The organism is Shumkonia mesophila (assembly GCF_026163695.1).
Lineage (GTDB): Bacteria > Pseudomonadota > Alphaproteobacteria > Rhodospirillales > Shumkoniaceae > Shumkonia > Shumkonia mesophila.
The window spans coordinates 57,440-115,110 of the sequence record NZ_JAOTID010000014.1 but is presented as its reverse complement, the minus strand read 5'-3'; the positions used below and the strand labels follow the sequence as shown (position 1 = coordinate 115,110).

The window sequence follows — 57,671 nt, the reverse complement described above, 5'->3', positions numbered from 1 at the left end:
GCGAGGGTCGTGGAACTAGCCGAGGCGATTTTCACGTTGATCACATCGGCAACATCGGTACCAACCATGAAATCGACCCCCGCCCCGTAGACCCCGGCGCCGTCGAGCAGCGACACGCCGTTATAACGGGTAGAAGTGGCGATACCGTCGACTTCCTTGATCAACTCTGCATACTCGGACTGAACATATTTGCGCTCGGCATCGGTCACCGAGCCCGAGTTGGATTGAGCGGCCAAGGATTTCATCCGCTGCAGGATGTCGGCGATGCGTGCGAGACCACCGTCGGCGGTCTGCAGGATCGCGGTCCCTTGCGAGGCGTTGGTGGAAGCTTGGCTGAGCACCGTCACATCGGACTGGATACGAGTACCGATAGCAAGACCTGAGGCGTCATCCGAGGCCTTGGTGATGCGCGAACCGGAAGCCAGCTTAGAGGTAATGGAGGATTCGGCGGCAGAATTCAGGTTGAGGTAACGGAGCGCCGAGTTGGCGGCGGTATTCGTAGAAATGACGGGCATAGTGATGTCTCCTTCTGATCCATGTCATCCCGTTGGGGAAATCGGCCGCTCTTCAAGCGGTCACGGATAGAACGGAGGAGCCCCCCGATTCAGGCGATTTTTTTAATCGTCGGCGAAAATTTGACGAATGTCGTACTCCGAATGGCGCAAACGTTCCCGCAGCTTCTGGCGCCCACGCTTGACCAAACCCTCCACCGCCTGCCTCGAGGTACCGAGCACAAGCGCAATCTCGCCGTTCCCCATTCCATTGTAGTAGGAAAGAGTTAAGGCCGCGCGCTGTTGCACAGGGATGGTAGCTATTGCGTCCTCTAGGCTGTCGTAAACCTGACGGCGATGCATGGAGGTCTCCGCATTGGGTCGTCCGTCCTTCGGTTCAGCCACGTCATCAACACACATCTCTTTTGGTCTACGTTCCAGGTCGATACAACGATTGAACACCACTTGGTAAAGCCACGTGGAAAACTTGGCTCGCCCCGACTGCCAGGAGTGGCGATGAGTCCAGGCCTTGACCAAGGATTCTTGCGCCACATCCTCAGCATCTGCTGGATTTCGTAGCATTCGCAGGGCAAGAGCAAACGCATAATCAAGGTGGCGCTTCACAAGAATACTGTAAGCCTCTGCATCATCGAGCTTGAGCCGCTCCAAAAGAATGCTGTCATCAAGATCGCAATCCGCCCCCGAAGCAGGAAGACTGGACGGCAAGGTTTCGGGCTTCATCGTGTTTATTTCCCTTAATTGGGGGCCTTGTTGGCCTCGACATCAAATTCATTTCTAGTAACATCGCCATCATCGTAAAACACACTCAGAAAAATTAAATCACTGAACACGAAAAAAACAATCTAAATCATTTTATGTTCTAAACATTGGTTGATTTAAATAACAAAACAACAAACAATATTAAACATTTTTCACACCAAAACAGCCGCCACCATACCCCACCAACCAGCACTCTTATGGAAACGGCGTTCGTCACAGAAGATTTCAATTACACAAAACTTGAAGACGAATCTGGAGCAGTATGATGGGGTTTTTGTCGACAACCTGTGGAGGTATGATGGAGGCAACAAAAACCTCCTGCACCGGTCCACGGTTATCGAGACACTGGGTTGATGGCTATGCCGCCGCTGCGGGCGGTGTGATCTGGTGGGCCGAGGGTTTGTATCCGTGCCACTCAAGTATCCATTCCTCGTTGTAGCGGCACCAGAAATCGATGAAGGCCTGGCGGAGATCCTCGACGGTGTCGAAGCCTCGCACCCACAGCAAGCTCTCCTTCAGTGTGCGGATGAAGCGCTCGGCGCATCCGTTTCCCTCCGGGACACGGACGAAAGAGGGCGAGCTTTCAATACCGAGGAAGGCGATCTCGGCCTGAAAGTCGTGCGCCGCGTACTGGCTTCCATGATCATGACGGAGTTTCAATCCTTTGGCCGCATCTTTGGCGAAGACACCGAAGCGGTCGCGCACGGCCCGACGGGTGGGCTCCAGGGCCTCGAAGCGGGTCGCCCGTTTCGAGGCGTGTATCCCTACGCATTCCGCCGAACAGTGATCGACGGCGATCACCACCGCCACTTGCCGCTCGCCGGTCCAGGTGGCGGCCAGGTCCGTGCCCCACATCTCGTCCACCGTTTCGAGCGAATGACACCGTCATGATTGCACGGCTCTCTGGGGCGCCCTTGGCACTGGGGAGCTTGGAGGCCGTTCTCCCGCATCAACCGCATGATCCGGCGTTTGGCCGTTCGGATGCCCTTGATCCGGAGCCGCGCCCAGACCTTGCGATAGCCCTCGCCATGGAACGGAGACGCCATGAGCATTTGCCCGGGTCTCGTCAACCAGGCCTGCATCTGACAGGGAAACGGGGCGGGCCACGGCGCCGAGGCGGAACCGCCGCGGCCCGGTGGCGGTAGACCGAAGCCCGACCGATCCGCCAGACCTGCGTGACCCGAGCGATGCCGTAGGCGCAACCACTCGATGGCGACATCCTCACGCTCATCGCTTCGATCTCCGTCGGCCCAAAGGCCGGCCGCTCTCCATCACGTCGATTTTGCTCTCCAGCGGTTCCTTGGCCAGCAAGACCTCGCCCAACTTGGCGCGGAGGCGGTCGATCTCCAGGTCCCGGTTATCTTTCTCCCGCGTCGCTAGCGCCGCCTCTCCGGTAGCCAGGAACTCGTCCCGCCATTCGGACAGGCGCGCGGCCGTCACCCCCGGCGAGCGCGATACCCGCTCCAAATCCTCGCCTCTCAGCAGACGCGGCACCGCATCACGCTTGCACCGCCACGGACAACGCCCGGCCCGGGGACTTCTCCACTCGCCCTCTGGGCTCCTTCCGAAGACCCCGGGCCATGCGTCTTGCTTTCGTCCATGCTCCACCTCCACGCGGTTACCTACCGGTTATGAGGTGTCTCGCGAAACTCTAGACCGGGGGAGGCCGAAGCTTCCGCGACCGAGGAAGACTCTCCGCCACACCGCGACGCTCCCTTCTTTTTTTCGCCTGAATTTCTGTGTGGCTCCGTATCAGAGGAACCATTGATCGGCCACCAACACTTATTCCACTATCTATTCAAAAGGAAAACGCCAATATTTGAAAACAATGTATAAAAATAATAATAAACGCAAATACAATAAGTAAAAATAAATTTTGTTTACATATAAAAACAGACGAACGGATAAGGAGTTTTGTGCAATGACAGAAGCGTCTCGCCTCAGCGTAACCTCTGCTCAACCGGCAAAAATGACCTCTCAAGCGAGTAGATCTCCGTCGTCGAACTACGACACGTTCTTACGTTTGCTCGCCACTCAGCTCAAAACGCAGAACCCGCTGAACCCCGTAGACAGCACCAAATTCACGGAGCAGTTGGCAACTTTCTCGGCTCTCGAACAACAGATCACAACCAACAAAAAACTCGATTCAGTGCTTAGTCAGTTCAAGGCGTTCTCAATAACCAACGCCGCCGGGCATATTGGAAAGACCGTCACGGCCATCGGCAATACTTTCGCGATCGGATCCGGCGGCACGTCCGACACCAAGTTGACCTATTCGCTGAGCGGTACGGCCAAGGACGTGAATCTTTCAATCGCCGACGGTAGGGGCAACATCGTGTGGTCTGGCAAAGGCGAAACCTCCACGGGGAACCATGACTTCGTCTGGAACGGCAAGGACATCAAGGGAAAGACGGTCCCCCCAGGCGACTACACTCTAAAAGTCGCGGCCACTGACGCGAACGGAAAGGCCGTCGCTACAACCACCACCCTAAACGGCAAGGTCACCGCCGTCGTTTCCGGGCAGGGCATCACCCTCCTCGAAATTGGCAACACCAAGGTGGACCAGTCTGCCGTCATCCGTATGACCGCCTGATCGGAAGAATGATCATGAGCTTGTCCAGTGCGATGTTCACCGCCGTTTCGAGTCTCAAGGCACAGAGCCGCGCCCTTTCGGTGATTTCCAATAATCTCGCCAATAGCGGCACTACTGGCTACAAGACCGTCACGACCAGTTTCTCGTCACTGGTCACTCAGATGTACAATGGCACCAATTACCCCGGTGCGGGCGTCACCTCATCGGCTCGCCAGCACGTTGCCAACCAAGGCAAAATCGAAGGAACAGCCAAGACCACCGACATTGCCCTCGACGGGAACGGCATGTTCCTGGTGCGCCGCGGCACTGGCGATGACTCGCTCTATTTCAGCCGCAACGGCGAGTTTCAACAGGACAACGAAGGTTATCTCGTTAACAACAACTATTACTTGCTGGGCTGGCCAACTGACAGTACCGGCAAAGTGGTCTCCACCCAGTCATCGGCGGCACTTGAACGCATCAACGTCACGAAAAACATTTCTTCGATTCAACCGAGTAGCGCCGCGACCGTGAAGGCCGACCTCGGCCCCAGTACCGCTATCGGGGGAAAATCGACCTCGTCGATGGAAGTCTACGACGCGCTAGGTAATCTCCATACCGTCACCTCGACTTGGGAGAAGACTGCCACCAATACCTGGACCCTGGGTTTTTCTTGCCCTGACGGCACCTCCTCTTTAGGTGCTACGCCGCTGAATTTCGATGGTACCGGCAAGCTAACTTCGCCAAGCCCCGCCAACATTACTCTTCCTTTCAACTGGACCAATGGTGCCGCCGCTAGTTCGATCGTCATCGACCTCACCAACGTGACCCAAACGAACAAGTCGGTAGGCGTCGATCAAGTGTCCGCCACGACTAACGGCCACACCACAGGTAAGCTACTCGGGGTTTCCATCAGCAACGATGGCGCGGTGACGGCCACCTACGATAACGGTGAATCGCTCCCAATTTACAGGGTCGCGGTCGCTACTTTTGCCAACTACGACGGTCTCTCTGCACTCTCTCACGGGATCTACCAGAAATCGCGGGATTCCGGCGACTACAGTCTACACACCGCAGGCGCCGGGGGTTCCGCCACGGTCAAGGGAAGCAGCCTGGAGAGTTCGACAGTGGACACTGCCGACGATTTCTCACGGATGATCGTGGCCCAGCAGGCTTATTCTGCCAGCTCACAGGTGATCAAATCCGCCAAGGACATGTACGACACGCTACTGAGCGCCGTACGTTGAGCTGCTTTGGAGAGCAATGATGAGAAGAGAATTGTCCTTCCGTACGATCGAGGACGTCCTCGCCAACGCCGAAGCCGCCGAAACCCGCGCTGGACACGCCATCGAGGCCGCGCGAACACGACTCACTTCCGAGGTTTCGAAAGATACGGAAACCGAGGAGATCATCAAGATCATTACCGAGGAGCGTTCACTCTCCCGAGAGCGGCGGTTGCGGATGCATCGCGTGGCTTTGGTGGGCGTCCAGGAGATGGAAGGGGTTGTGCGCACCCTTAACGAGCACATGCAGATGCTCTCATCGCAACTGAACAAGATGGCCGAGCACACCAGCGCCGCCACTGCTTATATCCGAAACGCACACCGCGATTGACGCCCCCCTCATCGAAGCTTCAGGAGAAAAGCCATGATCGAGAAAATTACCGTACCACACCTTAGCTCTCTGCCTCATATCGCAAGCGATCGCCGCACCGGATTGCCCGAACGCCTGCTGCGCGTGATCGCTGAGCTGACCAAGCAAATTGAGCGAGAAAACGCCGACCTCGCCACAGGTTTCCCCGCGTTGATGACGCCCGGCATCGAACGCAAGCACGAACTCGCCGACGCCTATGTGGAACTCTACGGCGAACTGCACGAGACTGCTCCGGGCTTCCTCTCCCTCCCCGACGATCTCGCCGAGCGGATGATAAGTGCGATACTGCGTTTGCGTGAGGTCACGAACGAGAATTTGGCCCGCCTCGATGCGGCAATGGCAGCCTCCCGCCAAAGAATCCAGGCGGCGCTAGCGGCAGCGCGCGACGCCCAACGGCAACAGGGCACCTACAGCGCAAAGGGTGAAGTCCCCCTGCGGGCAAACCTCACCGCCTTCGGTGGGGATTACCACGCATAAAGGGTGACATCGCTCCGCACACTCCAAGGAAAACGCCATGTCCCTTTCCACCGCGCTCGGTTCTGCCACTTCGTCATTGCGTGCCATTCAAGTGCGATTGGCACTTGCTTCCTCCAACATCGCCAATGCCGACAATTCTAGCTACACAACCAAGCGCGCGAAGCTCGCGCCGAGCGTCACCGGTGGCGTCGGCACAGGCGTCGAGGTAACCGGCGTCGGCAGTGGCGTGAACGCCAATCTGTTGCGGGACATAGTCAATTCCACCTCGGAGAACGCCGCCGCTCAGGCATTCTACAATTTCATGAAGGCGCTATCGGACACTCTTGGGCACGTCAACAGTGACGGCAGCGGCTCGTCGATAGCTTCGAGATTGTCCAAGTTTCAATCTCGGCTGGACTCGCTCGCCACCACACCGGAAAGCGCGACTCTCAAGGGCGAGGTGATCACGAGCCTTGACGACGCTGTCACCTCCATGCGCAACGCATCCGAGGAGGTTCAGCACCAGCGCGCCCAAGCCGACGCCGCGATCGCCAAAGCAGTTGGGGCCGCCAACGACGCATTACGCGACATTCACACCCTGAACGAATCGATCCTGCGTGCCGGAGCAACCTCCCAGCCTACCGCCGACCTGGAAGACCTCCGCAGTGCCGCTCTCAAGTCCCTCGGAGAACAAATCAAAATCAACGGCTACATCTCCGCCAACGGCGCAATGACGGTCTACAGTGGATCGGGCGAGATCCTGGTAGGAACGGAAGTCCACGAACTAACGTTTACCGCCGCCGCCAAAGTCTCCGAAAGCGCTGCCTACCCCACGGACCTTTCGGGGGTTCGTGTGAATGGTCACGACATCACTGGCTCGCTCGCCTCCGGCAAAATTTCCGCCCTACTTACTCTCCGCGACGTCGCTCTCCCGGGTATACAGTCGCGACTCGACGCGGCGGCGGGAAAGTTGAAGGATTCTATCAACACCCTTTCCAACGGCGGTAGCGCCGCGCCCCCACCCAACACTCTGACCGGCACTTCCTCGCACAACACGGCCGATGCCCTGTCTGCAAGTGGCTCCCTACGGGTCGCCGTTACTGACGCGCAAGGTGCCGTAACGGAGACCCAAGATCTCCCCCTCTCGTCATATTCCACTGTGGGCGATTTGATCGGAGCCTTGAACGGCATCCCAGGGCTGTCGGCCAGCCTCGATGGCGACGGACACCTCTCCTTGCGAGCGACCATCACGAGCAATGGAGTTGCTGTGGCCGGCGGCAGCGTCAACGGCAAAAGCTTGTCCGGGTATTTTGGGCTTAACGATCTGGTTGTCGGCAGTGGTGCCGGCGATCTCGCGGTCAAGGTGGATGTGCTCGCCGACAGTACGCGTCTACCGACCGGCTTGATACCAACCTCTGGGACGCTGTCGACGGGAAAGACCGCTATCAGCACCGGATCGAGCAAGCTCGCCACCGCGATGGCCGACGACCTGCGCGCCTCGGGAGTCATCGCCATGGTTTCTGACCTCATCGGCGACATCGGTGCACGGACCAACAGCGCAAAAAGCCGCGCCGCTACTGCCGAAACCAGTCTCAACGCACTGACCTCGCGCTTCTCCTCGCAATACGGCGTCAATGTGAACGAGGAAAATGCGCGGATTTTGCAGCTTCAGAACGCCTACGCAGCATCGTCCCAAGTCCTTAGCGCCGTGAAATCGATGTTCGACGATCTGATGAAGGCGGTGAGATAAGAGATGATCACACGCGTCTCCACATTTGGCCTTGGCTCAACGATGATGAACGCTGCTTTGACCGTTCAGTCAAAATATGCCGAGACCGCCACTCAGAAGGCCTCTGGTCTGGTCGCCGCGACCTACGGTGAACTTGGGGCCGGTGCCGTGCCTCTGCTCTCCGCCGAGGACATGATGACGCAGATGAAGGTCTGGAAGAGCAACACCGAGATCGCAAAGAACCGGGTACAGTCGATGTACTCGGCGGTGGGAAGGATGATAGAACTGCTGACCTCCTTCCGGAGCAGGCTCAGCGCCGCAAAATCGGACGCAGGCAGCGCCGCAACGCTGAACCGGGCCGGTCGCGATTTGATTAGCGATCTCGCGAGCCAAATGAATCTGCGCATGGACGGTCGTTATTTGTTCGCGGGAAGCAGCACGGGCTCTCCACCGGTGGACACCGCCAAGCTCGCCGCGCCAATTTCGTTCCCATCCGCGACCAACACCTCCTACTATACTGGGGACGACGAGCGTGCCGCAGTGCGCATCTCCAGCCAACAGACCATCGTCTACGGCGTCGGCGCAAACTCCGATGGCTTCGAAAAAGCACTACGTGCGGCCAACATAGCCGCTCACTTGGCGAGTTCGCCTCTCAACACGGTCGCGCTCGACGAAACCTACGATGTCGCCACCAAGGCGCTTGACACGCTGATCGCCACCCAGAGTGCCCTCTCCGATATCTCCTTGCGACTGGAAAGCGCGGAAAAGCATCAAACCCTGTCACTCGACCTATTGAACTCTATAACAAGCGACATCAAGAATGCCGACCTCGCCCAGGTCACCGTCAGGCTCTCGCTGTACGACACTCAGTTGCAGGCGTCCTACTCCGCCTTAAGCAAGGTCACACACTTCAGTTTGGCAAAATATCTGTGAATTGGAGTCCGCCATGGAAAACGGCAAAGCTTGCCGTTGCGGTCTCGCGGATCAGTTCTTACGGATGGGTGATCGGCGTAACGCCTCGGCAACGACACGATCTGAAAGCCCCGAGGGAGCCTTCGGCGGGTTTCTAAGCCCCGTTTCCAAGGCTTCGGCCCGGCGCATCAACTCCTGCGCCTCAACCGACTCGGCAATAAAAGTAGTGGCAGAGAGACGGTATAATTCCGGCCATGAGTTCAGATCACCGCCAAAGCGGTCGAGCAAACTCTGGAATTCTTCCAGCGTGAGAGAAGAAACTGACATGATGCCCTAATCTTTCTGATCCTAGCAGGCCGAAATACTGCAAACTGCTATAGTTGTAATCGAACTCCCAGAAGAGGGCAACTTTATATGTGCTCGGCATCCATAACCATGATGGTGATCGACTGACCTGTGTGTCAAATCGCTTCCAACCGCGCCCCCCTTTTCGCTTCCAATAATGACCCTCTGGGGTGAAGGATTTGGCTTATCCGCGTAGTGCATAGGAGGGACCCGCGCCCGTAGCGCAGCGCCGTCGGCGGTGTGCGGAGCGGAGGGCGTGGGAGGTTCCTGTGCGCCCACGAGGAGAAGCCCGGGAGGGGGTCTGGGGGAGGGTTTTGTCAGTTTCGGTTTTTGAAGCGCCAGCTGGTGTTGCCGGTCTCGATGATGTCGCAGTGGTGGGTCAGGCGATCGAGCATGGCGGTGGTCATTTTGACGTCACCGAACACTTGCGGCCAATCGGCGAAGGCGAGGTTGGTGGTGATCAGGAGCGAGGTATTCTCGTAGAGTTTGCTGATGAGATGGAACAGCAACTGCCCGCCGGATTGGCTGAACGGCAGATAGCCGAGTTCGTCGATGACGACGGGATCGTGGCGGAGCAGCCTCTCGGCCAACCGCCCGATCTGGCCTACGGCCTTTTCCTGTTCGAGCTGGTTGACGAGATCGACGAGATTGAAGAACCGTCCCCGCGCCCGGTTACGGATGACGGCGGCGACGGCGATGCACAGATGGGTTTTGCCCGTTCCGCCGATGAAGATGCCGTTGCGCTTGGCGTCCAGGAAGGTGCCGGTCGCGAGCTCGCGAACCTGCCCCTGATCCACAGGGGTGTCGGCGAAGACGAAGCTGTCGAGATCCTTCAACACCGGGAACTTGGCGCCTCTGATGCGATAGCTGATCGATCGCGCCTGACGGTGGCCAGGCCGTGATCGAGCACCGCGCCCAGCACCTTGACGAACTGGCGATCTCCATCGGCGTGGCTCTTCAACTTGGCACGAACCTGAGCCAAGGCGACCGGCAGGTCCCCGTCCTTGAAGGGAGCGCCGTTGCGCAACGCCCCGGGCTTCTTCACCAGAACCGGCAGGTAGTGCCAGGGATCGTAGATGATCTGGTCACGCCGGAAGTGGCGCGGATGGTCGGCGACGATCTCGTCGTTGCAGAGGACCACGATACGTTCAGCGTGGGAGCGCACCAGAACCATCCGACCCGCCGCGCGCGTCCACGCTATAGCGGTTGTGATCGGCCATGATCAGGCAGGTGGTGCTGGCCCTGACCGCCTTCTCGACGAAGCCGTCGAACGGCGCACGCAGCGCCATCAGGCTGGGCCGTTCGTCCTCGAACACCTCCCAGATCGTCCGCTCCTTGAACTCCGGGTGTCGGGTCCGCCGGGCGTAGGCGAGGCACTGATCTTCCAGCCAGCCATTCAACTCGGCAAGGCTCCTCACCCGCGGCTTGGGGCGGAAGAGCCGATCGCGCAGATCGCCGACCTGGTTCTCAACCTGCCCCTTCTCCCAGCCGGCCGTCGGCGTGCACGCCACCGGCTCGATCAGGTGGTGCAAACACATCTGCAGGAACCGGCGATTATATTGCCGCGCCTTGCCGACGAAGATCGCCTCGACCGCCGTCTTCATGTTGTCATAGATGCCGCGCCGGCAGACCCCGCCGTAGAACAGGAACGCCTTGTCGTGGGCGTCGAAGACCAGATCCTGGGTCTCCCGGAAGTAGGCGCGCACGAACGGCATGCGGCTGTGCGACAGCTTCATGTGCGCCGCCTTGATCATCAACGGCAGCCCCTGGAGCGTGATCGTCTCGTGGCTCCAGTCAAACTGATAAGCTTCCCCGGGAGCGAAGCTCATCGGCACGAAAGCCTCGGCTGGAACCCGTGCCCGCTCGTCCCGCCAGACCTTCACAAACCGGTGTACGCTGCCGTGCGCACCGTCATAGCCGCGCCCGCGCAATTCCTCGACCGGGCCACGCGGTTGCTGATGAGGACCGTACCCGGCACGATGAACAGAACGAAGAGTGCCGGCCGCCAGTCGAGAATCAGAATGGCGATTGCGGTCATGACGACCGCGCTGAGCAAGCGGCCGAGCTCGTTCGCGGCTTCGGTCACCAGCGATTACAGCCCGTCGATGTCACTGGCGATGCGCGATTGTACCTCGCCCACACGGGCTCCGGTGAAGAATCGCAGCGAGAGGCTTTGGAGATGGGAGTAGAGCCGTACCCGCAGGTCGTGCAGAATCGCCTGTCCGATGCGTGAACTGAGGATTACCTGGCAGGCACCGATAGCAGCCGACAGAAAGGCGACGACGACCATACCCGCCACCAGCCAGACGAGCAACCTCAGATCGTGCCGTGGCAAAGCTTTGTCGATGATCGCGCGTAACAGGAACGGGCCTGTCAGACCGGTCGTTGAAGCGACCATCATAAGCAGCATGACCGCCGCGATCCGCCCCCGAAAAGGGGTGAACAGCGCCAGCAGACGTCGAATGGAGATATGCTGCGCGGCAAGATCGTCATAATCGTCGGGATCTTTGAGATGTGTGGACCTTGATATTCTCAGCCTGAGACAGGCAACACCCCGCGCGGCAGCCGGATTTCAACGGCTAGACCGGGGGTGCGGGAAGAAAGGATCAGCGCATCGCCTCCATGCGCCTGGGCAATCGCCTTGACGATTGGCAGGCCAAGACCGGAGCCACCACCGCTACGCCCTCGCGAGTCGTCCGCGCGCCAGAACCGCTCAAAGGCGCGCGCACGGCTTTCTTCGGGAAGGCCGGGTCCGGTATCGATGCAACGGAAGAAGACGTGCTGCCCGGCGACGCCGGTCTCGACGTGCACCGCACTTAGCGCTGCGTAGCGGCAGCAATTTTCGAGAATTGCGACGAAGGCCTGTCGCAATCGCGAGCGATCAGCACTCGTGACTGCGCTGCTCAACTCCCGGGTCGTGGTGATGCCGGCCTTGCCGAGTTGATCCTCAAGCGAGGTCAGCGCCGCCTCCGCCTCCACCGCCAGATCAAGACGTGAGTATTGCAGATCCAGCTGACCCGCATTGCTCAGCGCCAGCGTGCGCAATTCCTCTACGATTGCCGACAGATCGTCCACATGGTCGATGAGCCGGCCATAGAGCTCGGCGCTGGGGGTAAAGACACCATCCAGCAAGCCCTGCAATCGCCCGCGCAGAATGGTCAGAGGCGTACGCAGTTCATGCGCGACAGCCGAGTTCGAGTATTTCAACTCGGCCTCGGCGCGCTGCAGCCGCTCCGCCATCTGGTTAAAGTCGTCGACCAGATCGCTCGCCTCGCCGAAATTGCCGCGGCGCAATGAGGCGCGCGCCGAAAAATCTCCCTTCGCGACCCTGCGCGCGGCCCCGGCGACCGATTTCAACGGATCCACAATCCGCCGTGCAAGAATCCAGCCCAGCAATGAGGCGGTTGATATGCCTATTCCCAGGAGGAGGCCCAGCGTTACGATATCACCGGTACGCAAGAAATCGTCGTCGGTGAACTCCGGATAGAGCCATTCGTAGATGAAGGAGAAATAGGCGAGCAGCCCGAAATAAACGACGGCAAAGGCTAGCAGGGTAAGTGCGATCATCGCGCGAACGATCAGGGAATTCAGGTTTCTAGCCATGTGTGTTGTCCAGTCGGTAGCCGACGCCACGGACACCGGCGAGCAATCCGTCCGCCCCAGCCGCCGCCAATTTGCGGCGCAAATTGCTGACATGACTGTCCACGGTCCGATCAAGTGCTTCACCTTCCGGCAGGCAAGCATCGACCAGTTCCGAGCGCTCGAACGCCCTGCCCACGCTCGCGGCCATATGAGCCAGAATACGAAATTCCGTCCGCGTCAGGTCGAGCGTCACCGGCCCCGCCGCGTTTTCGACCTCCACCCGATAAGCCCGCGGATCGATGGTTAGCGGCCCGACGCGTAGCATCCGCTCGGTACCGCGCCCGATGGTTCGGCGCAGGACGGCCTTGGCGCGCGCCACAACCTCAAGCGGGTTGAACGGCTTAACGACATAATCGTCGGCACCGATGCGTAGAGCCTGCAACTTGTCGAGATCCTCTGCCAGCGCAGTGACCATGATGACGGGCGTATCGCCGCGCCGACGGATCGCCGCCAGCACCTCGTAACCGTCCTGCCCCGGTAACTTGATGTCCAGCACCACAAGGTCGGGCCGCAAGCGCAGGTGATGGGCAAGCCCGACTGTCCCATCACCCGCGGTGATGATCCGGAAGCCTTCGCGCGACAGGTAGGTCCCGATGATTTCGGCGATCTCGGGCTCGTCTTCAATAATAAGGATCAAAGCATTGTTCATGGCTATATTTTCGATCTTTGAGACGCTGTCTCCAAAGGTTCATTTGGCTGAGATCGTGTTTTTCTTCAGATTCTTCTCCCATGATTTCGGCATGGTCAATCGACTGACAGCAACGTAAAGCACCGGAACGAAGAAAACCGCCAGCACTGTCGCGGTCAACATCCCGCCGAACACGCCGGTCCCGATTGCATTCTGGATTTCAGAACCGGCACCGCGTGCGATCATCAGCGGCACGACACCCAGGATGAAGGCCAGCGAGGTCATTAGAATAGGCCGAAGCCGCAACCGGGATGCCCGCAACACTGCCCGAGAGAGGCTCATCCCCTCATGCCGCAGGTGTCGGGCGTACTCGACCAACAGAATAGCGTTCTTGGCGGAAAGCCCGATTATGGTGATGAGGCCCACCTTGAAAAACACGTCATTCTCCATCCCACGCGCCAGCACCGCCAGAACTGCGCCGAGCACACCCAGCGGCACGACCAGCATGACCGCCAGCGGGATTGACCAGCTTTCGTAGAGTGCCGCGAGCACGAGGAAGACGACCAGCATCGAGGCGGCAAGGAGCGTCGAAGCCTGCGCAGCGGATTGCCTTTCCTGCAGGGATTGGCCGGTCCACTCCAGCGCAAAGCCCTTTGGCAGCTTTTGCGCCAAACGCTCCATCTCGGCCATCGCCACGCCGCTGGAGACCCCCGGCGCAGCCGAACCTGAGATGCGAGCAGCTGGATAACCGTTGTAACGCGCCATTTGCAGGGGTGAGGTTTCCCAGACGGGTTGGACGACTTCAGACAACGGAACCATGCCGCCGTCAATGTTGCGCATCTGGAGACGCAGTACATCCTCGACATGCATCCGGGCGGGCGCATCCGCCTGCACCACCACCTGCTGAAGCCGGCCCTTGTTGGGAAAGTCGTTGACGTAGCTCGATCCAATCGCCGTCGAAATCATGTCGCTTATCGCCGAGAAAGACACCCCAAGCGCCAGCGCCTTCTGACGATCGATCTTGAGCGCAATGCTCTGGCCATCGGGCAGGCCCTCCGTCATCACTCCGGTATACAATTTGCTTTCGGATGCCAGCGCGATGAGCTGGTTCTCGGCCGCCTTCAGTGCGGCCGGACCTGAATTGCCTCGGTCCTCCAGCCGCAGCGCGAAGCCGGACGTTGTGCCGAGCGATTCGATGGCGGGGGGCTTCATGATCATCGCCGTGCCTTCAGGGATATCCGCCATCGCCGCCTCAACTGCCGCGATCTCTTCGTTCACCGTCGTCTTGCGTTCGCTCCAATCCTTCAGGCTGGTGAATGCTTGCGCGGCATTGGGACCAGAGCCGGAAAAGCCGAAGCCCAGAATCACGGTGCTCTCGACAATATCGGGACGGGTCGCGGTATGCGCTTCATAGATTGCGACGATCTCGCGCGTACGTTCGGCGGTGGCGCCGGCCGGCAGCTCGAACATGGCCATGAAGTTTCCCTGATCCTCTTCCGGCACGAACGACGTTGCTACCCGTGAATAACCAACGCCCAGGGCCACGAGCAGCAAGGCATAGATGACCAACATCCGCCCGCCGCGCCGCAACATCCAGCCGACGACACCGGTGTAGCGCGCGGTCAGGGCATCGAACTTTCTGTTGAACCACGCAAAGAAGCCACCTTCGGCATGGCTTTTCGCGGGCCTTAGGATCGTAGCGCAGAGCGCGGGCGTCAGTGTCAGCGCGAGGAAAGCGGAAAACAGGATCGAGACCGACATCGACATGGTGAACTGGCGATAGATCGCGCCGACAGAACCGCCGGCCATGCCCATTGGAATGAAGACAGCGGCCAGAACCAGGGTGATACCGACGATGGCGCCTGAAATCTCGCGCATAGCCTGACGAGTGGCGTCCCTCGGCGACAGGCCCTGCCGGGACATGATCCGCTCGACATTTTCGACGACGACAATGGCATCGTCGACGATGATGCCGATGGCTAGCACCATGCCGAACATGGTCAGCACGTTGATCGAATACCCCGCGGCCATCATCACCGCGAAGGTGCCCAGAAGCGCGATTGGCGCAACAATGGTTGGGATCAGCGTATAGCGGACCTTCTGCAAGAACAGCAGAATCACCAGGAAGACCAGCACCATAGCCTCGACCAGCGTCTGGATAACCTTGGTGATCGACACCTTTACGAAAGGCGCCGTGTTGTAGGAAATTGAGATCGCCATATCCTTCGGCATCGCGGTCTGCAACTCGGCCAAGCGCTTTTCGATCGCGGCTGCGGTGCGCACGGCGTTGGCGCCGGGCGCCATCTGGATCGCGGCGGCAGCTGTGGGCTTACCGTTGCTGCTGACGCTGAAGGCATGTGTTTGCGCGCCGAGTTCCACCCGCGCAACATCCGACAAGAGAAGACGCGACCCATCGGCCTGCGCTCGCAACGGTATCGCGGCGAACTCCTCCGGCGTGTTCAACTGGCCATGCACAGTCAGCGGCGTCGATATTCTCGTCCCCGGAACCGTCGGCTCGTCTCCGACCCTGCCAGGCGAAACCTGAGCGTTTTCGCGCGTGATGGCCCCGGTCACATCAGCCATGGTAAGGTCGTAGGCAGCCAGTTTCGCCGGATCCACCCAGACGCGCATGGCGCGTTCGGAACCGAACTGTTGGACGCGGCCGACGCCCGGCAGGCGCTTCAATTCTTCGCTCACGTTGCGGGTCAGATAGTCGCCAAGGGCCAGTTCTTCGGTCCCGCCGCCGCGCGACTTCAGTGTAATAACCATCAGAAAACCCGATTCAGCAGCTTCGACATTGATGCCACCGCGCCGGACGGCCTCCGGGAGACGCGGTTCGGCGTTCTTGAGGCGATTCTGCACATCCACCTGTGCCAGTTCCGGGTTGGTTCCGGGTTTGAACGTCACCATGATGTTGGCACCGCCGGTCGAGTCGACGGTGGACTCGTAATAGAGCACGTTCTTGACGCTCGAGAGTTCCTTCTCGATGGGTGTGACCACGCTGTCATTGACGGTTTGTACCGTCGCGCCGGTATATGTCGCGAAAATGCCGATGCTCGGTGGCGCGATTACAGGGAAGCGCGCCACCGGAAGTTGCGGAATGGCGATAATTCCAGCCAACGCTATGAAGATCGCAATCACCCAGGCAAAGACCGGGCGATCGATGAAGAATTGTGGCATGATAATCTGGCCTTTACAGCTTGTCGGCCGCCGGTGCGGCATCTTGCAAGACGGTAACCGGGTTCACGGTCATCCCGTCCTGCACGCGGTCCTGTCCGCGAATGACGATCACCTCGCCCGCCTTCAGGCCCGACGTCACGACAAGACGCCTCCCAATCGCGTCGCCCAGGACCACGTCGCGTCGTTCGGCCCGCCCGTCGCCAGCCACGACCATGATCTGCGCCCCGCCTGCACCGTTGCGAACCACGGCATCTTCCGGCACCAGCAGAGCATTGGGAAGAAGGCCACGTGCTATTCTTGCACGAACGTACATTCCGGGCAGAAGCCGCAATCCCGGGTTCTCCGCCTCAATCCGGACTGTCGCATTACCGGTCCCCGTATCCACCGTAACGTCCGACAGCACCAGCGTGCCTGGACGGGGGTGTGGTTTGCCTTCCGTGTCTAGTATCTCGACCGGACCTAATCCTTGCTCGGCGGCGGACTGCAATCCATCGAGCTTCGTCGCGGGCAAGCGCAGATCCACATACACACGGTCCAGTTCCTGCACCACGGCGAGCGCTTCCTGACTCGAAGTAGACGCGAGAGCGCCCTCGTCGGCCAGCGTGCGCCCGACATAGCCTTTGATCGGTGACCTTAGGGAGGCGAAATCACGATCGAGCTGGCGGCGGTGAAAGACCGCCTGGGCCTCGGCGAGGTTGGCCTGCGCCACGGTCAGTCCATTGCGGGCGTCTTCGTGATCCTTCCGGCTCGTCGCATTGCTCGCAAGCAGGGCATCGGCACGTTCAAGCCCTCGACGCGCGTGCTCCACCGCCGCCTTGGCTCGCGTCAACCCTGCCTCCGCTGTCTCCAGATCGGCCAAAAGCAAGGCCGGTTCGATTTCAAACAGGATTTCCCCAGCCTTAACCTGGGTCCCACCTTCCACAAACCGCTTCTTGATTATGCCGCCGACCTGAGGCCGTATCTCTACCCTTCGATAGGCGGTCACACGCCCAGGAAGTTCATCGATCAAAACAACACGTTCTGGCGCAAGTGTGGCCGTGGTGACCCGCGCGGGAGCTTGCGCGCCCAAGGAGGCGCCGTCTGGCTCCGAGACCGCACTCCCCCGAAACACCAGCAGTGTCGAAGCGATGGATGCGCAAATTACAAAGGCAACGAACAGGAAACGGCGCGACATGGTATGTGTCCAGATTGGAGTTATCATCCACTCATTGACATGCGCTCTTCAATACCGGGTCGAGAATTCGTGGAGATTCTGTGGAGACGGACGATGGGAACCCCTTATGATTTTGGTTAAGAAATTTCTCTGTGCCCAAGGACGCGAAGAAATGCGTACACGGACTTTTGTCTATGTAGTTCTGAGTTTTGAAGAAGGGGCGGTGTTGCTGGCGCTGGCACGGCGTCGCAAGACTGCTCAATGCCTGGCGATACGCACGGATTGCTCTTCTTTGTGCTGAGCCGGCGCGACGCATTCTGGGGAGAAGCCGGTCATCACGGTATGCGCAATGTCTGCTGGTCGGCGGTCGAAACGCCGCCACCGAGGGCGCGATAAAGCATTGATTCACTGACGATTTGCGCCAGCCGAACATCGGCAAGAGCGGCCTCGGCGGAGCGACGGCGCTCCTGCGAGTCCAGCCAGATGCGCAAGGTAATTGCACCGGCCCGATAACGTGCCTCTGTCAGCTTCTCCACTTCCTGCGCGGCCGCATAGGCATTGCGCAGTTGGCGTGCCTGTTCGGCATAGTTGGCGCGAGCACCGAGCGCATTGGCGACATCGGCGAACGCGTTGAGCAAAGTGGTACGAAATGCAGCGACAGCCTCTTCATACCGCGTTTGTGAAACGGCGACCGTCAGCTTCATATCCTTCAGGTTGAGGAATGAGAGGACGGCACCGGCACCCAGAGTCGCGACCGGGTTGGAGATGAAGGAGATGAGCTGATCGCTGCTGGTGCCGAGTCCGCCGGTAAGCGAGATCGCCGGATAGAAGCTGGCGCGCGTCGCATCGACGTCCCTCAGCGTGGCACGCAACCGCGCCTCCGCGGCGCGGAGATCGGGGCGACGGGCAAGAAGGTCGGCGGGCAAGCCCGCTGCGATAACGGGCAGTCTCCGTTGTGGCAGGCTCTGCGGTTCGGGAACCGGGCTGGGCACACCATTCGAAAGAACGGTGAGCACATTGCGCAGGACGAGGCGTGCCTGCCGCAGTTCGGATATCCGCGCAGCTTGCGTCTCGACGGCTTGTTCGATTTCGTGAAGTTCGAGGTCGGAAACAACGCCGATTTCCACCTGTTTTCGGACGAGGGCCTGAATTTGACGTATATAGGCGAGGCTTTTTTCGGCCGAAGCGATCGATTGATTGGCGTGGGCGATGCGGAAATAGGTTTCGATCGTCATGCCGATCATTGCAAGGCGCGCGGCCTCATAGTCCTCGGCGGTTGCCTGGGCCTCAAAGCCCGCTTTGTCGCGCTGCGCCGCCAGCTTGCCCCACAGATCGACCTCATATGAGATGCCAATGGACGCAGACGACGATGAGGCCGAAGTAGCGTTTCCCTGGAGGGGCTCGTTACGGGAGGTGGCAAGATTTCCGTTCAACTTCGGGAACAGCGCATTCGCCGCAAGGTCCGCCTGCAAGCGTGCTCGCTGAGCACGAAGGGCCGCCGCGAAGACGTCGTTGTTGCGGGTAACCACTTCGCCGACCAACGTTGTGAGTTTTGGATCTCCAAAGGCAACCCACCATTGACCGGCCCTCACCGTGGCCGGGCCCTCGGAAGCGGTGGCCGACCATGTTGGCCCCGCAGGCAGATTGGGGCGCAGATAGGGTGTTGACAGGCTGGTGCACCCGACAAGCAAGACAAGGGAACAAGGGGCAATCAATCTGAGGAAAACCATAGCTACTCTCTGGAAAGCGCATCGACCGGATCGAGGCGCGAAGCATTGCGGGCTGGCAGGAAACCAAAGACGAGACCGACTAGAAGCGCGACCAGACACGCTGCGAGGATGGCGTCGATAGAGATGACCATAGGGAATTCGCTGCCTGGACCGCCGAAGGCGGTAGCGGCGCCGAGCGCCAGTCCAACGCCGAGGAGGGAGCCGGCAATGCAGATGGTGACGGCTTCGATCAGGAACTGAAGCATGATGTCCAGGCGGCGCGCGCCGACCGCCATGCGCAGGCCGATCTCGTGGGTACGCTCGGTGACGGAAACCAACATGATGTTCATGACGCCGATGCCGCCGACGATCAGCGAAATGACTGCGACTGAAGAGATCAGCAGCGTCATCGTCCGCGACGTCTTCTCCAAGGTGCGACGCAACTGGTCGCTGTTGAAGACGAAAAAGTCCTGCGTGCCATGACGGCGGGTCATCAGGCCGACGATCGCGCGCTCCGCGACAATCGTGTTAACATTGTCAGTAATGCGAACGGTCAGCCCGGCGAGGCTGGTCGCCGGACCCAGTAGCCTGCCCGTTAGTGCGGTATAGGGAAGATATATTTGCAGGCTTTTACCCGATGTGCCTGAACGGCGGACCACCGTGCCGATGATGACCACCGGAAGCCGGTCAATCATGATGATCTTGCCGAGCGAAGATTCGCCGCCTGGGAAAAGCGTGGAAGCAGCCCGGTCATCGATCACCGCCTCCTGACGACGCTCGGCGATGCTGTCGGCCGAGAAGCCGGTTCCCCGAACGATATTGAGGCCGTTCACCCGGAAATAGTACTGACCGACACCGTCGACGTTGGCGGTGATGGACGTGCGGCCGAACCGAATACGCTCGTTCGTCGACACCAGCGGCGTAACGCTGTCGACATAGTTTTGCGCTGACAAAGCCTCAGCGTCGGAAACGACCAGCGTCGTGATGCTGTCGGCGCGCTCGTCGTCCCAGCCACGTCCGGGATAAATGGAGAGCGTGCTGGCACCGAGGTCGCTGATCTCGGCGAGGACCTTCTGGCGCGTCCCTTCACCCAGGCCGACGACGGCGACAACTGCAGCGATGCCGATGATGATGCCAAGCATGGTGAGGAATGTGCGGACCCGATGCGCCGCCATTGAGCTCAACGCCATTGGAAAGGCTTCGGCAAACCGCCATTGGAAACCTGCCAGCGCGCTAGCTGGCGTACGGTTCACAAAGGAGGGCGATGCAGCCGTGGCTGCAGGTTCGCGGCAAAGCCGATCAGACAGGACAAGACCGTCACGGATTTCTATGATGCGGTCGGCGTGGGCAGCGACTTCCATATCGTGAGTGACGATAATGACGGTATGACCGTCTCTGTGAAGCTCCTTGAGGATTTCAAGCACGGTTTCGCCGCTCTTACTGTCGAGCGCGCCGGTCGGCTCATCGGCGAGGATGATGCGACCTCCGTTCATAAGCGCGCGAGCGATGGACACGCGCTGCTGTTGGCCGCCGGAAAGCTGGTTGGAACGGTGGTCAATGCGTTCGCCGAGCCCGAGCCGGTCCAGCAGTGCTCTTGCCCGCTCGCGCCGGGAGGTGGCATCAAGGCCGGCATAAACGGCGGGCATCGCCACATTGTCAGCCGCGTTGAGCGCACCTAACAGATGGTAACGTTGGAAGATAAACCCGAAATGCTCTCTTCGCAGCGCCGCTAGTTCGTCGGCGCTCAGTCCGGCGATGCTGCGCCCTCCGACACGGTAATCGCCGACAGTCGGCTGATCGAGACAGCCGAGGATATTCATGAGCGTCGACTTGCCCGAGCCGCTTGCGCCGACAATCGCAACGAGTTCGCCGCGGTCGATATGAAGATTGATCTCCGCCAGCGCGGTGATCGTCTCTTCGCCCGTCTGAAACAGTCGTGAGACGTTCTCTATTTCCAATAGTACGGTCACATCATCTCCATGGCGTTGGGGTCCGATGCTTGACCATCGGCGGGAATGACGACCTCCTCGCCGACCTCCAGACCATCGATCACTTGCGCCTTGATCCGGTCAGTCAATCCTATTGTGACGAGGCGCTCTGAGAGTTCGCCCGAAGCAGAGCGGACACCGACACGATAGCGACCGTTCTGGTCGCGCTCGGTCAATGCGGGCCATGGCACAAGCGGCACGCCTTCGGCACGCCCCGCCACGATGGTCACCACAGCGGTCATCATCGGCCGCAGCCGACCATCGGGATTCGGAGTCGTGAATGTTCCGTTGTAATAGACAGCCCGAGCCGTCGCCTGTCCTCCGGTTGTGCCCGCAGTCGTCGAATCCGTAGCGATTGATGCCGATGCCGGCTCGATCTGCTCCAGCCTGCCGGCAGTCGGGACTCGGGCATCACCCAAGATCGTGAAGCGAACTTCCTGACCGGGCTTTACACGGGTGATATCGGCTTCCGATATCTGTACCTTAACCCGCATGACGTTGAGCTGGGCCAACACGACGACCGTCGGCACGGCTAGGTTGGAGTTCAGTGTCTGTCCGGCCTTGGTCACCACAGCAACCACGACGCCATCCATCGGTGCGAGAACCTTTGTGTAGCCGAGGTTGGCTTTCGCGTTCTCGACCTCGACTGTGGCCTGGGCGAATTGCGCTTCCAACGCCTCGACCTCTGCCTCTAGCGTCCTAAACGCCGCCTCCGCCGTCTCAACTTCGGCGGTTGAAACCGCCCTCTGGCGGGCCAAGCTGTTCTGTCTGCTGTATGCTTGCTCCGCCTGCCGGAGCTGGATGGTGCGTGCCTTATACTGCGCCTTGACATTGGCGAGAGCTGCCTCGGCTATACGAAGAGCGTAGGCCTGTGCGGTGGGGTCGATCTCGGCAATCAGGTCCCCGGCCTTGATGTTCTGACCGAGTTCGACATGCAGCACCTTCAACTGGCCAGAGACCTGCGCGCCGACACTGACGATCCGGGCGGGTTCGAGCACGCCGTTGGCAAGAACCGTTTCTTCGATTGTTCCGCGCAGGACAGACTCGGTGAACGCAGATGCCCGCGGCTTTTCTTCGAGAACGCCGCGCGCCGACGCAATTGCGATCAGCGCCACTATGACTATGCCTCCGATGGTCAGAGATCGGCCAATGTTACCCGACAGTTTCATTCTTGTTGTCGCCAACTGCAGTTTATTTACGAGAAAAGGCGGCCGTCAGTCGAACGGGCTCAGCTCTGCCCACGAGACTACTGGCCACGATTAATATCCGCCGCGCCGGGGAGATGATTGGCGGCGGGTAGGTGGTTCGCCCGCTTTGAAAAGGGATGGCGAACAAAAAGGTGTTGATGCAGGCGATTGAGAAAACCCCCGCGAATATGATTGCTCCCCTCGAGGACTTTCCACACACCAATGAAAGTTGAGCGCAGGTTGCATGGAGATTGCGTGGACGCGAGCTTCCGCCTCGACTTGGCATCCATTCATCATTGGAATGGGCAGCCTTGATGTCCGCCCCATCCAATAGTTGTTTCCGCATCGCTGACGAAAACTGAAAGAACATGGTGACGGACGTCATCATTGCCGCACGGACAATACGGCAGGCCCACGGAAGCAATCGGTGAACGGCCGCGGCGGCACCGCCGGCAAGCTCCAACGCCGCGCCTCCCGCGAACACGCCGTTCTGCATCTGCTGCCCCAGCCAAGCCATGACCTGATCAATCATGGTTTGGCCCTCCCGCTACGGGGGGCGCATATACAAAGAACCCTTCGCCGCAGGCCATCCGGCCTCCAACGGAAGGATTGAGATCGAATTTGAGAATCAGGTTGTCGCTTGCCGCGAGGCTCTATCCGATGCGCCGGTCGGCGTCAAGGATTCTCCGATGCAGCTAAGAGCCTGACCCGAAACTCCGATTTGGGCGGGGAAGTGGTTGGGTGGCCCCGCCCGTTGTGATTCATCACCGACACCGAGGGCCACTTGGTTGGGTTGACGGTCCATACGGCCGACATCCAGGACCGGGATGGGGCGGTCGGCGTCATCGCCTCCATTCGACAGCTTTACCCGTGGTTGCACCATCTGTTCGCCGACGGCGGCTACGCCAGTGAAAAACTGACGAACGCTCTGGCCGATCTCGGCACGTGGACCCTCGAAATCATCAAGCGCTCCGACACTGCCAAAGGCTTCGAGGTCCTGCCTCGGCAATGGGTCGTCGAGCGGACTTTCTCCTGGCTCGGGCGCTGTCGTCGCCTCACCAAGGACTTCGAGGCGACCATTGCCAGCGCCGAGGCGTGGATCTTTATCGCATCGATCCGCCTCATGCTGCGCCGGATGGGAACTCCGCGTCATGCGTGATCCGAGTTTTGAGTCAGGCTCTAAGAAACCCCAGGAAACTGTGCGTTTTTAGGGGTTTCGTTCTTACTTGGATTCCCGTCTAGCCAAGCGTTCCTTTCCGTCTGCGATTTTTGATCTAGCCTTTGCAGCAACGGCCTCCGCGGTCAGCCCGAAGTGCCGGAAGAGTTCGGGGCCGGGAGCCGAGGCTCCAAAGTCGCCCAGCGCGATGACGTCCGTTTCGTCGTCGACATAGCGGGTCCAACCGAACGGGCTGGCCGCCTCGATGGCAATGCGCGGTCCGTCGCCGAGGACGGCCCGGCGGTCGGTCTCGGGTTGCTCCTGGAACAGTTCCCAGCACGGCATGGAGACGACCGCCGCCCCGATCCCATCCCGGTCCAGCCGGGTCCGGGCGTCCAGGGCGATCTCCACCTCCGAGCCGGTCGCCAGGATGGTGATGTCGCGTCGCCCCCCTTTGGCCTCGGCCAGAACATAGGCCCCCCGCTTAGACAAAGTGCCTCCCGTCTCGCTTGTACGAACCGTCCGCAACGACTGGCGCGACAGCACCAGAACTGTCGGCCGCCACGGCTCATTGAGTGCCTCTTCCCAGCATTCCACCGTCTCCACCGCATCGGCCGGCCGCATGACCCTCAGGCCAGGCATGGCCCGCAGCGACGCGAGATGCTCGATCGGCTGATGGGTCGGGCCGTCCTCTCCCTGACCAATGGAATCGTGCGTCATGACATAGACGACGGGCAGTCGCATCAACGCCGAAAGGCGGATCGCCGGCCGGGCATAGTCGGCGAAGCAAAGGAATGTCCCGCCAAACGGCAGGAATCCGCCATGGAGCGCCAGGCCATTCATGATCGCCGCCATGGCGTGCTCGCGAATGCCGAAATGGATGTAGGTGCCCGCATAGTCATCGGCGCCGATGGGGTTCGCGGCGCGGGGCTTCGTCAGGTTGGATCCCGTCAGGTCGGCCGAACCGCCCACCAGTTTCATCGAGGCGGCGGACAGCGCCTCGATGGCCATTTGGCTGGCCTTGCGCGTCGCCAGGGCCGGTTTCTCCCGAATCAGCATGGCCTTGAGTTCCGACAGGGCCGCCATGGCGTCGCCATCGAAGCCCTCGGTCATCACCCGGCGCCAGTCCCGGGCCTTCGAGGCGTCCGCCGCCGCGAGGCGGGCTTCCCAGGCCGTTCTCCGTTCCGCCCCCTTGTGGCCGACCCGTTTCCAGAAGGCGGCGACATCCGGCGGAATCTCGAACGCCTCGTAGGGCCAGGCGAAGAAATTGCGAGCCTGGGCGATCCCCTCGGCCCCGACCGGCGAACCATGGATGGCGGACGTCCCCGCCTTGTTGCCGGCGCCGAACCCGATCTGCGTTCGGCAGGCGATCAGGGACGGACGATCGGATTGCCGGGCCCGCTCGATGGCCGCCGCGATCGCCTCGGGATCGCCGCCGTCGACGGAATCCACGTTCCATTGGCTGGCCTCGAAGCGCTTCGACGTGTCGTCGGAGGTTGCCAAACGGGTCGAGCCGTCGATCGTGATTCCGTTGTCGTCCCAGAGAACGATGAGCCTGTTGAGCTTCCAGTGACCGGCGAGCGAAATCGCTTCCTGGCTGATGCCTTCCATGAGACAGCCGTCACCCGCGATGACGTAGGTGTGGTGATCACAGAGCTCATGCCCGAAGCGGGCCCGCAGATTGGCCTCGGCGAGGGCCATGCCGACGGCCGTCGCCAGCCCTTGCCCGAGCGGGCCGGTCGTGGTTTCGATGCCGGCGGCGAGCCCGTACTCGGGATGTCCGGCAGCCCGGCTGCCGAGCTGGCGGAACCTCTTCAACTCCTCGATCGGGAAATCGGCGTAGCCGGTCAGGTGGAGGAGGCTGTAGAGGAGCATAGAGCCGTGTCCCGCCGACAGGACGAAGCGGTCGCGGTCCGGCCAATTCGGCATCCGGGGATCGAACTTCAGGAACCGGCTAAACAGCCCCGCCGCGGCATCGGCCATGCCGAGCGGCATCCCCGGGTGGCCGGACCCTGCCTTCTCGATCGCATCGACGGCCAGGAATCGAATCGCGCTGGCCATACGACGGAGTTGTTTCCGGCTTTCCTCGGGACGGGTGAGCGGACGGGTCATCTCGACTTCCTCCTGTGAAGCGGGTTTCGCGGACGAGCCGCACCTCGTCGCGGCCTTCTCTCGGAGGGTTCGGCGCGGCCAGGGTGGGACTAGGGGAGGGGGTGATTTAGCGAGCGGCGAGTTTCCCGTGCACCATGGCGCGCAAGGTGCGCGTATCCTTGGCGAACGAGCGGATGCCTTCCGCTAGTTTCTCCGTTGCCATGGCATTTTCGTTGAGCTGCCAACGGAAGTGCGGCTCGTCGAGGGCAAGGCGCCGGAGCGAGGTGTCGATGTCGCCCGGCTCGAGGCGGCGGGGGACGGCGCCCTCGGTTGTCCTCAGTTGCTCCAGCAGTGTCGGGTTGATCGTCAGGCGGTCGCACCCGGCGAGCGCGGTGACCTGCTCGGTCGACCGGAAGGAGGCGCCCATCACCACCGTTTTGTATCCGAACGTCTTGAAGTATTTGTAGATTTCCCGAACCGAACCGACACCCGGATCGTCATCCGGTCCCGAGATCGCCGTGCCCTGCACCTTATACCAATCGGTGATGCGGCCGACGAAGGGCGAGATCAGAAAAACGCCGGCCTCGGCGCAGAGGGCGGCCTGGACGAGGCTGAAGATGAGGGTGAGGTTGCACTTGATGCCATGCTTTTTTAGTTCCGCCGCGGCTTTCACGCCTTCCCAGGTGGCGGCGATCTTGATCAAGACGCGCGATGTATCGACGCCCGCCTCGCCGAAAAGGTCGATGATGCGCAGGGCCCTGCTCACGGTCGCGCCGGCGTCGAACGACAGGCGCGCGTCCACTTCCGTAGAGACATAGCCGGGGACAAGCTTGAGGAGTTCGGTGCCGAAATTGACCGCCAAGCGGTCGATCGCCAGATCGATCCGCTGTTCGGCGTCCGTCCTTTTGCCCGTGGCATAAGCGATCGCATCCTCGACCAGCGCGGCATAGTTCGACATGCTGGCGGCCTTGAGGATGAGGCTCGGGTTGGTGGTGCTGTCCTGGGCGCCGAAGGCCTTGATCGAGGCGATGTCGCCGCTATCGGCGACGATAACGGAATGGCGCGACAGGTCCGCGAGTTTGCTGGTCATGGCTTGATCTTCCCTTCCCTACCGTTTGCAACGGACGATGCTCACAAGGTCATCGTTACGGACGAACGAAACGCATCGACCTCTTCCCAGGTCGGGCATCCGAGTCGTCCTCCAAATTGGGTGCATTTCAGCGAGGCGGCACAGCAGGCGAAGGAGGCGCTCGCCTCAAGGCTCCAGCCTTCCAGCAGCGCCCGCGCGAAGGCCCCGTGAAAGACGTCGCCGGCCGAGAGGGTGTCGACGACGCTGACCGACGGGGCCGGGACGTGGCGGATGGCCCCATCTTCCATCCACATGTAGCCCTGGCGCCCGCAGCTTGCCCCGACGTGTCCTTGGTGTTCGGCCGCAACAGCCTTGAGAGCGGCCTCTACGTCGGCTATCCCCGAATAGACGGCGAGGCCGGCATCCGAAAAGACAGCATAGTCGGCAAGGGGAACGAGGCGGTGCAGGATGTCCGGCGCGGCGACATCCCCGTCGATCATGCTGGGAATGCCCATTCGCCGGGCCGCCGTCAGCGCGACCTCCGCCCCCTCGGGCCAGCGGACATCGCAATGCACCAGCCCGGCGCCGGCGAACTCGGACACGGGAAGCCATCCGGCGGAGCGGTCCGTCGTCTGATCGTGAAACGGAACCACCAGGCGGTCCCCGTGCCCGTCGACGATGACTGCGACCTGCGATGTGCTCGAGCCGGGGGCCAGATGCAATCCGTCCGCGTTGACCCCCTCGGACGAGATGATCCCGGCCATGCGATGCCCCTGCTCGTCGTCGCCGATCACCCCGTATATTCTGGCACTGCCGCCGAGCTTGACGAAGGCGAACGCCGCGGAAAGCGCCATGCCATCGACGACCTGAAGCAGCTCGCTGGCCACGATTTTGGCCGGCGCGGGCTTGATCTGCTCGACCCGATAAATGGCCGTCGCGCAGATGGCGCCAACGGCGATCATCTGCTTGCCGCGCCCGACGAGTTCTCCACCGAAGTCAGGCATCGGAGTCCAAACCGATCTTGGAGACTTGTCTGGCCAGCGCGGTGATCGACGGCCAGTCGTGGGCCTCGATCAACGACGCCGAGGCCACCCAGGAACAGCCGACCGTCCGGCAGTTCGGTAACTTCATGTATTCCGCGATGTCCTCCTTCTTGATGCCGCCGGTCGGACAGAACGTCACCGCCGAAAACACGGGCGCCATTATTTTCAACCAAGCGGTCCCCGCCGCGCCGAACGCCGGGAAGAACTTGAGCTCGGTGAATCCCAGAGCCATCGCCTGCATGATTTCCGAAGCCGAGGAAACCCCTGGCAGGAACGGCAGGCCGTGCTCGTTGACGGCCTCGCCCAGTTCCCGCGTCAAGCCGGGCGAAACGCCGAAACGAGCCCCGGCGGCGATGGCGCGCTCGACGTCCTTCCTATCGAGAAGGGTTCCGGCGCCGACGAACGCCTCGGGAACCGCCTTGCGGATCTGTTCGACGGCCGCCAGCGCCGCCGGTGTCCGGAGCAGGACCTCGAAGACATGGAGACCGCCATCCATCAAGGCCTCGGCCAGGTTCACGGCGACGGATGCGTCGCGGATCGTCACGATCGGTATGACGCGAACACGGCTCAGCAGATCGATCATCCGCAGTTTCGCCTTCGACATGAGAAAACTCCTGTTGCTGGGGCTCGGCCTCGAGCTTGGCCGGGGATCCATGCGCCATGATTTCGGTGACGAATCACGCCACCGATGATCGGAAAATCCGCTTCCGTAGTCGGCTACGGCGCCCCGCGGCTGGCGGGGTCGACGCTGGCCGAAAGTTCGTCAGGGGCCGGCGTGCCGCAGATTTCGCGAAAAAAATGAAGGCAAGGAATCCGGAGGCGGTCCGATGCGAGGCTGACGCTCCCTAATGGCTGTGACGCGCCTCGCCACGGGTCTCCAAGACGTTGAGGTAGAGAACGGCCGGTTCCAGGCATCCACCGGTTGCAAGCTGTCCGACCATGCCGCGGTAGATCTCCTGCCATGGCGTCCGGTTCACGAGTTCAACCGGATGGGCCTCTTCCCGACGCGCCTCGAGTTCCTTGTCGTCAAGCAGGACGTCGACGCGGCCGGCACCAAGATCGACTCGCACCACGTCGCCGGTGCGCAGCAGGCCGATGGTGCCGCCCACCGCGGCCTCGGGCGAAACATTGAGGATGGAGGGGCTGCCCGAAGTGCCGCTCTGGCGGCCGTCCCCCATCGTCGGCAGGATCTGGACGCCCTTTTGCAGCAAGGCGTCCGGCGGCTGCATGTTGACCACCTCGGCGCTTCCCGGGTAGCCGACGGGGCCGCAGTTGCGGATGACCAACATGCAATTTTCGTCGATGTCGAGCGCGGGATCATTGATCCGGGCGTGATAGTCCTCGGGCCCCTCGAAGAGGACGACACGACAATCGAAGCGGTTCGGATGGGCAGGATCGCTGAGGAACTTCTTGCGGAAATCGGCATCGATGACCGACATCTTGACGACAGCGCTCTCGAAGATATTGCCGTGCAGCACGACATAGCCGGCCGCCTTCTTCAACGGATTCGAATAGCTGCGGATCACCTCGCGATCCGTTTCCTGGGCGAAGGCCTCCAGGTCTTCGCGCAACGTCTTGCCGGTGACCGTGCGGGCCTCGCCGTTGAGGCGGCCGGCCCCCAGCAGCTCCTTCATGACGGCGGGCACGCCGCCGGCGCGGTAGAAGGCTTCGCCGAGGTAGCGGCCGGCCGGCTGGCAATCCACCAGAAGCGGCACGTCCGGCCCAAGACGCTGCCAGTCGTCCAGGCTGTGTTCGACCCCCATATGGCGGGCAATGGCGATCATGTGGATCGGACAGTTGGACGACCCGCCCAGCGCGGCGGCAGCGGCGACGGCGTTCTCGAAGGCCGGCTTGGTCATGATGTCCGACGGACGCAGATTTTCGCGCACGAGCCCGACGGCGCGCTTGCCGGTCTCGTAGGCCATCCAGGAGCGTTCACGGTAGGGGGCCGGGATGGCGGCGCAGCTCGGCAGCGACATGCCGAGGGCTTCGGCGAGGCAGTTCATCGACAGTGCCGTGCCCATGGTGTTGCAGTGACCGATAGACGGCGCGGACGCCGAAACCAGATCCATGAACTGGTCGTAATCGATCTTGCCGGCCGCGTGAAGCTTGCGGGCATTCCAGACGGCGACGCCGGATCCGGCGAGCCGGCCGTTCCACCACCCGTCGAGCATGGGGCCGCCCGACAGGACGATCGCCGGAATATTGACCGTCGCGGCCGCCATCAGGCATGCGGGCGTCGTCTTGTCGCATCCCGTCGTCAGCACCACCCCGTCGAGTGGATAGCCGTACAGCACCTCGACCAGGCTGAGATAGGCAAGATTCCGGTCGAGAGCTGCCGTCGGGCGCTTGCCAGTCTCCTGGAGGGGATGCACGGGAAACTCAAGCGGTATGCCTCCGGCATCGCGGATTCCCTCGCGGACCCGTGTGGCCAATTCGATGTGATGGCGGTTGCACGGGGTCAGGTCGTTTCCCGTCTGGGCGATCCCGATGATCGGCCGGTCGGACTGGAATTCCTCGCGGGTAATCCCGTAGTTCAGGTACCTTTCAAGGTAGATGGCCGTCATTCCCGGATCGTTTGGATCATTGAACCAACGGCGGCTTCTAAGTTCTTGAGACATCTTTATTCTCTCTTTTCGAAGAACAAAACCACTGTTCGTGGAATAGCCTCGATATGCGTGTTGATGTATGGTAATTTTTATTGATGAAAATCACTTCATACTACGCATCCTCAAATAGAAACGCCGATACCCCGATGGGTCAACGCGGGTCTTTGAGCCAAAATTCTATTGCAACGAAAACGACGAACGGCTAGGTCCGGAGTTCAGACATGGCGGTCACCAAAAAGGGGTTCCCGCGACCTCGTGCGAGCGACTATATGGAAACAGTTTCCAGTTTTCAATGCCCTTCTCTTCGGAATCGGAGACATCGCGATGGCCAACTTTAGCGTCTCCTCAATGGAGCGCGGTTTGGCGCTCCTCGAGCTTCTCGTCGCCCATACGGACGGCCTTCAGATTAGCGAGATTTCCCAAAGCCTGGCCATTCCGCTGGGGGCGACCCATCGGCTTCTGCAAACGCTGATCGCGACGGAGTACGTCAAGCAGGACCCGGCAAGCGGCCGCTATATGCCGACGTTAAAGCTCGGGACTCTCGGGCTGCGCCTGATGGCGGACATCAACATCGTCGATATTGCCCAACCGATTCTCGATGATCTGGCGCGCGTCACCGGCGAGCTGGTGCGTCTCGCCGTCGTCGAATTCGACGAGATGAGCTGGATCGCCAAGGCCCAGGGATCGACCTCGTCGATTCGCTGCGATTTCATCAGCGGCCGCCATGTTCCGATCCAGACCACGGCGATGGGGAAGGCCTGGCTGGCGCACCTCCCGGAGAACGAGGCGCGCGCGCGGCTCGAGCGGAAGGGATTGGACTGCGAACTCGTCGGGCCGAATGCGGGGAAGACGATCGATGACGTTCTGGAACGGGTTCGCGTCGCCCGCGAAGCGGGGTTCGCCCTCAACGAAGAGGAATCGGAACTGGGGCTCAATGCCGTTGCCATCATTCTCAAGGATTTGAAGGATCCCGGCAGGGTCGTCGGAGCCGTTTCGGTCGCAGGGCCGGCCTTTCGACTCGGGAGGGAGCGGCTGATATCCTTTGTCCCCGCCCTCAGGGAGGCGGTCGCGAAGCTCGAGCGGACCTGGGTGCCGGGTATCGCCAAAATCACGGGCCTGCCGTAAGCGTGACCGCGATCCGTATACGACGGCGTTACGCCGCTGGGTTCGGCCTTGGAAACCTTCGTCTTGCCCGAGAGCCAGGCCGGCTTTCCGCGAATCTCCCCGCTTGTCCCTTTTGGCCCTGAACGCGATGCCGGAGCGGCGGCGCGCCTTCCCCGTCATGGCTGCGTCAGTCGGTTTCCCTTCCGGATTTCATGAAATCAGATGCGTTCGCGTCCCATCCCTCTACGGCCCGTCACACCTCGGACGAAGCCTATCCTCGGACCGTCCCCTCACGCCGGCCATGCCGATTAAGTGAAACAAATCCTTGTCAAGGCGTGATGCGGTGGTATATAGCTTTACAAAATATGGAAATTGTTTCCAATTAAAGTGGAGACATAAGAAAACCATTTGAAGACGTCATGTCTTGAGCCGACACTGGAGCATACCTAGAGGCGTACACAGTAAAATGTCGCTCGCAACGGAATCTTGGCATGACTATCGCGTGTCTAATGCTAGTCGCAATACTTCTGATTGTTGTGCAAGACGGGCAGATCTAATCTGCTTGCGTGTATGGTATTGTGTGTCTTGGGAGGTTTTTATGTCGTCTAGATTGTATGGATTGATGTCCGCCCTCACCGTCGCGGTGCTGGTGTCGAGCGGGGTTCATGCGGAAATCGTTGCCAAACTCGGGCACGGTATGCCGGCCAGCCACCCTCAGGCCGTGGCAATGGAAAAATTCGCCGAACTCGTGGGTCAGTACACGAATGGCAGCGTGAAGGTGAACGTCTTCCACGGGGCCATGCTGGGAAGCGACGAAAAGCAGATGCAGGCCACGCAATCGGGCATCCAGGAATTCTACATGGGTATCCTGAGCCCGCTGTCGACCCGCGTCAAAGAGATCCAGGTCTGGGACCTTCCCTTTATGTTTTCGAACACGGAGGAAGTCACCCGGATCATGAACGGGCGCATCGGACAGGCCATTTTTGACAAGATCGAGCCGGCCGGGCTCGTCGGTCTCTCATGGACTGGCATCGGATTCCGTGATCTGTCCAACAGTGTCCGCCCGGTCATCAAGGCGGACGACATCAAGGGCCTGAAGATCCGCGTCATGTCCAATCCGATCGCCCTTGAGACGTGGAAGGCGCTCGGCGCCAATGCCACCCCGATGGCCTATTCGGAGGTTTTCACCGCGCTCGAGATCAAGGCCATCGACGGGCAGGAGAATCCTCTCGTCCACATGTACGCCAACAAGATGCAGGAAGTTCAGAAGTACATCTCGTTGACGAACCACGTCTATACCAGCGCAGCGCTGGCGGCTTCCCAGCGCTTCTGGGCAAAACTCGGCGATGTCGACAAGCAGGGGATCGAGAAGGCGGCCAAGGAAGCGGCCGTGTACCAGCGGCAGTTGCTCGAAAAGGCGGACAAGGACGTGATCGAGAAGTTCCGCCAGGAGGGGATCGAGGTCGACGAGATCGCCCCCGAGGAACTCGCCAAGATCCGCGAGCGGACCAAGCCGGTCGTCGATAAGTTCGCGCCCGACATCGGCAAGTCTTTCATTGAAGAACTCAATGTGGAACTCGCCAAGATCCGCAAAGGCGCCAACTGAAGGCCAGCGTGCCCGATAAAGTGCTGAAGAGAGTCGGCCGGCTTCGGCCGACTCTCATGGCATTGACTTCTTCTTTCGCGACGATGTGAAGCCGCTCACGCGACTTCAGTGCTTGTGACGGAAAGAAAATGAATATCTACAAGCTTTACACAAGACTTATAGATGTCATTGTGTTTGTCTGCATGATAACCATGCTTGTGTTTGTATTCGTTAATGTAGTCCTCAGAATTTTTTTCAATTCAGGAATCGATATAGCCGAGGAATTGCCAAGGTATTTGTTCGTTTGGATTGCCTTCCTCGGTGGTGTGATCGGCGTGCAAAAGCGCACGCATATCGGGGTCGACATTATTGTTCTCTTGTTGCCGTCCGTCGGGAAAAGGGTCTGCTGGTTGATCATGCAGATCGTGACCGCCGTTTGCGGCTATTACATCCTGTACGGGACATGGCTGCAGCATGACGTCCTGGTCGGCAACGTGTCCCCCGTCATGCAGATCAGCACCATCTGGGTGTTCGGAGTCAGCTACTTCACCGGCGCGGCGATCATCATCGTTTCCGTGCTCAATCTCGGTCGTCTCGTGTGCAGCAGGATTCCCGACGACGAGCTGTTCGGGGCGCCGCTCGAGGAACCCCTCGGCGAGCAGGCCATGACGGAACTACCGAAATGACCCTGGCAATCTTCGCAGGCTCCCTGCTTGGCTTGATGGCGCTGGGTATTCCGGTTGCCTTCTCCTTGATCGGCTGCGGTCTCGCCTTGATGTTCTACCTGGGGCTGACAGACCCGCCAATCGTGGTCCTGAACATGTGGGACGGGGCGAACAGCTATCCGCTGCTCGCCATCCCATTCTTCATGCTGGCTGGCGAGTTCATGAATGCCGGCGGCCTGACGCGGCGCATCATCGCCATGTCGTCGGCCTGGATCGGGCATATCCGGGGTGGCCTCGGTTACGTGACCGTCTTCGCCGCGGTTATCATGGCGTCGCTCTCGGGATCGGCCCTGGCCGATACGGCATCGCTCGCCGCCGTGCTTTTCCCGATGATGCGGGATGCCGGATACAATCGATCCCGTTCCGTTGGGCTGATCGCTAGCGGTGGCGTGATCGCTCCGGTGATTCCGCCATCCATGGGCATGATCATCTTCGGCGTGTCCGGAGGGGTATCGATCACCAAACTTTTCCTTGCGGGCATCGTGCCGGGCGTATTGATGGGCCTCGGAATCATGGTCGCCTGGCGCTGGTGCATCAAATCCGACCTGATGGAGGCGGAACCCAAGGCGTCGTACGAGACCCGCTTCAAGGCGACGCGCGACGCTTTCTGGGCCCTCGTCATGCCCGTCGTCGTCATCGGCGGCCTGAAGGCCGGCTTCTTCACGCCGACCGAGGCCGCCGTGATCGCCGCCATCTACTGCCTGTTCGTCGGCATGTTCATCTATCGGGAAATTCCCGCGAAAAAGATCTACCCACTTGTCATAAGCGCCGGCGAAACCACCGCCGTGGTGATGTTCATGGCGGCCGCTGCCGCGGTTTCCGCTTGGTTGATCACGGCGGCCAACATTCCACAGGACGTCGCCCACATTCTACAGCCGCTTATTCCCCATCCAAGGCTGTTGACCTTCGTCCTGATCGCCCTCGGCATGGTCATCGGCATGGGCCTCGACATGACCCCCACCATCCTGATCATGACCCCGGTCCTGATGCCGATCGTCAGGATGGCGGGGATCGATCCGATCTACTTCGCCGTCCTGTTCATCATGAACTGTAGTATTGGCCTTGTCACACCACCGGTCGGAACCGTGCTGAACGTTGTCTGCAACGTCACGCGCGTGCCCATGAGCGATGCGATCAAGGGAGTCTTGCCGTTTATGATCGCGGAGTACGGCGTTCTCCTGCTCCTGGTCATCTTTCCGCAAATCGTTCTGGTTCCCTTGAACTGGATGGCCCCGTGATCGGTAACGGCAACCGGGGGGGGGTGCGATGTCTCACATCTGCAATGTGTCCCGGAGACAATCAGGTGACAACCCTGGGGGCGACTTCCTCCGCCGGCCTCCTGACCACGCAGAACGCCAATAATCTGTTCCTTTGCAAACCTGCCCTTCTTCATTGTCCATCTCCCGATGGCAGACCCAAATATCAACTGCAGGATTCTGTGGGGAGAAGGTCGTCCGCCAACTCCTATCCCCAGATGGCGTGGCCGGTGAAATCGTCGTAATGGCGGGTGTTGTCGCGTCACGCCCGTTCGAGGCGTGTCAATCGGCGCCGAAAAGTAGGCCACACCGGGGGTTGTGTTTGGCCTGTTGTCCACGGAGCCCATAGAGGGGACCCGTCCCCGCTGCGCAGCGCTATTGCGCTTGCGCGGAGCGGCGGGGGCGGGGAGCGGCGGGGGCGGGAGTAGCTGTGGTCCCCTGTGTTCAACAGGCCGAGAGGGGGTCCGGGGGAGGGTATTGTCCGCTGACGCGTTCAGTTGCACTTCCGCCCTGTTTTGGTTTCAGCTTCGGTGGTTGAAGCGCCAGCTTTCGTTGCCGGTTTCGACGATGTCGCAGTGATGGGTCAGGCGGTCGAGCATGGCGGTGGTCATCTTGGCATCGACGTGAAGACGGTGGCTACCCGGGCGAGACACGCCGACGTGTCAACCACGCTGAAAAACTACGTCCACGATGACCCGACCTTGCAGAAGGCGGCGGCGGTCAAGATCGACGCCACTTTAAGGGCGTTCATGCGCGCCTAGAGAGGCTGATTCTGAAAATCGGGTTGCAAAACAATCCGAAAAGAACAAAACAAGACCGCATAAAAAGCCTTGAAACTGGCGGGACGGGTGTGATGAAAAGGGGCACTGGTCGTTCAAGATAAAAATCGTGAAAAAACGAATCGTTAGGAAAAAACAGCCCTGACCATCTGGGACACCCTGCCGACCAAAGCGAGTTGAAGGGTCGATCAGCTACTGGAATTGAATGATCCCGGACCCTAGGTAAAGACACACCATTCGAACGACGGAGATAGGGGGGGCAATGACCTATCTGCGAAACCACAGGGTTTTATCTTCGACGGACCTGGATGAGGTTCGTGAATCCATCATCAATTTGACCGCTCCACATGATTTTGATGTCAAGGGGAAGCCCGCGCAGCTGAATGTCTGTGTGGCGGCTGCGAAATGTGGCGATCTTTGCTTAATGCATGTGGCTTTCGGAGACGTCGAAATCCGTGTGAAATCGCCGGAGGAAAATGCGGACGGACTAATCCTGTATCTGGTTACCAGTGGCTCAGGTGTCGTGCGGCATGCTGGGAGGGAGACGGAATTCTCGATGGGCAGAGGGTTCATTCGCGACTTGGTGGCCCCTGTCAACGCCAGTCAGGAGGGCTTTGGCGCCTTTGCGCTTCCCCTGTCCAAAAGAAAATTGAAAGCTCATGCCCGTTCTTTGATTGGGGACGCGGTGGATCTGATGGGATTGACATTCGAACCCGAGATTGATTTCACCGCGCCCGGTGGAAGGATTATTCGTAACACCATCCACTATATCGCTGAAGCCCTGGACGCTCCCCTGCTCGAACTGGACAACCCGATCCTCACCGCACAGATGGAAGACATGTTGTTGACCCAGTGCTTGACCCTGTTGCCCAACAGCTACAAGGACGTTCTGAACGGTCGTTCCGTGGCAACAGTTGTCCCATACCACGTCAAGCGCGCGCGTGAATACATTCACGCCCATGCAGACAAGAAACTGGGACTTGCTGACATCGCAGCTGCGGCCGGATGCGGCTTTCGGGGTGTGCAGAGAGGGTTCATGGATGCCTACGGTGCTTCTCCGATGGCCTATTTACGCATTGTGCGGTTAAAACGGATCCGGGCTCTGTTGCTCTCAGGGCAGGGCGGAGGCGTGATCTCTGACATTGCAAAGAAATGGGGATTCACGCATATGGGGCGCTTCGCTCAGGCGTATTACCAGGAATTTGGCGAACTCCCCTCGGAGACCGTGCGCGCGAGTACTTAAATTGTCGCGACAGTATCCACGAAACGGACGCAGCATCCGAAAAACGTCACAAACGTCCGGCCGCGTATCATTACACGTTTAACTGTATCAGTTCCTGTCCACATTCGGTGCGGGGGCGAATGAACCGTCGGATTTTTTCCGGCGGATATTGGAAACCTCGAATGCGGCACTTTTCGCGTGCCTGCAGAGGACCATTTCGAATTTTTCCATGATCTCCTTCATCCCCGATGCTCGTCTGGGAGCAAATCCCATGGCATTCGCGCGTGACCTTGAGGGTGGGCGTCGCAGAGTGCGGGCGAGGACGAAGGAACAGGCATGATTCAGCTAAGGAATGGCCAATGAACATCCCTTTCAAATCCGCGCTCAGAACCTTTCTGGCACGGGGAGCGCTGCTGGTGCTGGCCACTTTCGGCGTCACGGCGAGCGTGTCCGACGCGGCGGCGGTACAAACGCAGGCGGCCTTTTCCGAGGGCCATGCGCTTTGCGGTGCGATGGATTTGCGCACGGGCCAGGTCTTGGGGGCGTGCGGCTTTGCCAAGGCGACCAAAACCGGCAAGGCTGTCGGCAAATGCCCACAGGGGTCATTCTTCGATATCGGAACATGGTCCTGTTTCAGTTGCCCAAGTGGCTTCAACAGAACCGGGTTTGCAGTCGATACGCCCATGGCCTGTTCCAAGGAGATCTCCCCACAATACCAACGCGCGACGCGGGTCAGCGGGCAAAAGTCCTGCCCGGCCGGGTCGTTCAAGGATGGCCGTAATGGCGGAGAATGCTGGTCTTGCCCGTCCGGGTACGGCCGCACCCTGTCCGCCGTGGACGCATGGGATGCCTGCGGCAAGTTTGCAGAAACGGCGCGCCGGGCCGAATTCATCGACCGGGTTTGCGCCGAAGGCACGTTCTCCGACCCCAACGGCGGTTGTTACACCTGTCCCGCCGGATACCGCCGCACCGCTGCCGCGGTGACCGCGCAAAACGCTTGTTTCCGCAATGAACTTTTGAAGGCGGCGACCAAAGAGGCGGCGTTGACGTGCAAGGCCGGGGAGCACTTCGATTTTGTCGATGGGGGAACGTGCTGGTCCTGCCCGGAGGGTTCGACCCGCTCGGTCTCCGGCGTCAAGACGAACAATGCCTGCGAGTACACAAACATGCGCTGGGAATCGGCCAAGCGCACACCGAACGGTTTGTTTGCGCTGCCGGGCGCGCATGAGATCGCGGCCCAAGTGGTTTTGGAACGCACGCGGATCGATGCGGCCATCGCCAAATTCAGCTCAGAAAGCAAACTCAACAAAACCAAGAATGACGAGTTAACGACCAAAGCTTGGGACCTGATCAAGACGGAACCGGAAACCTCGCCGATCCTCAAGGCGGCTGTCTATGATCACGTTTTCGAGGTGATCAAAAACGGCGCGAAGACCAAGGCCGAACGGGATTTACTGAGCTATATGGCCGATTACGTTCAGCAGTCCCGCCTTTTGGCCGCTTCGGAAATGCAAAAGGTCTGGCAAAGCTGGGTGCGCGGCCGTCAAGCGCTGACCGCGTCGCGCGGCAACAATTTGGTGAACGCGTACGATACGGGTGTCGCCCCGCCGGATATGGCGGGCCTGGTCGGTGACGTCATGTTGCTGGGGCCTGGCGCCGCGGTCGTCATGTCGTTTATCGGGGCATCGACGGCCGAGGCCATATCGCCGGCGGTCGCCCAGCTCACGGCGAGATTCGCCATGGCGATTTTCCCGCACCGATTCAGAGACGCAACGGCAGCAGCAGTCACCGCGGCGCGGACCGGAACGACGGCGGCCACTAGTGCATCCTCCGCCGGGATCGGCGCCTTTGGTGGGCCGTTGATCATCCTTACGGCCACGTCGATTCTCGCGAGCATCGCAACCGACATCGCTCTGGAGCAGAACAAGCAGGAAGCCATCGTCAACGATGCCCTGCAAATCGCGCAGCGCCCCGTCAATCTGGCCCGCCTTCTGTTGACCGAGGAAGGGCGGACCGAGGTTGCGAGCAACTGGACGCTGATGACCCAGGAACCGTACAAGCCGAACGCACGGACCTGGGCCGCGCTGATGCCGCAGACGCAGCAGGCGCCGGCGGGCGGCAATGCGGCGCAGACCCCGGCTTTGGTTGGCGATCGTGTCGTCGTGAATGCCCCCTCGGGGGCGGTCGCGCAAGGCGCTTCGAAGTGGGTGAAAATCGACGGCGCGGCCCGGGATGTCGCGATCGGGTCCGACGGCACCGCGTATGTGATCGGTACGACCCAGGAAGGCAGCGGCTATCAGATCTTCAAGCGCGCCAAAACCGCTACTACCTGGAGCAAGTTGTCCGGCGCCGCGACCCGCATTGCGGTTTTCGGCACCCAAGCCTGGGTGGTGAACAGCAAGGGCATGATTTTCGCCCAGTCGGGCACCGGGTGGAAGAAGGTTCCGGGCCCCGCCGCGCAAGACATCGGTGCCAGCGCCAAGGGGGTGTGGATCATCGGCGTCGATGGGAAAATCCATCAACGTGCCGGTAATGGATGGCAGCATGTTCCGGGAAATGCCCAGCGGATCGACATCGATCGGGACGGCAGGCCGTGGGTCGTGAACGAGCAGGGCAACATCTTCGTGCACAATAACAACCTGCAGTGGGACAGGCTTCCCGGCGCCGCCGTCGACGTGGCGGTCGATGCCCCGGGCGCTGCCCAGGTCGTCGGTTCCGACGGCAAGGTCTATGTGTTTAACGGCACGAAGCTGAACTGGGATCCGGTTTCACAGGACACGGACGCCCAAGCGATCGGTGCCGGCGATGGGCAGGTGTGGCGGCTCACGAAGACGAACGACATTTATCGTCTGCAATAACCAGCGGAGGGGTTGAGATTGGCAGACGAACAGTGAAATGGGGGGAAAATTAATGCGCAAAGCGTCATTTCGGTCGGCATTGATGCTGTCCACCTTCCTGGTTGCCGCGTGTCAGACGGCGGGTGTCGACGGCGGGCCGGTTACCGCGGCAGCCGAGGCCGACCCGACGGCGATCAGCCTGACCGTGCAAACGAACGCCGTCAAAGAGCTGGTGCGCGCGGGCACCCGGGCGCTGGAGGACGGCAAGCTGGAGGAGGCCTCCCGGTTGACCAACCTGGCGCTGAAGCTGGACGTCACCAATTCCGACCTGCAGTTTCTCAACGGCCTGGCCTATCACCTGATGGGTAAGGCGGGGGATGCCAGCAAGTTCGATCTCGCCGAGCAGGGTTATTCCCGGGCGCTGAAATTCGATCCTGGAAACCTCGCGGCGCGTTACCAGTTGGGACTTCTGTACATGGACCAGCGCCGCTACGGCTTGGCCAAGGGCCATTTCGCCGCCGTGGCGCTGCACCGGGGCGACGATCCGGCGGTGCTCTACAGTCTGGCGGCGGCCTCCTACTATGCGCGCGATCCCAAGACCGCCGAGGCGGCGCTGAAGCGGCTGATGGTGGTCTCGCCCGACACCCCGGAGCGGCCCGATGTGCTGAAGGCGCGGGCGCTGGCGTTGGCGGCGATGGACGACCGCGCGGGCGCGGCGGAATTCGTGGCGGCTTATCGTCAGGCGGTGGCGGACACGCGGACTATCAAGCGGCTGGAGCGCAGGGTGAACAGCTGGCAATCCTTTTATGACAGCGACGCCAAGGTTCTTCTCGCGCAATATGGGGCCAATCCTTACGGTTCCGACAGCAATCCCTACGGGGCCCAGGCCAGCCCCAACGCGCCGGGCGCGCCCAGCGCAGTCGGCATTCCCCAGCCGGGCAGCGATTTCGCCGATTCCAGTATGGTGGTGGTGGATGTGGTGCTGATCGGCACCCAGGAAGACGTGCGTAATTCCCGTGGAATCAACCTGCTGAACGGACTGCAGTTGCAGTTCGGCGACCCGCTGACCGGCACCGCCGGATTGGGGCTGACCACCACGAAGACCAAGGACTATCTGAATTCCGGCCTGGCGCAAAGTACCCAAACGATCACGCGGATGATCTCCATTCCGGCGGTAACCTATTCATTGAACATTGCCAATTCGGCGGATGCCAATAATCAGATCCTGGCCAAGCCGAGCCTGGTGGCGCAAGCGGGGCAGACGTCGGAATTCTTTTCCGGCACGGAAATCCTTGCCGCTGCGGTTTCAGGCGGCAACGGGGATTCGGTGTCGGTTCAGAAGGAGGTCGGCGTAAAGCTGGCGGTGACGCCGGAAATCCTGCCCGACGACATGATTCGCCTGCACGTGGTGGCGGAACGGACCTTCCTGACCGATCCGTCCAATTCGGTCGTGTTCGAGTTCCGCCTCGACACCACCAAGACCAACGTCAACTCCACGGTCACCATGAAGTTCGGCGAGACCCTGGTGTTGGGCGGATTGAGCGAGCGCGAAACCAATAAGATCGCCGACGGCGTGCCGCTGTTGATGGATATTCCGATCGTGAACCTGCTGTTTTCCCAACGGGTCGAGCGCGAATTCGAGCGTTCCATCCTGATCCTGATGACGCCGCGCCGCCCCATCTACGCGCGCCAATCGGCGGAAGATCGTAAGAAAACGATCGATGAAATGTCTGATCTGGAGCGCGACGTCGATCGCCTGGAGCAGCGCCACAAGGATTGGTTCACGCCGCGTCCGGCGTTCAACGAGATCATCGGCAAGCTGCAGGGACGGGAGTTCTTCGAGGAATTCCGCGCCGGAGATATCCAGGTTCAGTCCTGGCGGAATGATCCGAATGTCCTGGAACAGTTCGCAATGGTCCGCGACCGGTTGCTGGTGAACTGAAAAACCGGCTCACCCTATAAAACCGTCCACCGTCCGCGAAGGGGGAACCGCGTCGTGATCTGGCCATACGGTAAACATCTGCTGCTTCTGCTTTGCCTGGTGACCGGTGTGAGCCAGTTAAGCGGGCTTGCCCGAGCGCAGGGCAGCCCGGCCGAAGCCCCGCAATGGCACCGTCTCCCCGGCACGGCCGTGGACATCTCCATCAACAGCGAGGGCCAGGCCTACGCCGTCGCGCCGGATGGAACGCCGTGGCGCTGGGATGCGCTGGAACAGCGCTGGCGGCGCATGTCGGGCAGATTCGTCCGCATTACCGCAGCGGAAGCGAACCGACCCTGGGCGGTCGGCGCCGACGGCGTGGTGTTCCGCTATAACGGCCTGTGGTGGGAGAACAAGGATACCGACGTCGCCGATGTCGCCGCCGATGCCTTGGGCAACGTCTATATCGCCAAGGTCAGCGGCGAGATCAAAAAGTGGAATCCCCTGCGCAGCGAATGGCGGCCCCTGGAGGGGACGGCCAGACGCCTGGCGCTGGACCGCGCCGGCCATCCCTGGGTCGTGACCGGGAACGGGCGGATCCGCGCCTTCGACGGCAAGACCTGGACGGACCTGCCGGGCCTTGCGCTGGACATCGCCGCCAACGGGGACGACACGGTGGTGATCGCGGATGCGGAGGGCGAACTCCGTATATGGAATGCCGCCGAGAACCGCTGGGCGCTGGTGCCGGGGATCCACAAGGTTTCCGCCGTGGCTGCGGCTCCCGACGGCGGGCCCTGGGCGGTGGTGGAGGGCGGCGTCATCATGGCGACCACGCTGCTGGTCGTCGAGGAACGCATCAAGACCAAAGAGGGGCTCGCTCCACAGGCCGTGGCGCCGCAGGCCCAGGCTCCGCAAGCCAGCGCCCCGGTGGACAGCGCGCCCCTTGCGGTGGCATCCGCCTTGCAGGCCGCTCCCGCCACGCCGGAGACGCCCACCGCGCCTCCGGCGCAGGCGCAGCCGTTGATGGCGCCGGCCCCGACCGCGAGATCTCCGGCGGCAGCTCCGCCGGCGGCAACGGGGACCAAGGCGGCGAAGCCCGCGACGGTGGAACCCGATTCAGGATTGACGGCGTCGACGGATCCCACCGCCATAACGGCGAAAGGGCCGATCACCTTCGTCAACACGCGCAAGACCGCTTCCGATCTTGCCATCGGCAAGGACGGCAGCGTTTTCGGTCTCGACGCCGGCGGAAACGTACTGCGCTGGTCCAACGCGCGTCGGCGGTTCGAAGGCTTTCCCGGAACCCTGGCGCGTATCGCCGTGGACCCAGGCGGCAACCCTTGGGGGATTTCCACATTGGGGCGCGTGTTCCGCCACACCGGCGAACTGTGGAAGCAGATCCCCAATGCTATCGGCTCGGACATTGCCATCGGCGGAGACGGCACCGTCATGATCACGGATGCTACGGGCGGTCTTTACCGGCTCGATGCCGCCATGACCCGTTTCGAGCGCATCCCGGGGCAAGGTCTGCTGGTGGCGGTGGCGCCCGACGGCACGCCCTGGACCATCCGTTCCGACAGCCTTGTTCAGCGTTGCGGTGGGTCTCCGTGCAGGGTGCTGCCGCAAAAGGCCACGAGCATCGCCATCGGCCCGGACGGCAGCGTTTACGTGGTGTCAGACCGGAGCCGCTTGATGCGTCTCGGCGCGGACGGCGAGACCTTCGAAATGGTCCAGACTCCGGGCCATACGCCGTTGCGCGTCGCGGTGGGGCCCAACGGTTATCCGTGGCTGGTGACCAGCGCCGAGTTGGTGCTGGCCTCCGCCTTCTTCGAGCGTGACGAGGCCCAGGATCGTGCCGTTGCCGCCGGCACGGCAGGTGACACAACAGGCAGCGGCGGCACCGGCGCGGTGGTCAACCTGCCTTCCTCCACCGGCTTCACGTTCTCCAAGAACATGAAATTCGACTCCTACAGCACCGGGCTTACGAATTTCAGTAGCCTGATCGTCGGGCGGAACGACGAGATCTATGTCTATGGCGAAAAGGGGGGGCAGCAGCAGCAGCTTCCGCCCAAGGTCCTCTTGCATTTCAACAACAAAACGAAGGCGTTCGAGGAGACCTTGATTTCGTTTCCGACGGACGTCGAACAAATTGGCGTTGATGGCAACGACAATTTTTGGGGGTTCAAGAGCGGAACTGTTTACAAGTTGAATTCGAAGGGAACGCTGTCGAAGACGTATTCGGTGGTTTCCGGTTCGGCGAACAGTTTGTCGATCGGCGCAGACGGGAAGGTCCATATCGTTGTCGGCTCGACGCTTTACCTGTTGAAGACCGGAACCAATGCCTTCACCAAGTTCAGCAACGACGATGTGAAAAAGGTCGCGGTCGGACGCGCCGGGGATTTGTGGATACTGGACGACAACAATATCGTCCAGCAATACACGGGAACGAAGTTCGAGAATCGCCCCCTGGGACAGAGTATCGAGGGGAGTGCAATCGCCGCAGGCACCGACGGGACCATTTATATCACCCATTGGAACGGCAGCAAAATGCAGCTGAGAAAGTGGAACGCCACCAACAAAAGCTTCGACACGGTCAACAATGAGGAAGCGGACAAAGTAGGTGTCGATTCGTCCGGTCGTCCCTGGATTGCCTACACCAGCATGAACAACGACGTGAAAAGAGCGAAAGACTAATACGGTCAGGGAAAGATGGGCCGTCTTCTGAACTCACGGAAAAACGGCAATTCCCATCCAGAACCGAAACCTCAACTCCGTGAGCAATTTCGAACGTGACGACCGCCAATGGCTATTGCTCGAATTTTATGCTTCGCCAGCTTTCGCGGCCAAGCCTGATGAATCGCCCCCGCAAGTCGCGGAAAACTGGCGATACAAAAATAGGCACTTTTTGAAAACTCTTTCAAATATAACGGGTTATAGGAAATTGTGGCGGAGAGGGGGGGGGATTCGAACCCCCGGTGCCCCGTTAAGAGCACGACGGTTTAGCAATTCTCCGTCCGGACATGGCTGTTCGTGGCAAACCAAGCTGAAAGCTGCAGAAATATTGGCTTTTTGCCCGCCGCGGAACGCGCGACAACCGCGGAACGTGCCGGCACAAGAGTCGGCACCGTGGCACGCCCGCCGGCCAGGCGCGGACCGCTGCCGTCAGGCGGGAACTTCGGAAGCGAATGCCCCTTCCGGAGGTAAAACGCATCTTCGAAACGGAAGATGGCCGCCTTCGGCCAATGCCATGGCGCCGTCGCACCCGGTTTCCTCGCCGGCGGTAATCGCCATCAGAACCCCGGCCCCATCGCCGATCCGCTCGGCCTCGGTGATTGCCGCGACGACGAAGGCGGCCAAGCCGCTCTTCATGTCGCTCGATCCGCGCCCGTACAGGCAGCCGTCGATGATGTCGCCGGCGAACGGGTCCTGCGTCCACGGCGCCGCGCCCAGCGGCACCGTATCGATTTGGCCGGTGAACGCCAACGGCGCCCGTTGCGCCTTTCGATCGCCCAACCGCGCGATCAGGCTGGCGCGGCTGTCGTCCAAGGCATGCAAGGCGCAGTCGAATCCGGCATCCGTCATCAGATCGGCCAGGGATTGGGCGCAAGCCCGTTCCTGCCCCGGGAGTTGATGGTATCGAAGGCGATAAGGCGGCGGGTCAGGTCGACGGGATCGGGAATGCGAGGGCTCATCATTTTATCCAAGGCAGTTCATTCCTCGGGAAATTGTTCAGCCAAGCGGACCAGGTCGGCCAGCACGGCGGGTCCCTCGGTCGCCAGAGCGCTCGTCGGAAGCAAGGCGCCATCGAGGTGCCGGTCGATCTGTTCAAGCCGCCCCCGGCCCTCGTCGGTCAACACCATGACGACCTTCCGCCGGTCCTGCGGATCGACCTGGCGATAGATCAGCGAGGAATTGACCATGCGATCGACGATGCGCGTCAGCGTCGAGAAATTGAAGCCGAGGATTTTCACCAGTTCGCCCATGCTGACGCTTTCATGCCGGCGCATCTCGGCCAGCACCAGCCACTGTTCGAACGGAATGTCGAGTTCGCGGGCAAGCTTGTTGTAGGAACGGATGGCGGCGCCATAAGCGCGCGTCAGGGCGGTCAGCAGGCGATGCCTGAGGTCGGCCGGCGATGGCCGACGGCTTCCCTTGGGCCTGTTGCTTGCCGTCGAAACCGCTGCCCGAGGGCCGCCGCTGCTGCGTGTCATCTATTCAACTCGATCCAGCTGGCCGTCGTCGCTCAAAGCGTGGGCAGATGAAGAAATACTAAGCACCCGCGACGGCCCCATTCAAGCGCTCTGCCGCATCAAGTGGCGGAATTCCGGGAGAAAGCCATGGCACGCGGCTTGCGTGAGGAAAGAAAGCGTCATCAATGATGGTGAGTGTTTGCATCGTGTGAACCTTGGCGTCAAGGGAGCCGGCGCGGCAGTCGCGGCCGGCTCGGAGAATGCCGTCATGGAGAAGTCACTGACTTTTGCCGTCGTCGCGCCGGCGAGTGGCCTACTGGGCATGATGGGGCCCTCGACGCTGGCCGCGATGGGATTGGCCGTCGAGGAGATCAACCGGAGCGGCGGCGTCTGCGGCCGGCCACTCAGCGTCCAACGCGTGGATGCCGGGCTCGGCATCGATGCCGTCGTCCAGGGTATCCGGGGCGCCGATGCCGAACCGGCGGCCATCATCGGCACCCACCCCAGCCATCTGCGCGAGCAGCTGGTCGAGCGGCTCGATGGGCGCATCCCTTACATCTACACGCCGCACTATGAGGGGGGTGAACATCATGCCGGCGTGTATGCCATCGGCGAAACACCGGAGCGGCAGTTGCGGCCGGCCATCGCCCGCCTGATGGATCGACTGAACCTGCGTCGCTGGTACCTGATCGGCCACGACTACGTCTGGCCGCGACGCGCCGCCTCGGCCATCGTCGGGGCCATCCACGCCGGCGGCGGCAAGCTGGTGGGCTCGCGCTACGTTCCGTTCCGCCACCTGGATTTCCGAGACGACGTCCGCGCCATCGCGACATCCGGCGCCGAGGCCGTCGTCAGCCTGCTGATCGGCCATGGCGCGGTCGAATTCCACCGCGACTTCGCGGAGGCGGGATTGAGCGGCGACGTCGTGCGGTTCTCCCCCGATATCGAGGAAAACCTGCTGCTCGCCATCGGTCCCTCCAATGCCGACAACCTCTACAGTTGCAGCGGCTATTTCGAAAGCCTGGACATGCCGTCGAACCGGACCTTCCTGGCCCGTTATCGGGCCCGCTTCGGCCGCCTCGCCCCGCTTCAAAGCAGCTATACCCAGTCGCTCTTCGAAGGCTTGTGGTTTGCCAAGGCCCTTTTGGAAGCGAGAGCGGACAATCCCCGCTGGCTGGACCGCGCCGGCGAGCATTTTGCCGTCCACGGCCCGCGAGGCGCTGCGCGGTTCTCCGACCAGGAACTGCGGCGACCGACATACCTTGCCCAGGCGCATGAAACCCGCTTCGACGTGATCGAAACCTTCCCGATCGGTTGACGCCAGCCACCGCCGATTCTGCGTCCTGGAAGTCCCCTTCGATAAAATTATTTGACAATTCAATATTTGCATATGCAAATTATAGCACGGTCCCTTGGTCGTGATCAATGAAAAGGAGTTTACCCATGTCGCGTTCCCGCCCAGAAGCCTCTCTTCGCGGCCGCCTGGCCGCAAACCCAAGTCGCCGGGCCTTCTTGGGCGCGGCGATGGTGCTGGCCGGCATCGCATCGTTGCCGGCGCAGGCGCAACAAACCATTAAGATCGGCGTTCCGGTGGGCCTGAGCGGCGCCAACAGCGTCGTCGCCCCTTCGGTCGTACAGTCGGCCGAGCTGGCGGTCGAGGAAATCAACGCCGCCGGCGGCGTTCTCGGCAAGAAGCTCGAACTGGTCGTCGCCGACGATGGCAGCGGCGCCGCCGGCGCCCAGAAGGCTTTCGACCAGCTGGTCTTCCGCGACAAGGTCAATGTCCTGATCTCGATGGAAACCTCGGCCGCCCGCAATGCCGGCCTGCCGATCGTCTCGCGCGGCAAGGTGCCGTTCATCTACACCTCGTTCTACGAGGGCCGGTCCTGCAACAAGTACCTCTATGTCGACGCCTGGGTGCCCGATCAGCAGGTTGCCCCGATCGTCGACCACTTCATGGACAAGAAATCGGCCAAGACCTTCTTCCTGGTCGGCAGCGACTACGCCTTCGGGCGCGGCATGCTGGAATTCAGCCGCAAGTACATCGAATCCCGCGGCGGCAAGATTCTCGGCGAGGAATACGCGCCGATGGACGCCACCGATTGGACGCCGATCATTTCCAAGATCCGCTCGGCCAATCCCGATGCGCTGATCACGTCGACCGCAGGCGGCGCGCCGAACGTCACGCTGACCAAGCAGCTTCGGGCCGCCGGCATCGACAAGCTTTACGGCAACCTGGCCGTGGATGAAGGCACCGCCAAGAGCATGGGCGCGGACGCCGCCGGCATTTACATCTCGGCCTCGTACCTTACCAGCATCGACTCGGCCGAGAACAAGACGTTCTTGGCCGCTATGGGAAAGAAGTTCGGCACCGGTCTGAAAACCCCGAACGACCTGTCGGTGCCGCAATACGAGGCGGTCTATCTGTACAAGGCCGCGGTCGAGAAGGCCGGTGGTACCGACGCTGAAAAGGTGATCGACGTACTCGACGACGTCTCCTACAAGGGGCCGCGCGGCGTCATCCAGATGTCGAAGCAGCGCCACGCGCCGCTGACGATGTACCTGGGACAGGTCAAGCCCGACGGCAGCGTCGAGGTCATCGCGTCCTTCGCCAACGTCGATCCGGGCGACCAGTGCCCGAACCTGAAATGATCAACGGCATCCGATCCTGAAGCAACGGCGTGAAGCGCCCTCCCGCGCTTCACGCCCCTCCTCCCCGCCGACCAGGACGCTTATCATGCAGGTGCTGATCCTCGACATCGTGACGACCGCGGCAATCCTCTTTGCCGTCTCCTGCGGGCTGCTGATCTCGTTCGGCGTTCTCAAAATCATCAATTTCGCCCACGGCGCCTTCCTCACCATCGGCGGCTATTCGGCCCTGGTGGTCACGCAGATGGGCTGGCCCCCCCTGCTCGCCTATCCATTCTCGCTGCTGGTCGGCCTGGTGCTCGGCGCCGCCGTGGAACGGTTCATCGTCAAGCCGCTCTACGACCGTCCGCTCGACGCCATCCTGGCGACCTGGGGGCTCGGCATCATCATCAGCCAGCTCATCACCATCGGTTTCGGCCGCGGTGTCCAGTTCGTGCAAAGTCCGATGACCGGCGCCGTGGAACTGTTGGACGGCTCCTATTCGGTCTACCGCCTGGCCGCAACCGGCGGCGCCATCGTCATCGGCGGGCTTCTCGCCCTCTTGATGCACCGCACCCGCTTGGGCCTCAACGCCCGGGCTGTGATCATGAACGAGAACCTGGCCCAGGCCCTGGGCATCAACAGCTCCAGCGTGCGCCTGATCGCTTTCGGCCTCGGCGCCGGCCTGGCCTCGCTGGCCGGCGCCATCATCACGCCGCTGTCCAGCGTCGACCCCAACATGGGGGTGCCGTGGCTGGTCAACGCCTTCATGCTGGTGCTGGTGGCCGGCTCATCGCTGCTGGCGCTGCTCATCGGATCGGTGGTCCTGGGCGGCCTGCAGCTGGTGATCAGCACCTACGGCAGCCCGATCCTGGGCGGCCTCACGATCGCCGTCGCCGCCGCCCTGCTGCTGCGCATCCGCCCCAAGGGCTTCGTCCTCGACTGAGATGAACCATGGCCATTGAAATGACTTCCGCCGCGCCGATCATCCGCAGGCTGCCCTGGGGAAAGGGCGCCGTCGTCGCCGTCCTGGCGGTGGCGTCGCTGATCGGGCCCTACGTGCTCGACCCCTACCTGGTGAACGTCCTTATTCGTTCCTTTTTCTACGCCAGCGTCGCGCTGACCGTCGATCTGCTGTGGGGCTATACCGGCATCCTGACCTTCGGACAGTCGACTTTCTTCGGCATCGGCGCCTATGCCGCCGCCCTGGTCTTTACCCATGTCGGCTTCGATCCGGGTATGGTCTGGCTGGCAGTGGTTGGCGGCGTGGCTGTGGCGGTAGCTGTGGCGGGCTTGGTCGGCTGGCTTGCCTTCTATTACGGCGCCTCGCCGCTCTACGTCGCGGTGGTGACGCTGGTGCTGCCGATCGTGGCGACGCAGCTGGTGCTGTCGGGCGGCACCTTTACGGGCTCGAGCAGCGGCATGGTCGGCTTTCAGGTCATCGATCTTGGCATCGAAACCTGGTTCAGTATCGCCGCCGGCGGCCTGCTGGTGCTGACGGTCGCGACGTGGATCTTCGTCAACAGCGACATGGGGCGTCTTCTCGTCGCCATCCGCGACAACGAACAGCGCTGCCAGTATCTCGGCATTTCGTCTTCGCGGGTGAAGACCTGCCTGATGATGGCGACCGCAGCGGTAGCCGCCCTGGCCGGCTTCGGCTACGCCAACTTCACCATGGTGGTGGCCCCCGAAATGACCGGCTTCGTGTTCGGCACCGAGCTGGTCATCTGGGTCGCCCTGGGCGGGCGCGGCACGCTGATTGGGCCGGTGGTCGGCACCATCCTGCTCGATGTCGTCAGCGCCTATCTCAGCGGCAGCATGCCGTTCGTCTGGAAGCTCGCCATCGGCTGCGTGTTCGTCGGCGTCATCCTGTTCCTGCCCAATGGCCTGGTGCCGATGGTGGGCAGTTTCATCCGCGGCGGGCTGCGCAAGGTTGGGGTGCGGTGGCCGGAAACGGTAACGGTAGCCGACGTCACGCCGCTGACGCACGGCGTCGAGGGTGCGCAGGCCTATACCGACGCCCCCGCGCTGGACATCGCCCACCTTGAGAAGCGCTTCGGCAGCTTGACCGTGCTGGAAGACATCAATCTGCTCACCCGGCCCGGCGAACTGGTCAGCCTGGTCGGCCCCAACGGCGCCGGCAAGACCACCCTGATCCGCTGCCTGAGCGACGGTTTCGAGCGCACCAGCGGTTCCGTCGTCATCAACGGCAACACTCTCGACCGCCAGCCGCCGCACGACTGCGTCGCCTTCGGGGTCGGCCGAAAGTTCCAGGCGGCCAACGTATTCGATTCCCTGACCGTCGCCGAGTGCCTGCGCCTGGCCCGCAACCGCCACGAACCCTTGAGCGCCATCCGCCGCAGCCGCACCCTGAACCTGCCCGAGCCCGCCGTGCGGGTCATCCGGACCACGGGCCTGGACAGGATCATGGGCACCGAGGCCCGGCACCTGTCGCACGGCATGAAGCAGGCCCTGGAACTGTCGATGGTCCTGGCGCTGGAACCCAGCATCCTGATGCTCGACGAGCCGACCGCCGGCCTTACCAAGGCCGAGCGCCACCTGATCGGCGACATCCTGGTCGACCTCGCCAGACACGATGCCTTCTGCATCCTGCTGGTCGAACACGATCTCGACTTCGTGCGCCAGATCAGCACCCGCGTGGTCGTGCTCCATCATGGCCGCATCGTGCTGGACGGCTCGGTGGCCGAGGTCGTCGGCTCGGAGCTGGTGCAGCAGGTCTACGCCGGGTCGGGCAAATTCGGAGAGCGGAAATGACGGACGCGGCCAAGACCCCGGCGCTCTCCGTCCGCGGCGTCAGCGGCGGCTATGGCGCGGCGATCGTCGTCAAGAACGTCGACCTCATCGTGCCGGAAGGGCGGGTCGTCGCCGTGCTGGGCAAGAACGGCATGGGCAAGACCACCCTTTTGAAGATGATCATGGGCTTCCTGCCCCTTCATCAGGGCGATGTCCATCTGTTCGGCTCGCGGATCGATGGCGAGCCTCCCTATCTGATCGCGCGCCGCAATATCGCCTTCTGCCCTCAGGAACAGCCGCTGTTCCAGGACCTGACGGTCGGCGAGAACCTGCGCCTGGGCCTCTTTGACGACGACGCCTTCGAGGCGAAGCTGGCAAAGGTCGGGGTCCATTTCCCGTTCCTGCCCGAGCGCCTGCGCCAACGGGCCGGAACGCTGAGCGGCGGCGAGCAGAAGATGCTGATCGTCGCCCGTGGCCTGATGGCTTCCCCCCGGATCATGCTGATCGACGAGATCACCGAGGGACTGCAACCCTCGGTCATCGAGCGGCTGGCCCATGTGCTGGCCGAACAGCGGCGGACCGAGGGTACGGCGATCCTGCTGATCGAGCAGCACGTGACCTTCGCGCTCGCCATCGCCGACGAATACGCGGTCCTCAATCAGGGTGAGTTCGTCGACCGCGGGCCAGCCAACACCGCCGACGCCGCCGAGCGCATCAACCGTCATCTCAGCATTTGAGGGGAAGAACCGTGACCAAGCCCCTTGTCGGCACCTTTTCGATCGTCGCCCGCTGTCCGCAAAGCGACCAACTCGGCATCGCCATCAGCACAGCCATTCCGGCGGTCGGATCGATGTGCCCGTTCATTCGCCCCGGCGTGGGCGCGGTCACCACCCAGTCGTGGGTCAACCCCTACCTGGCCATCGACATCCTCGACCGCCTGGCGCGGGGCGAGGCGGTCGGAACGGCGCTTGAGGCCACGCTGGCCGACGACCCCGACCGTTCCCTTCGCCAAGTCGGCGTTGTCGGTATTGACGGAACCGCCGCCAGTTGGACCGGCGAAGGGTGCACGCCGGCCCATGGTCATCTCAAGGGCGAAGGGTACGCGATCCAGGGCAACATGCTGGCAGGAGCCGAAACCCTGGCCGCCATGGAAGCCGCCTTCCTGGCGAGCGACGGAGAAGACCTGGCCGAACGGCTGGTCGGCGCGCTGGAAGCCGGCCAGGCAGCCGGCGGCGACAAGCGGGGCAAGCAATCCGCCGCGTTGCTGATCCACGGCCTCGAGGCCTATCCGGATCTCGACCTGCGCGTCGACGAACATGCGGCGCCGGTGGCCGAACTCAGGCGCGTGTTCACCGTCGCCCGGCGCCAGCTTCAACCCTTCCTCGCCAGCATGCCCAAGCGCCATGGCCGCACCGTGCCCCTGAGCGACGCCGACAAGGCGCAGATCCTGGCCACACCCGCCCAGCGGGGCGGACCGTCGAGCGGCAACCGGCGGGCGGAACTGGAAGCTGTCTACGAGCCCATCCGCAGGGAGATCGAGAAGCTGCGCTCGCTCGACGTCACCGACTTCCATCCCGCCGTGGTCTTCGATCCGCGGATCGGCCTGCCCCGCCGGAGGAATACCGATGAGTGAGCCCTTTTATCTGTCGGTCGCCACCCTCGGCGCGGCCTTTCGGGCCGGCGAACTCGATCCGGTCGCGGTCACCGAGGCATTCCTGGAGCGCATCCAGCACCTGAACCCGACGCTGAAATGCTTCAAGGCCATCACGGAAGGGGCCGTTGCCGCGGCCGAGGCCAGCCGGATGCGACATCGATCGGGAACGCCGCTTGGCCCCCTGGACGGAGTCCCCGTTGCGGTCAAAGACAACTATTTCACCCGCGATCTGCCGACCACCGCCGGCACCACCGCGCCCGGCATTTCCTTCCCGATGGTGGATTCCACACCGGTCGGGCGGCTGCGCGCGGCCGGCGCGGTGATCCTGGGCAAGACGGTGACCCACGAGTTCGCGTGGGGCACGGTGACGCCTCCGGTCGCCAATCCCTGGGATACCGCCCGGGTGCCGGGCGGCTCTTCCGGCGGTTCGGCCTCGGCGTTGGCGGCCGGCCTGTGCGCGGCGGCGCTGGGGTCCGACACCGGTGGCTCGGTGCGCATTCCGGCCAGCCTGTGCGGCGTCGTCGGCCTGAAGGCGACCTTCGGCGCCATCAGCCGGCACGGCATCGTGCCGCACAGTTGGTCGCTCGACCACCCTGGGCCGTTGACCCGCACGGTCGAGGACGCGGCGCTGATGTTCGACGTCATGGCCGGACCGGATGAGCGCGATCCGGCGACCCTGCTCGCCGCCGACGCGCCGGACGGCGGCACGGCAAAGCCGCTGGCCGAACTGACCATCGGGGTCTGCCGCCGCCACTTCTTCGATCATGTCGAACCGGACGTCCTCGAGGCTGTTGAGGCGGCGATCCAGTTCTATCAGGCGCGCGGCGCCCGTGTGCGGGAGTTCGATCTGCCGCTGCTGGACTACGGCCTGGGCGCGATTTTTGCGATCGAGTTGGCGTCCTCGACCGCCTATCACGACGTGTCGCTGCGGGCCGGCAAGGTGGCGTCCTTCACCCCCGACGTGCGCGATCTGGTGGAGATGGGACGATGGGTCGCCGCGCCCGATTACCTCAAGGCCGAACAGTACCGTACCGCGCTGATCGAGGGCTTCCGCGCCGCGATGGAGCAGGTCGACCTCATCGTCACCCCCACCGAGCCGCTGGTCGCCTGGCCGATCGGTGAGTGGACGGCCAGGATCGGCGGCGAGGACGAAAGCGTGCTCGCCGCCTCCTGGCGGCTGACCTATCCCTTCAACCTGACCGGCATGCCGGCCATCTCGCTGCCCTGCGGGTTCGACCGCAACGACCTGCCCATCGGCCTGCAGATCGCCGGGCGGCCATTCGAGGAAGCCTGCGTTCTTGGCGCCGCCGCCGCCTATGAATCCGCCCACCCATGGGCCGGCCGCCGGCCGCCGCTATGACCGCCTTTGGAGATCACCCATGACCACCCGCGCCAGACCTCCCCAGAGCCCGCTTCGCGTCGCTTGCATCCAAATGGCCCCGGAGATCGGCCAGAAGAAGGCCAATCTCGAGAAGTCGCTGAGCCTGATCGAACGGGCGGCAAAGGAAGGCGCGTCGCTGATCGTGCTGCCGGAACTCTGCAATACCGGCTACGTGTTCGACAGCCGTACGGAAGCCTTCGAACTGGCTGAAGCCATCCCGGACGGAGAGAGCTGCCAGGCCTGGATCGGCTTGGCGCAGCAGTTTCGAGTCACCATCGTCGCCGGCATCGCCGAACGCGAAGGGCCGTCGCTTTACAATGCCGCCGTGTTGACCGGCCCCGAGGGATACATCGGGACCTATCGAAAGAACCACCTGTGGGGCGAGGAAAAGCTTTTCTTCGAGCCAGGCAACGTCGGCGTGCCGGTTTGGTCCCTGCCGTTCGGCCGAGTCGCCGTCGCCATCTGTTACGATCAGTGGTTCCCTGAGATCTATCGCTTGGCCGCGCTGCAAGGGGCGGACATCGTTTGCACGCCAACCAACTGGGTGCCGATGCCCGGGCAGCCGGAGGGCCAACTGGCGATGGCCAACATCCTGGCCATGGCCGGGGCGCACAGCAATGGCCTGTTCATCGCCGCCGCCGACCGCGTGGGCACCGAGCGCGGCCAGCCGTTCCTCGGCCAAAGCCTGATCGTCAACCCGACCGGCTGGATCGCTGCCGGTCCCGCCAGCGACAGCGAAGAGCAAATCATCTCCGCCGATATCGACTTGGCCGACGCCAGGCGAGCCCGTTCGCTCAACACCTTCAACGACCTCATGCGCGACCGCCGCGGCGATCTTTACGGCGACATGAGGCTCTGACGGATCCCCAATTGTCCTTCAGGTGTCGAACGAGTTCCCGCGCAGGTATTTCTGCTCCGGATGGTAACGGGATTTCCTGGGGTGCGCTGCTCTACGCCTATGCCGGCGGCTGGGCTCGGGCAGCCGTGCTCCGCCATAACCCGTTCAAGATGTGAAGCGCGTCCACATAGTGATCCAACATCGACGGATGTTCCGCCGGCTCCGGCACCATTTCCTGCAGTTGTTCAAATATTTTATGTTGCGTTCAAATATTTCGGTCAGATAGGCTTGCGGGAAATGAGGTGCGGAGGGAAAAAACGTGGCCATCAGCAGCGTCAGCAAGAGTTCGACCGTGCTTAGGGCGCTCAAGGTCCTGGAGGTCGTCGGCGGGACCCGGGAGGCCGTCTCGGCGGCCGACGTCGCCCAGGAGATCGGCGCCGATCGCAGCACCACCTATCGGATGCTGGCCACCCTCGAGGACGCCGGATACGTGGTGCGCGACGACTCCGCCCGGAAGTTCAAGCTGAGCTACAAGGTGATCTCGCTGGGGCGCAATCTCCTGGCCGAGGACGAGCAACACGAACTGATCAGGGCGGCCCTGCGCGAACTGGCGGCAACCACCGGCGAGACGGTCAACTACTCGGTGCTCGAGGGCCGCGAAACCGTCATCGTCATGCGCGCCAGGGGCACCCAGCTGGTGTCGGTCGACTTCCAGGTCGGCGATCGGGCCGCCGTCCATTGCACGTCGATCGGCAAGATCCTGCTCGCCTACCAAAGCCGGGCCTTCGTCGAGGACGTAATCGCCTGCGGCCTGCCGCTGGTCGCCAAGCACACCATCACCGACCCTGAGGTTTTCCGCGCCGAACTGCAGCGTGTCCGTTCCCAGGGCTATGCCATCGACGATGGCGAATTCGCCGACGAGATGCGCTGTATCGCCGTGCCGATCTTCGAGAGCGGCGGAAAGGTCAAGGGCGGCATCAATTTTTCCGGGCCGCACAGCCGCTTCACGTACGAGAAGCTGGACGAACTCCGGGAATTGGCGCTGAAGGTCGCCAAGTGCCTGTCGGAAAAGCTGGGCGGTGCCGACTGGCCAACCTAGCCGCACCCAAAAACCCCTCGCAATGTGGATATATTGATACACGTGTTCATTTTTCAGTTCACATTGTGATCAAAAAGAGCAATATTTAGTCTGTCGAGGCACCAAAAGATCGGGCGTCGTGCTTGACTGTGGCTCCGGCATCGACCAAACGGCCGCCTCGGAACTTCGCGTGGGTTTCACTTTTCAGGGAGACGACACCGATGTTTCGCAAAGCCAACTCCACCCCTTCCATAATGGCCGCCGTCCTTGGCATCGGCTTGCTTGGCGCCTCGCTGGCGCAGGCCGCGGATGTCAAGGTGGCACTTGTTCCGGGCGGCCCGCATCCGTTTTTTGCCCCCTGGGAACAGGCGGCCAAAGACGCGGCCAAGGATTTCAAGCTGGCAACTGCCGACTACAAGGTTCCCCAAGAATGGAAGCTGGATCTTCAGAACAAGCTGATCGAGAGTTTGGCGGCCCAAGGCTATAACGCCTTCGGCGTGTTCCCCGGCGACGCCACCGGAACGAACGCGACTCTCGAGGAACTGGCCGGTTTCGGCGCCCCGTCGGTCGCCATCGGCGGCTGCACCCAGAGCCCCAGCCCGGCCAAGTTCTGCCTGGCCACCGACGTCTACCGTTCGGCCTACCTCGGAACCAAGGCCCTGATCAAGGAAATGGGCGGCAAGGGCAACATCCTGCATACCGGCAGCCGCCTGGTCGATCCCAACACGCAGTTGCGTATCGCCGCCATCAACAAGGCCGCCGAGGAGGCAGGACCCGGTGTCAAGATCTACCAGCACCTGACCGACACCGACAGCCAGGAAACCGGCGACCAGAAGATTAACGGCCTGCTCGCCGCCAAGGGGGCGGAAGTCGACGGCATCGTGTCGACCGGCTACGTGTCCTCGGTCGTCGCAGCCCGGTCGCTGCGTAATATCGGCAACAAGCGGATCAAGATGATCGGCATCGATGACGACCCGATCGTTCTGAGCGCGATCAAGGACGGTTTCCTGCAAGGCACCATGGCCCAGAACCCTTACGGCCAGGGCTACATCGCCGCTTTCGCGCTCAAGCGTTTCGTCGAGGGCTGCAAGATCAAGAAGGACGCGAAGTTCCAGGAAACGCCCCAGAACAAGACGTTCATCGACTCCGGCACACTGCTCATACACGCCGGCAACATCGATACCTACAAGGATGAACTGAAGAAAATCGCCAACGAGATCATCGGTTCGCTCGAAGAGAAGTATCTGGACTGCAAGTAAAGCGGTCCCGGCAAGCTCGCCCGTTCATATCGCTCGACGGGCGAGCCCCCTCTTCAAGCACGAAGGCGTT

Annotated in this window: 44 protein-coding genes and 5 pseudogenes (1 of these 49 cut by a window edge); 25 read left to right on the top strand and 24 right to left on the bottom strand. The window is 61.6% G+C overall.

The window, feature by feature from the left end; genetic code table 11:
• The 3 genes and pseudogenes from ODR01_RS20010 to ODR01_RS20000 all read right to left on the bottom strand — a co-directional run.
• A protein-coding gene (locus ODR01_RS20010) for a flagellin (RefSeq protein WP_316979469.1) crosses the window boundary here: on the bottom strand, positions 1-515 show its 5' portion. Its footprint begins 313 nt before the window's first position; only the first 515 of its 828 coding nucleotides appear in the window; the start codon lies at positions 513-515; the stop codon falls past the left edge of the window.
• Between the two features lie 102 nt (positions 516-617).
• A complete protein-coding gene (locus ODR01_RS20005) occupies positions 618-1,232 on the bottom strand; it encodes a sigma-70 family RNA polymerase sigma factor (protein ID WP_316979468.1) in 615 nt (204 codons plus the stop codon).
• Between the two features lie 396 nt (positions 1,233-1,628).
• Positions 1,629-2,804, bottom strand: a pseudogene (locus tag ODR01_RS20000) (DDE-type integrase/transposase/recombinase); the annotation flags it as partial.
• A gap of 388 nt (positions 2,805-3,192) precedes the next feature.
• On the opposite strand from ODR01_RS20000, the gene ODR01_RS19995 reads away from it, so the two are divergent.
• The 6 genes from ODR01_RS19995 to ODR01_RS19970 are packed head-to-tail and all read left to right on the top strand — an operon-like array spanning position 3,193 to position 8,614.
• The gene (locus tag ODR01_RS19995; protein ID WP_316979467.1) at positions 3,193-3,864 is read left to right on the top strand and encodes a flagellar hook assembly protein FlgD; all 672 of its coding nucleotides are present in this window, start codon (positions 3,193-3,195) and stop codon (positions 3,862-3,864) included.
• Positions 3,865-3,878: 14 nt separating this feature from the next.
• The gene (gene flgE, locus ODR01_RS19990; RefSeq protein ID WP_316979466.1) at positions 3,879-5,090 is read left to right on the top strand and encodes a flagellar hook protein FlgE; all 1,212 of its coding nucleotides are present in this window, start codon (positions 3,879-3,881) and stop codon (positions 5,088-5,090) included.
• A gap of 16 nt (positions 5,091-5,106) precedes the next feature.
• Positions 5,107-5,457, top strand: coding sequence for a hypothetical protein (locus ODR01_RS19985; protein WP_316979465.1), 351 nt, complete (start codon positions 5,107-5,109; stop codon positions 5,455-5,457).
• A 33-nt stretch (positions 5,458-5,490) separates the two neighbouring features.
• Positions 5,491-5,973, top strand: a complete 483-nt coding sequence (locus tag ODR01_RS19980) for a hypothetical protein (protein WP_316979464.1) — start codon at positions 5,491-5,493, stop codon at positions 5,971-5,973.
• Between the two features lie 37 nt (positions 5,974-6,010).
• The gene (flgK, locus tag ODR01_RS19975) at positions 6,011-7,702 is read left to right on the top strand and encodes a flagellar hook-associated protein FlgK (protein WP_316979463.1); all 1,692 of its coding nucleotides are present in this window, start codon (positions 6,011-6,013) and stop codon (positions 7,700-7,702) included.
• A gap of 3 nt (positions 7,703-7,705) precedes the next feature.
• Positions 7,706-8,614, top strand: coding sequence for a flagellin (locus ODR01_RS19970; protein WP_316979462.1), 909 nt, complete (start codon positions 7,706-7,708; stop codon positions 8,612-8,614).
• A gap of 51 nt (positions 8,615-8,665) precedes the next feature.
• Here ODR01_RS19970 and ODR01_RS19965 read toward each other — a convergent pair whose 3' ends face one another.
• The 13 genes and pseudogenes from ODR01_RS19965 to ODR01_RS19905 form a co-directional block, all read right to left on the bottom strand.
• A complete protein-coding gene (locus tag ODR01_RS19965) occupies positions 8,666-8,920 on the bottom strand; it encodes a hypothetical protein (protein WP_316979461.1) in 255 nt (84 codons plus the stop codon).
• Positions 8,921-9,255: 335 nt separating this feature from the next.
• Positions 9,256-9,825, bottom strand: a pseudogene (gene istB, locus ODR01_RS19960) (IS21-like element helper ATPase IstB); the annotation flags it as partial.
• A pseudogene (gene istA, locus ODR01_RS19955) lies at positions 9,771-10,875 on the bottom strand (IS21 family transposase); the annotation flags it as partial. The pseudogenes istB and istA, both read right to left, overlap by 55 nt.
• Complete coding sequence (locus tag ODR01_RS19950) at positions 10,818-11,024, bottom strand: hypothetical protein (RefSeq protein ID WP_316979460.1); 207 nt, start codon at positions 11,022-11,024, stop codon at positions 10,818-10,820. The gene ODR01_RS19950 and the pseudogene istA, both read right to left, overlap by 58 nt.
• A 6-nt stretch (positions 11,025-11,030) precedes the next feature.
• Positions 11,031-11,348: an ABC transporter transmembrane domain-containing protein gene (locus tag ODR01_RS19945; RefSeq protein WP_316979459.1), complete on the bottom strand. Its 318-nt coding sequence runs from the start codon at positions 11,346-11,348 to the stop codon at positions 11,031-11,033.
• Between the two features lie 122 nt (positions 11,349-11,470).
• Positions 11,471-12,541: an ATP-binding protein gene (locus ODR01_RS19940; RefSeq protein ID WP_316979458.1), complete on the bottom strand. Its 1,071-nt coding sequence runs from the start codon at positions 12,539-12,541 to the stop codon at positions 11,471-11,473.
• Entirely contained in the window at positions 12,534-13,229 is a 696-nt protein-coding gene (locus ODR01_RS19935; RefSeq protein WP_316979457.1) for a response regulator, read from the bottom strand. Before ODR01_RS19935 ends, ODR01_RS19940 begins: the two co-directional genes overlap by 8 nt.
• Before the next feature lie 39 nt (positions 13,230-13,268).
• Positions 13,269-16,388 (bottom strand): multidrug efflux RND transporter permease subunit, encoded by a 3,120-nt coding sequence (locus tag ODR01_RS19930; protein ID WP_316979456.1) that lies wholly within the window; start codon positions 16,386-16,388, stop codon positions 13,269-13,271.
• 13 nt (positions 16,389-16,401) lie between these two features.
• Positions 16,402-17,562 (bottom strand): efflux RND transporter periplasmic adaptor subunit, encoded by a 1,161-nt coding sequence (locus ODR01_RS19925; RefSeq protein WP_316979455.1) that lies wholly within the window; start codon positions 17,560-17,562, stop codon positions 16,402-16,404.
• Positions 17,563-17,876: 314 nt separating this feature from the next.
• The gene (locus ODR01_RS19920; RefSeq protein ID WP_316979454.1) at positions 17,877-19,271 is read right to left on the bottom strand and encodes an efflux transporter outer membrane subunit; all 1,395 of its coding nucleotides are present in this window, start codon (positions 19,269-19,271) and stop codon (positions 17,877-17,879) included.
• A gap of 2 nt (positions 19,272-19,273) precedes the next feature.
• Positions 19,274-21,220 carry a MacB family efflux pump subunit gene (locus tag ODR01_RS19915; protein ID WP_316979453.1) on the bottom strand — a complete coding sequence of 649 codons (1,947 nt, stop codon included), beginning with the start codon at positions 21,218-21,220 and terminating at the stop codon, positions 19,274-19,276.
• Complete coding sequence (locus ODR01_RS19910) at positions 21,217-22,353, bottom strand: efflux RND transporter periplasmic adaptor subunit (protein ID WP_316979452.1); 1,137 nt, start codon at positions 22,351-22,353, stop codon at positions 21,217-21,219. The genes ODR01_RS19915 and ODR01_RS19910 overlap by 4 nt, the downstream gene beginning before the upstream one ends.
• Before the next feature lie 76 nt (positions 22,354-22,429).
• Entirely contained in the window at positions 22,430-22,957 is a 528-nt protein-coding gene (locus tag ODR01_RS19905; protein ID WP_316979451.1) for a hypothetical protein, read from the bottom strand.
• Between the two features lie 231 nt (positions 22,958-23,188).
• On the opposite strand from ODR01_RS19905, the pseudogene ODR01_RS19900 reads away from it, so the two are divergent.
• Positions 23,189-23,584, top strand: a pseudogene (locus ODR01_RS19900) (transposase); the annotation flags it as partial.
• A gap of 63 nt (positions 23,585-23,647) precedes the next feature.
• Here the strand turns inward: ODR01_RS19900 and tkt are convergent.
• The 5 genes from tkt to ODR01_RS19875 form a co-directional block, all read right to left on the bottom strand.
• The gene (gene tkt, locus ODR01_RS19895; RefSeq protein WP_316979450.1) at positions 23,648-25,693 is read right to left on the bottom strand and encodes a transketolase; all 2,046 of its coding nucleotides are present in this window, start codon (positions 25,691-25,693) and stop codon (positions 23,648-23,650) included.
• A 106-nt stretch (positions 25,694-25,799) separates the two neighbouring features.
• The gene (tal, locus tag ODR01_RS19890; protein WP_316979449.1) at positions 25,800-26,762 is read right to left on the bottom strand and encodes a transaldolase; all 963 of its coding nucleotides are present in this window, start codon (positions 26,760-26,762) and stop codon (positions 25,800-25,802) included.
• A gap of 41 nt (positions 26,763-26,803) precedes the next feature.
• Positions 26,804-27,745 (bottom strand): PfkB family carbohydrate kinase, encoded by a 942-nt coding sequence (locus ODR01_RS19885; protein WP_316979448.1) that lies wholly within the window; start codon positions 27,743-27,745, stop codon positions 26,804-26,806.
• Entirely contained in the window at positions 27,738-28,388 is a 651-nt protein-coding gene (locus tag ODR01_RS19880) for a bifunctional 4-hydroxy-2-oxoglutarate aldolase/2-dehydro-3-deoxy-phosphogluconate aldolase (RefSeq protein ID WP_316979447.1), read from the bottom strand. The genes ODR01_RS19885 and ODR01_RS19880 overlap by 8 nt, the downstream gene beginning before the upstream one ends.
• 241 nt (positions 28,389-28,629) lie before the next feature.
• Positions 28,630-30,405: an IlvD/Edd family dehydratase gene (locus tag ODR01_RS19875; RefSeq protein WP_316979446.1), complete on the bottom strand. Its 1,776-nt coding sequence runs from the start codon at positions 30,403-30,405 to the stop codon at positions 28,630-28,632.
• A gap of 312 nt (positions 30,406-30,717) precedes the next feature.
• Between ODR01_RS19875 and ODR01_RS19870 the strand changes: the two genes are divergently transcribed.
• The 4 genes from ODR01_RS19870 to ODR01_RS19855 all read left to right on the top strand — a co-directional run bounded on the left by ODR01_RS19870 (position 30,718) and on the right by ODR01_RS19855 (position 35,045).
• Positions 30,718-31,518 (top strand): IclR family transcriptional regulator, encoded by an 801-nt coding sequence (locus tag ODR01_RS19870; protein ID WP_316979445.1) that lies wholly within the window; start codon positions 30,718-30,720, stop codon positions 31,516-31,518.
• Between the two features lie 601 nt (positions 31,519-32,119).
• Entirely contained in the window at positions 32,120-33,103 is a 984-nt protein-coding gene (locus ODR01_RS19865; RefSeq protein WP_316979444.1) for a TRAP transporter substrate-binding protein, read from the top strand.
• Positions 33,104-33,231: 128 nt separating this feature from the next.
• Positions 33,232-33,768 (top strand): TRAP transporter small permease, encoded by a 537-nt coding sequence (locus ODR01_RS19860; protein WP_316979443.1) that lies wholly within the window; start codon positions 33,232-33,234, stop codon positions 33,766-33,768.
• Entirely contained in the window at positions 33,765-35,045 is a 1,281-nt protein-coding gene (locus ODR01_RS19855; RefSeq protein ID WP_316979442.1) for a TRAP transporter large permease, read from the top strand. Before ODR01_RS19860 ends, ODR01_RS19855 begins: the two co-directional genes overlap by 4 nt.
• A gap of 539 nt (positions 35,046-35,584) precedes the next feature.
• On the opposite strand, the pseudogene ODR01_RS19850 reads toward ODR01_RS19855, so the two are convergent.
• Positions 35,585-35,683, bottom strand: a pseudogene (locus ODR01_RS19850) (ATP-binding protein); the annotation flags it as partial.
• Between the two features lie 421 nt (positions 35,684-36,104).
• Here ODR01_RS19850 and ODR01_RS19845 point away from each other — a divergent pair.
• From ODR01_RS19845 to ODR01_RS19830, 4 genes are all read left to right on the top strand, one after another.
• The gene (locus ODR01_RS19845) at positions 36,105-37,085 is read left to right on the top strand and encodes an AraC family transcriptional regulator (RefSeq protein ID WP_316979441.1); all 981 of its coding nucleotides are present in this window, start codon (positions 36,105-36,107) and stop codon (positions 37,083-37,085) included.
• A gap of 338 nt (positions 37,086-37,423) precedes the next feature.
• Positions 37,424-39,922: a tectonin domain-containing protein gene (locus tag ODR01_RS19840; protein ID WP_316979440.1), complete on the top strand. Its 2,499-nt coding sequence runs from the start codon at positions 37,424-37,426 to the stop codon at positions 39,920-39,922.
• Between the two features lie 52 nt (positions 39,923-39,974).
• Positions 39,975-41,843, top strand: a complete 1,869-nt coding sequence (locus ODR01_RS19835; protein WP_316979439.1) for a hypothetical protein — start codon at positions 39,975-39,977, stop codon at positions 41,841-41,843.
• A 54-nt stretch (positions 41,844-41,897) separates the two neighbouring features.
• Positions 41,898-44,513: a tectonin domain-containing protein gene (locus ODR01_RS19830; protein WP_316979438.1), complete on the top strand. Its 2,616-nt coding sequence runs from the start codon at positions 41,898-41,900 to the stop codon at positions 44,511-44,513.
• 468 nt (positions 44,514-44,981) lie between these two features.
• Here the strand turns inward: ODR01_RS19830 and ODR01_RS19825 are convergent, their stop codons facing one another.
• Both ODR01_RS19825 and ODR01_RS19820 read right to left on the bottom strand, forming a co-directional pair.
• On the bottom strand, positions 44,982-45,401 hold the full coding sequence (locus tag ODR01_RS19825) for a M20/M25/M40 family metallo-hydrolase (protein WP_316979437.1): 420 nt from the start codon (positions 45,399-45,401) through the stop codon (positions 44,982-44,984).
• 128 nt (positions 45,402-45,529) lie between these two features.
• Entirely contained in the window at positions 45,530-46,030 is a 501-nt protein-coding gene (locus ODR01_RS19820; RefSeq protein ID WP_316979436.1) for a MarR family winged helix-turn-helix transcriptional regulator, read from the bottom strand.
• A gap of 247 nt (positions 46,031-46,277) precedes the next feature.
• On the opposite strand from ODR01_RS19820, the gene ODR01_RS19815 reads away from it, so the two are divergent.
• The 10 genes from ODR01_RS19815 to ODR01_RS19770 all read left to right on the top strand — a co-directional run bounded on the left by ODR01_RS19815 (position 46,278) and on the right by ODR01_RS19770 (position 57,601).
• Positions 46,278-47,327 (top strand): substrate-binding domain-containing protein, encoded by a 1,050-nt coding sequence (locus tag ODR01_RS19815; protein ID WP_316979435.1) that lies wholly within the window; start codon positions 46,278-46,280, stop codon positions 47,325-47,327.
• Between the two features lie 125 nt (positions 47,328-47,452).
• Positions 47,453-48,661: a substrate-binding protein gene (locus ODR01_RS19810; RefSeq protein WP_316979434.1), complete on the top strand. Its 1,209-nt coding sequence runs from the start codon at positions 47,453-47,455 to the stop codon at positions 48,659-48,661.
• A gap of 85 nt (positions 48,662-48,746) precedes the next feature.
• Positions 48,747-49,583, top strand: a complete 837-nt coding sequence (locus ODR01_RS19805; protein ID WP_316979433.1) for a branched-chain amino acid ABC transporter permease — start codon at positions 48,747-48,749, stop codon at positions 49,581-49,583.
• Positions 49,584-49,591: 8 nt separating this feature from the next.
• Entirely contained in the window at positions 49,592-51,412 is a 1,821-nt protein-coding gene (locus ODR01_RS19800; protein WP_316979432.1) for a branched-chain amino acid ABC transporter ATP-binding protein/permease, read from the top strand.
• Positions 51,409-52,128, top strand: coding sequence for an ABC transporter ATP-binding protein (locus ODR01_RS19795; protein WP_316979431.1), 720 nt, complete (start codon positions 51,409-51,411; stop codon positions 52,126-52,128). Before ODR01_RS19800 ends, ODR01_RS19795 begins: the two co-directional genes overlap by 4 nt.
• Before the next feature lie 11 nt (positions 52,129-52,139).
• The gene (locus ODR01_RS19790) at positions 52,140-53,024 is read left to right on the top strand and encodes a DUF1028 domain-containing protein (protein ID WP_316979430.1); all 885 of its coding nucleotides are present in this window, start codon (positions 52,140-52,142) and stop codon (positions 53,022-53,024) included.
• On the top strand, positions 53,017-54,405 hold the full coding sequence (locus tag ODR01_RS19785; protein WP_316979429.1) for an amidase: 1,389 nt from the start codon (positions 53,017-53,019) through the stop codon (positions 54,403-54,405). Before ODR01_RS19790 ends, ODR01_RS19785 begins: the two co-directional genes overlap by 8 nt.
• 19 nt (positions 54,406-54,424) lie before the next feature.
• Positions 54,425-55,285 carry a nitrilase family protein gene (locus ODR01_RS19780; RefSeq protein WP_316979428.1) on the top strand — a complete coding sequence of 287 codons (861 nt, stop codon included), beginning with the start codon at positions 54,425-54,427 and terminating at the stop codon, positions 55,283-55,285.
• A gap of 298 nt (positions 55,286-55,583) precedes the next feature.
• Complete coding sequence (locus ODR01_RS19775) at positions 55,584-56,363, top strand: IclR family transcriptional regulator (protein WP_316979427.1); 780 nt, start codon at positions 55,584-55,586, stop codon at positions 56,361-56,363.
• A 200-nt stretch (positions 56,364-56,563) separates the two neighbouring features.
• Positions 56,564-57,601, top strand: coding sequence for a substrate-binding domain-containing protein (locus tag ODR01_RS19770; RefSeq protein ID WP_316979426.1), 1,038 nt, complete (start codon positions 56,564-56,566; stop codon positions 57,599-57,601).
• Positions 57,602-57,671 lie beyond the last annotated feature (70 nt).

What these genes read in the sequence shown, in the direction of transcription:
- ODR01_RS20005 (WP_316979468.1), bottom strand. Translation starts at nt 1,232, where the DNA reads ATGAAGCCCGAAACCTTGCCGTCCAGTCTTCCTGCTTCGGGGGCGGAT.
- ODR01_RS19995 (WP_316979467.1), top strand. Translation starts at nt 3,193, where the DNA reads ATGACAGAAGCGTCTCGCCTCAGCGTAACCTCTGCTCAACCGGCAAAA.
- flgE (WP_316979466.1), top strand. Translation starts at nt 3,879, where the DNA reads ATGAGCTTGTCCAGTGCGATGTTCACCGCCGTTTCGAGTCTCAAGGCA.
- ODR01_RS19985 (WP_316979465.1), top strand. Translation starts at nt 5,107, where the DNA reads ATGATGAGAAGAGAATTGTCCTTCCGTACGATCGAGGACGTCCTCGCC.
- ODR01_RS19980 (WP_316979464.1), top strand. Translation starts at nt 5,491, where the DNA reads ATGATCGAGAAAATTACCGTACCACACCTTAGCTCTCTGCCTCATATC.
- flgK (WP_316979463.1), top strand. Translation starts at nt 6,011, where the DNA reads ATGTCCCTTTCCACCGCGCTCGGTTCTGCCACTTCGTCATTGCGTGCC.
- ODR01_RS19970 (WP_316979462.1), top strand. Translation starts at nt 7,706, where the DNA reads ATGATCACACGCGTCTCCACATTTGGCCTTGGCTCAACGATGATGAAC.
- ODR01_RS19965 (WP_316979461.1), bottom strand. Translation starts at nt 8,920, where the DNA reads ATGTCAGTTTCTTCTCTCACGCTGGAAGAATTCCAGAGTTTGCTCGAC.
- ODR01_RS19945 (WP_316979459.1), bottom strand. Translation starts at nt 11,348, where the DNA reads ATGCTGCTTATGATGGTCGCTTCAACGACCGGTCTGACAGGCCCGTTC.
- ODR01_RS19940 (WP_316979458.1), bottom strand. Translation starts at nt 12,541, where the DNA reads ATGGCTAGAAACCTGAATTCCCTGATCGTTCGCGCGATGATCGCACTT.
- ODR01_RS19935 (WP_316979457.1), bottom strand. Translation starts at nt 13,229, where the DNA reads ATGAACAATGCTTTGATCCTTATTATTGAAGACGAGCCCGAGATCGCC.
- ODR01_RS19930 (WP_316979456.1), bottom strand. Translation starts at nt 16,388, where the DNA reads ATGCCACAATTCTTCATCGATCGCCCGGTCTTTGCCTGGGTGATTGCG.
- ODR01_RS19925 (WP_316979455.1), bottom strand. Translation starts at nt 17,562, where the DNA reads ATGTCGCGCCGTTTCCTGTTCGTTGCCTTTGTAATTTGCGCATCCATC.
- ODR01_RS19920 (WP_316979454.1), bottom strand. Translation starts at nt 19,271, where the DNA reads ATGGTTTTCCTCAGATTGATTGCCCCTTGTTCCCTTGTCTTGCTTGTC.
- ODR01_RS19905 (WP_316979451.1), bottom strand. Translation starts at nt 22,957, where the DNA reads ATGATTGATCAGGTCATGGCTTGGCTGGGGCAGCAGATGCAGAACGGC.
- tkt (WP_316979450.1), bottom strand. Translation starts at nt 25,693, where the DNA reads ATGACCCGTCCGCTCACCCGTCCCGAGGAAAGCCGGAAACAACTCCGT.
- tal (WP_316979449.1), bottom strand. Translation starts at nt 26,762, where the DNA reads ATGACCAGCAAACTCGCGGACCTGTCGCGCCATTCCGTTATCGTCGCC.
- ODR01_RS19885 (WP_316979448.1), bottom strand. Translation starts at nt 27,745, where the DNA reads ATGCCTGACTTCGGTGGAGAACTCGTCGGGCGCGGCAAGCAGATGATC.
- ODR01_RS19880 (WP_316979447.1), bottom strand. Translation starts at nt 28,388, where the DNA reads ATGTCGAAGGCGAAACTGCGGATGATCGATCTGCTGAGCCGTGTTCGC.
- ODR01_RS19875 (WP_316979446.1), bottom strand. Translation starts at nt 30,405, where the DNA reads ATGTCTCAAGAACTTAGAAGCCGCCGTTGGTTCAATGATCCAAACGAT.
- ODR01_RS19870 (WP_316979445.1), top strand. Translation starts at nt 30,718, where the DNA reads ATGGCCAACTTTAGCGTCTCCTCAATGGAGCGCGGTTTGGCGCTCCTC.
- ODR01_RS19865 (WP_316979444.1), top strand. Translation starts at nt 32,120, where the DNA reads ATGTCCGCCCTCACCGTCGCGGTGCTGGTGTCGAGCGGGGTTCATGCG.
- ODR01_RS19860 (WP_316979443.1), top strand. Translation starts at nt 33,232, where the DNA reads ATGAATATCTACAAGCTTTACACAAGACTTATAGATGTCATTGTGTTT.
- ODR01_RS19855 (WP_316979442.1), top strand. Translation starts at nt 33,765, where the DNA reads ATGACCCTGGCAATCTTCGCAGGCTCCCTGCTTGGCTTGATGGCGCTG.
- ODR01_RS19845 (WP_316979441.1), top strand. Translation starts at nt 36,105, where the DNA reads ATGACCTATCTGCGAAACCACAGGGTTTTATCTTCGACGGACCTGGAT.
- ODR01_RS19840 (WP_316979440.1), top strand. Translation starts at nt 37,424, where the DNA reads ATGAACATCCCTTTCAAATCCGCGCTCAGAACCTTTCTGGCACGGGGA.
- ODR01_RS19835 (WP_316979439.1), top strand. Translation starts at nt 39,975, where the DNA reads ATGCGCAAAGCGTCATTTCGGTCGGCATTGATGCTGTCCACCTTCCTG.
- ODR01_RS19825 (WP_316979437.1), bottom strand. Translation starts at nt 45,401, where the DNA reads ATGACGGATGCCGGATTCGACTGCGCCTTGCATGCCTTGGACGACAGC.
- ODR01_RS19820 (WP_316979436.1), bottom strand. Translation starts at nt 46,030, where the DNA reads ATGACACGCAGCAGCGGCGGCCCTCGGGCAGCGGTTTCGACGGCAAGC.
- ODR01_RS19815 (WP_316979435.1), top strand. Translation starts at nt 46,278, where the DNA reads ATGGAGAAGTCACTGACTTTTGCCGTCGTCGCGCCGGCGAGTGGCCTA.
- ODR01_RS19810 (WP_316979434.1), top strand. Translation starts at nt 47,453, where the DNA reads ATGTCGCGTTCCCGCCCAGAAGCCTCTCTTCGCGGCCGCCTGGCCGCA.
- ODR01_RS19805 (WP_316979433.1), top strand. Translation starts at nt 48,747, where the DNA reads ATGCAGGTGCTGATCCTCGACATCGTGACGACCGCGGCAATCCTCTTT.
- ODR01_RS19800 (WP_316979432.1), top strand. Translation starts at nt 49,592, where the DNA reads ATGGCCATTGAAATGACTTCCGCCGCGCCGATCATCCGCAGGCTGCCC.
- ODR01_RS19795 (WP_316979431.1), top strand. Translation starts at nt 51,409, where the DNA reads ATGACGGACGCGGCCAAGACCCCGGCGCTCTCCGTCCGCGGCGTCAGC.
- ODR01_RS19785 (WP_316979429.1), top strand. Translation starts at nt 53,017, where the DNA reads ATGAGTGAGCCCTTTTATCTGTCGGTCGCCACCCTCGGCGCGGCCTTT.
- ODR01_RS19780 (WP_316979428.1), top strand. Translation starts at nt 54,425, where the DNA reads ATGACCACCCGCGCCAGACCTCCCCAGAGCCCGCTTCGCGTCGCTTGC.
- ODR01_RS19770 (WP_316979426.1), top strand. Translation starts at nt 56,564, where the DNA reads ATGTTTCGCAAAGCCAACTCCACCCCTTCCATAATGGCCGCCGTCCTT.